General features: G+C 47.4%; 53 protein-coding genes, 1 tRNA gene and 1 other annotated feature (1 of these 55 running past the window's edge). Of the genes, 49 read left to right on the plus strand and 5 right to left on the minus strand.

The window, feature by feature from the left end; genetic code table 11:
• The 26 genes from DVG79_RS02280 to DVG79_RS02405 all read left to right on the plus strand — a co-directional run.
• Positions 1-108: the end of a phosphocarrier protein HPr gene (locus DVG79_RS02280; protein ID WP_012371023.1), read on the plus strand. The gene continues 156 nt to the left of window position 1, outside the view; the window shows 108 of its 264 coding nt (coding positions 157-264); the start codon falls outside the window, past its left edge; the stop codon is at positions 106-108.
• 87 nt (positions 109-195) lie between these two features.
• Entirely contained in the window at positions 196-1,011 is an 816-nt protein-coding gene (gene racE, locus DVG79_RS02285; RefSeq protein ID WP_114595292.1) for a glutamate racemase, read from the plus strand.
• Positions 1,002-1,754 (plus strand): ribonuclease PH, encoded by a 753-nt coding sequence (rph, locus tag DVG79_RS02290; RefSeq protein ID WP_114595293.1) that lies wholly within the window; start codon positions 1,002-1,004, stop codon positions 1,752-1,754. Before racE ends, rph begins: the two co-directional genes overlap by 10 nt.
• The gene (locus DVG79_RS02295; protein WP_114595294.1) at positions 1,751-2,347 is read left to right on the plus strand and encodes an XTP/dITP diphosphatase; all 597 of its coding nucleotides are present in this window, start codon (positions 1,751-1,753) and stop codon (positions 2,345-2,347) included. The genes rph and DVG79_RS02295 overlap by 4 nt, the downstream gene beginning before the upstream one ends.
• A 6-nt stretch (positions 2,348-2,353) precedes the next feature.
• On the plus strand, positions 2,354-2,860 hold the full coding sequence (locus tag DVG79_RS02300) for a metallophosphoesterase family protein (protein ID WP_114595295.1): 507 nt from the start codon (positions 2,354-2,356) through the stop codon (positions 2,858-2,860).
• Positions 2,861-2,926: 66 nt separating this feature from the next.
• Positions 2,927-3,000 (plus strand) — tRNA-Arg (locus DVG79_RS02305).
• Positions 3,001-3,114: 114 nt separating this feature from the next.
• Positions 3,115-3,627 (plus strand): hypothetical protein, encoded by a 513-nt coding sequence (locus DVG79_RS02310; RefSeq protein WP_233494507.1) that lies wholly within the window; start codon positions 3,115-3,117, stop codon positions 3,625-3,627.
• A 21-nt stretch (positions 3,628-3,648) separates the two neighbouring features.
• Positions 3,649-4,671, plus strand: a complete 1,023-nt coding sequence (locus DVG79_RS02315; RefSeq protein ID WP_114595297.1) for a hypothetical protein — start codon at positions 3,649-3,651, stop codon at positions 4,669-4,671.
• Positions 4,672-4,779: 108 nt separating this feature from the next.
• Positions 4,780-6,072 (plus strand): trigger factor, encoded by a 1,293-nt coding sequence (gene tig / locus DVG79_RS02320; protein ID WP_012371016.1) that lies wholly within the window; start codon positions 4,780-4,782, stop codon positions 6,070-6,072.
• A gap of 233 nt (positions 6,073-6,305) precedes the next feature.
• Positions 6,306-7,571: an ATP-dependent protease ATP-binding subunit ClpX gene (clpX, locus tag DVG79_RS02325; protein ID WP_026827787.1), complete on the plus strand. Its 1,266-nt coding sequence runs from the start codon at positions 6,306-6,308 to the stop codon at positions 7,569-7,571.
• 71 nt (positions 7,572-7,642) lie between these two features.
• Entirely contained in the window at positions 7,643-9,952 is a 2,310-nt protein-coding gene (lon, locus tag DVG79_RS02330) for an endopeptidase La (RefSeq protein WP_114595298.1), read from the plus strand.
• A 1-nt stretch (position 9,953) separates the two neighbouring features.
• On the plus strand, positions 9,954-10,535 hold the full coding sequence (gene yihA / locus DVG79_RS02335; RefSeq protein WP_012371013.1) for a ribosome biogenesis GTP-binding protein YihA/YsxC: 582 nt from the start codon (positions 9,954-9,956) through the stop codon (positions 10,533-10,535).
• Positions 10,536-10,684: 149 nt separating this feature from the next.
• A complete protein-coding gene (locus tag DVG79_RS02340) occupies positions 10,685-13,732 on the plus strand; it encodes a hypothetical protein (protein ID WP_114595299.1) in 3,048 nt (1,015 codons plus the stop codon).
• Positions 13,733-14,485 (plus strand): response regulator, encoded by a 753-nt coding sequence (locus DVG79_RS02345; RefSeq protein ID WP_114595300.1) that lies wholly within the window; start codon positions 13,733-13,735, stop codon positions 14,483-14,485.
• Positions 14,482-15,504 (plus strand): HEAT repeat domain-containing protein, encoded by a 1,023-nt coding sequence (locus DVG79_RS02350; RefSeq protein WP_114595301.1) that lies wholly within the window; start codon positions 14,482-14,484, stop codon positions 15,502-15,504. Before DVG79_RS02345 ends, DVG79_RS02350 begins: the two co-directional genes overlap by 4 nt.
• On the plus strand, positions 15,491-16,939 hold the full coding sequence (locus DVG79_RS02355) for a glycosyltransferase family 2 protein (RefSeq protein ID WP_114595302.1): 1,449 nt from the start codon (positions 15,491-15,493) through the stop codon (positions 16,937-16,939). The genes DVG79_RS02350 and DVG79_RS02355 overlap by 14 nt, the downstream gene beginning before the upstream one ends.
• A gap of 25 nt (positions 16,940-16,964) precedes the next feature.
• On the plus strand, positions 16,965-18,113 hold the full coding sequence (locus DVG79_RS02360; RefSeq protein ID WP_114595303.1) for an AI-2E family transporter: 1,149 nt from the start codon (positions 16,965-16,967) through the stop codon (positions 18,111-18,113).
• A gap of 203 nt (positions 18,114-18,316) precedes the next feature.
• Positions 18,317-19,657, plus strand: a complete 1,341-nt coding sequence (gene hemA, locus DVG79_RS02365; RefSeq protein WP_114595304.1) for a glutamyl-tRNA reductase — start codon at positions 18,317-18,319, stop codon at positions 19,655-19,657.
• A gap of 82 nt (positions 19,658-19,739) precedes the next feature.
• Positions 19,740-20,666 carry a hydroxymethylbilane synthase gene (gene hemC / locus DVG79_RS02370; protein ID WP_114595305.1) on the plus strand — a complete coding sequence of 309 codons (927 nt, stop codon included), beginning with the start codon at positions 19,740-19,742 and terminating at the stop codon, positions 20,664-20,666.
• Positions 20,632-21,342 carry a uroporphyrinogen-III synthase gene (locus tag DVG79_RS02375; protein ID WP_233494508.1) on the plus strand — a complete coding sequence of 237 codons (711 nt, stop codon included), beginning with the start codon at positions 20,632-20,634 and terminating at the stop codon, positions 21,340-21,342. The genes hemC and DVG79_RS02375 overlap by 35 nt, the downstream gene beginning before the upstream one ends.
• On the plus strand, positions 21,339-22,328 hold the full coding sequence (hemB, locus tag DVG79_RS02380; RefSeq protein WP_114595307.1) for a porphobilinogen synthase: 990 nt from the start codon (positions 21,339-21,341) through the stop codon (positions 22,326-22,328). Before DVG79_RS02375 ends, hemB begins: the two co-directional genes overlap by 4 nt.
• On the plus strand, positions 22,325-23,635 hold the full coding sequence (gene hemL, locus DVG79_RS02385; protein ID WP_114595308.1) for a glutamate-1-semialdehyde 2,1-aminomutase: 1,311 nt from the start codon (positions 22,325-22,327) through the stop codon (positions 23,633-23,635). The genes hemB and hemL overlap by 4 nt, the downstream gene beginning before the upstream one ends.
• 328 nt (positions 23,636-23,963) lie before the next feature.
• A complete protein-coding gene (locus tag DVG79_RS02390; protein WP_199505852.1) occupies positions 23,964-26,606 on the plus strand; it encodes a valine--tRNA ligase in 2,643 nt (880 codons plus the stop codon).
• Between the two features lie 56 nt (positions 26,607-26,662).
• The gene (locus DVG79_RS02395; protein ID WP_114595310.1) at positions 26,663-27,913 is read left to right on the plus strand and encodes a bifunctional folylpolyglutamate synthase/dihydrofolate synthase; all 1,251 of its coding nucleotides are present in this window, start codon (positions 26,663-26,665) and stop codon (positions 27,911-27,913) included.
• Positions 27,914-27,985: 72 nt separating this feature from the next.
• Complete coding sequence (locus tag DVG79_RS02400; protein ID WP_114595311.1) at positions 27,986-31,564, plus strand: DUF5057 domain-containing protein; 3,579 nt, start codon at positions 27,986-27,988, stop codon at positions 31,562-31,564.
• 15 nt (positions 31,565-31,579) lie between these two features.
• Entirely contained in the window at positions 31,580-32,269 is a 690-nt protein-coding gene (locus tag DVG79_RS02405; RefSeq protein ID WP_114595312.1) for an ankyrin repeat domain-containing protein, read from the plus strand.
• A gap of 47 nt (positions 32,270-32,316) precedes the next feature.
• On the opposite strand, the gene DVG79_RS02410 is transcribed toward DVG79_RS02405, so the two are convergent.
• From DVG79_RS02410 to DVG79_RS02420, 3 genes are read right to left on the minus strand one after another with little or no spacing between them, the layout of a single operon-like run.
• Entirely contained in the window at positions 32,317-33,885 is a 1,569-nt protein-coding gene (locus tag DVG79_RS02410; RefSeq protein WP_114595313.1) for a type II secretion system protein, read from the minus strand.
• 17 nt (positions 33,886-33,902) lie between these two features.
• Positions 33,903-34,508, minus strand: coding sequence for a PilW family protein (locus DVG79_RS02415; protein ID WP_114595314.1), 606 nt, complete (start codon positions 34,506-34,508; stop codon positions 33,903-33,905).
• The gene (locus tag DVG79_RS02420; RefSeq protein WP_114595315.1) at positions 34,471-34,995 is read right to left on the minus strand and encodes a type IV pilus modification PilV family protein; all 525 of its coding nucleotides are present in this window, start codon (positions 34,993-34,995) and stop codon (positions 34,471-34,473) included. Before DVG79_RS02420 ends, DVG79_RS02415 begins: the two co-directional genes overlap by 38 nt.
• Before the next feature lie 176 nt (positions 34,996-35,171).
• Between DVG79_RS02420 and DVG79_RS02425 the strand changes: the two genes are divergently transcribed.
• The 23 genes from DVG79_RS02425 to DVG79_RS02535 all read left to right on the plus strand — a co-directional run bounded on the left by DVG79_RS02425 (position 35,172) and on the right by DVG79_RS02535 (position 55,921).
• The gene (locus tag DVG79_RS02425; RefSeq protein ID WP_233494509.1) at positions 35,172-36,542 is read left to right on the plus strand and encodes a G5 domain-containing protein; all 1,371 of its coding nucleotides are present in this window, start codon (positions 35,172-35,174) and stop codon (positions 36,540-36,542) included.
• Positions 36,543-36,569: 27 nt separating this feature from the next.
• Positions 36,570-36,884 carry a hypothetical protein gene (locus DVG79_RS02430; protein WP_114595317.1) on the plus strand — a complete coding sequence of 105 codons (315 nt, stop codon included), beginning with the start codon at positions 36,570-36,572 and terminating at the stop codon, positions 36,882-36,884.
• A gap of 8 nt (positions 36,885-36,892) precedes the next feature.
• Positions 36,893-38,557 carry a GspE/PulE family protein gene (locus tag DVG79_RS02435; RefSeq protein ID WP_114595318.1) on the plus strand — a complete coding sequence of 555 codons (1,665 nt, stop codon included), beginning with the start codon at positions 36,893-36,895 and terminating at the stop codon, positions 38,555-38,557.
• Entirely contained in the window at positions 38,554-39,597 is a 1,044-nt protein-coding gene (locus tag DVG79_RS02440; protein WP_114595319.1) for a type IV pilus twitching motility protein PilT, read from the plus strand. The genes DVG79_RS02435 and DVG79_RS02440 overlap by 4 nt, the downstream gene beginning before the upstream one ends.
• Positions 39,598-39,601: 4 nt before the next feature.
• On the plus strand, positions 39,602-40,819 hold the full coding sequence (locus DVG79_RS02445) for a type II secretion system F family protein (RefSeq protein WP_114595320.1): 1,218 nt from the start codon (positions 39,602-39,604) through the stop codon (positions 40,817-40,819).
• A 138-nt stretch (positions 40,820-40,957) separates the two neighbouring features.
• A complete protein-coding gene (locus tag DVG79_RS02450; protein WP_114595321.1) occupies positions 40,958-41,428 on the plus strand; it encodes a type II secretion system protein in 471 nt (156 codons plus the stop codon).
• Positions 41,429-41,482: 54 nt separating this feature from the next.
• Positions 41,483-42,241, plus strand: a complete 759-nt coding sequence (locus DVG79_RS02455; protein ID WP_114595322.1) for a prepilin peptidase — start codon at positions 41,483-41,485, stop codon at positions 42,239-42,241.
• 18 nt (positions 42,242-42,259) lie between these two features.
• Positions 42,260-44,005, plus strand: a complete 1,746-nt coding sequence (locus tag DVG79_RS02460) for a type IV pilus biogenesis protein PilM (protein ID WP_114595323.1) — start codon at positions 42,260-42,262, stop codon at positions 44,003-44,005.
• The gene (locus DVG79_RS02465; RefSeq protein ID WP_114595324.1) at positions 44,002-44,733 is read left to right on the plus strand and encodes a hypothetical protein; all 732 of its coding nucleotides are present in this window, start codon (positions 44,002-44,004) and stop codon (positions 44,731-44,733) included. Before DVG79_RS02460 ends, DVG79_RS02465 begins: the two co-directional genes overlap by 4 nt.
• Positions 44,734-44,840: 107 nt before the next feature.
• A complete protein-coding gene (locus DVG79_RS02470; protein WP_114596539.1) occupies positions 44,841-45,419 on the plus strand; it encodes a Maf family protein in 579 nt (192 codons plus the stop codon).
• 47 nt (positions 45,420-45,466) lie between these two features.
• Positions 45,467-46,099, plus strand: a complete 633-nt coding sequence (radC, locus tag DVG79_RS02475) for a RadC family protein (protein ID WP_188005452.1) — start codon at positions 45,467-45,469, stop codon at positions 46,097-46,099.
• A 161-nt stretch (positions 46,100-46,260) separates the two neighbouring features.
• Entirely contained in the window at positions 46,261-47,295 is a 1,035-nt protein-coding gene (locus DVG79_RS02480) for a rod shape-determining protein (protein WP_012370984.1), read from the plus strand.
• Positions 47,296-47,309: 14 nt separating this feature from the next.
• Entirely contained in the window at positions 47,310-48,194 is an 885-nt protein-coding gene (gene mreC / locus DVG79_RS02485; protein WP_114595325.1) for a rod shape-determining protein MreC, read from the plus strand.
• Positions 48,187-48,690 (plus strand): rod shape-determining protein MreD, encoded by a 504-nt coding sequence (mreD, locus tag DVG79_RS02490; protein ID WP_012370982.1) that lies wholly within the window; start codon positions 48,187-48,189, stop codon positions 48,688-48,690. The genes mreC and mreD overlap by 8 nt, the downstream gene beginning before the upstream one ends.
• A 3-nt stretch (positions 48,691-48,693) precedes the next feature.
• Positions 48,694-49,368, plus strand: coding sequence for a septum site-determining protein MinC (locus DVG79_RS02495; protein WP_114595326.1), 675 nt, complete (start codon positions 48,694-48,696; stop codon positions 49,366-49,368).
• Positions 49,369-49,418: 50 nt separating this feature from the next.
• Positions 49,419-50,222, plus strand: a complete 804-nt coding sequence (gene minD / locus DVG79_RS02500; protein WP_188005451.1) for a septum site-determining protein MinD — start codon at positions 49,419-49,421, stop codon at positions 50,220-50,222.
• Positions 50,223-50,285: 63 nt separating this feature from the next.
• A complete protein-coding gene (locus DVG79_RS02505; protein ID WP_114595327.1) occupies positions 50,286-51,623 on the plus strand; it encodes a ribonuclease E/G in 1,338 nt (445 codons plus the stop codon).
• Positions 51,624-51,700: 77 nt separating this feature from the next.
• Positions 51,701-51,771: a sequence feature (ribosomal protein L21 leader region), on the plus strand.
• A 15-nt stretch (positions 51,772-51,786) separates the two neighbouring features.
• A complete protein-coding gene (gene rplU / locus DVG79_RS02510; protein WP_012370978.1) occupies positions 51,787-52,095 on the plus strand; it encodes a 50S ribosomal protein L21 in 309 nt (102 codons plus the stop codon).
• A gap of 3 nt (positions 52,096-52,098) precedes the next feature.
• Positions 52,099-52,437, plus strand: coding sequence for a ribosomal-processing cysteine protease Prp (locus tag DVG79_RS02515; RefSeq protein ID WP_026827819.1), 339 nt, complete (start codon positions 52,099-52,101; stop codon positions 52,435-52,437).
• 14 nt (positions 52,438-52,451) lie between these two features.
• Entirely contained in the window at positions 52,452-52,730 is a 279-nt protein-coding gene (gene rpmA / locus DVG79_RS02520) for a 50S ribosomal protein L27 (protein WP_012370976.1), read from the plus strand.
• Positions 52,731-52,799: 69 nt separating this feature from the next.
• The gene (locus DVG79_RS02525) at positions 52,800-53,285 is read left to right on the plus strand and encodes a Spo0B domain-containing protein (protein ID WP_114595328.1); all 486 of its coding nucleotides are present in this window, start codon (positions 52,800-52,802) and stop codon (positions 53,283-53,285) included.
• Between the two features lie 15 nt (positions 53,286-53,300).
• Positions 53,301-54,596, plus strand: coding sequence for a GTPase ObgE (gene obgE, locus DVG79_RS02530; protein WP_026827820.1), 1,296 nt, complete (start codon positions 53,301-53,303; stop codon positions 54,594-54,596).
• A gap of 41 nt (positions 54,597-54,637) precedes the next feature.
• Positions 54,638-55,921, plus strand: a complete 1,284-nt coding sequence (locus DVG79_RS02535; protein WP_114595329.1) for a hemolysin family protein — start codon at positions 54,638-54,640, stop codon at positions 55,919-55,921.
• 86 nt (positions 55,922-56,007) lie between these two features.
• On the opposite strand, the gene DVG79_RS02540 is transcribed toward DVG79_RS02535, so the two are convergent.
• Both DVG79_RS02540 and DVG79_RS02545 read right to left on the minus strand, forming a co-directional pair.
• Positions 56,008-56,550 carry a transcription repressor NadR gene (locus DVG79_RS02540; protein ID WP_114595330.1) on the minus strand — a complete coding sequence of 181 codons (543 nt, stop codon included), beginning with the start codon at positions 56,548-56,550 and terminating at the stop codon, positions 56,008-56,010.
• 8 nt (positions 56,551-56,558) lie between these two features.
• Positions 56,559-57,662, minus strand: coding sequence for a cysteine desulfurase family protein (locus DVG79_RS02545; protein ID WP_114595331.1), 1,104 nt, complete (start codon positions 57,660-57,662; stop codon positions 56,559-56,561).
• Positions 57,663-57,671 lie beyond the last annotated feature (9 nt).

Below are 57,671 nucleotides of genomic sequence, written 5' to 3' on the forward strand. Positions count from 1 at the left end.
GGAATCGCAAAAGACTCAGACATCAAAATCGTTGCAAACGGTGACGATGCTTCTGAAGCTATCACGACTCTTTCAGATATGCTGACAAGCGAAGGTCTTGCTCAGTAATCCTTTATCGTACATTCTTGGACGCCGGTCTTGCACCGTCGTCCTTTTTTGTTACCATATGAGATGAGAGGAAAGTGAGGGGAACTCGTGAATAGATCAATTGGAGTATTAGATTCTGGGGTCGGTGGATTGACGGTCGCACGTGAATTGATGCGTCAGCTGCCCCATGAACAAATCATATATGTCGGAGATACGTTACGGTGTCCGTATGGTCCCCGGCCGGAAGAAGAAATTCGTCAATTTACGTGGGAGATGATTGATTTTCTTGTCGCCCAAGATGTGAAATTGATTGTCATCGCCTGCAATACGGCGACAGCCGTTGTCCTGAAGGAAGCCCGGCAAAAATTATCGATTCCAATCATCGGTGTCATCGATCCGGGAGCGCGGGCTGCGGTTAAAGTCACACGTTCGAAACGAATCGGCGTCATCGGTACGAAAATGACGATTGAAAGTAACTCGTATGAAAAAGCATTACGTCATGTTGAGGGACAAGTCGTCGTCGAATCGCTGGCCTGTCCACCGTTCGTTCCGCTTGTTGAATCATCCCAGACAAGTGGACCGTATGTGGAACGTATCGTCGCGAACACTTTAAAACCGTTGCTTTCGTACGATATGGATACACTGATTTTAGGATGTACACATTATCCACTGCTTGCAGAAGTCATTGGACGAGTCATCGGACCAGATGTCCAGCTGATTTCTTCAGGAGACGAAACCGCACTTGAAGTAAGTGCTTTGCTTGATTATAACGGCATCACATCAGCACACGATACCGTTCCGGAGCATGTCTACCATGCAACCGGAGATACACGCTCTTTTGAACGAATCGCCAGTGACTGGTTAAATCAACCGGTCCAGGCAAAACGGTTAGTGTTAGGAACGGAGGAAGAAAAATGCGTTTAGATCAAAGAGCACGGACGGAAATGCGGAAAATTCAGCTGGAGACGGGTGTCAATAAACATGCGGAAGGATCCGTACTGATATCGGTCGGGGATACACGCGTCCTGTGTACCGCGACGGTCGAAGAAAAAGTACCGCCCTTCCTGCGCGGGAAACGACAAGGATGGATCAATGCCGAATATGCGATGTTACCGCGGGCGACAGCACAACGGACAGGCCGGGAATCCGTTCGAGGCAAGCAGACAGGACGGACGATGGAAATTCAACGATTGATCAGCCGGGCATTACGGTCTGTCGTCAATCTTGAGAAATTAGGCGAACGGACGGTTTGGATTGATTGTGATGTTCTTCAAGCGGATGGTGGAACCCGAACAGCGGCCATTACAGGTGGTTTCCTGGCGCTTGTCTTAGCGGTTGACGGGTTGATTCAAAGCGGGAAGCTGACGGATACACCAATCAAAGAAGGCATCGCGGCCGTTTCGGTCGGGAAAGTCGGAACGGAGTTATTGCTCGATCTTTGTTATGAAGAAGACGCAACGGCAGATGTCGACTTGAATCTCGTCATGACATCGTCCGGAAAAATCGTTGAACTGCAAGCGACAGGGGAAGAAGCAACCTTTTCTCGCAAGGAAATGCTCGATATGCTCGAACTTGGGGAAAAGGGTATTGAAGAACTCCTTCATGCGGCGGAACAATCATTAGGCGCCTCGTGGTGGTATGTCGGGGAAGAGGTGGAGCACGGATGAAAATTATCGTAGCAACGAGAAATCCCGGGAAAGTCGGTGAGTTTCAGGCGATGCTTGGAAGACTCGGATACGACGTTGAATCCTTACTGGATTATGAGACGGCGCCTGAGACCGAAGAGACCGGATCGACGTTTGAAGAAAATGCAGAATTGAAATCCAAAGAGGCAGCTGCCTATTTTGGTCATGCCGTACTGTCGGACGACTCCGGGCTTGAAGTGGATGCGTTAGACGGAGCACCGGGTGTCTACTCCGCCCGTTTTGCAGGAGAGGACAAGTCAGATGCTGCTAATAACGCATTGTTGTTAGAAAAGTTAGCGGACACACCGGCAGAACAGCGAACAGCCCGATTTGTCTGTGCGTTGTCACTGGCAAAACCGTCGGGTGAAACATTGACTGTCCGTGGGACGATGGAAGGACGGATTGGATTTGAATTAAAAGGAACAAACGGTTTTGGTTACGATCCGTTGTTCCTCATTCCGTCTTTGAATCAGACGGCGGCCGAATTAACGAAAAGTGAAAAGGCGGCCATCAGTCATCGTGGACAAGCGTTGCGAAAACTTGAAGCGACATTAACTACTTTTTTGGGAGAGTGATTTTAAATGAAAGCGTTAATCGTAAGTGACAGCCATGGTCTCGATCAGGAACTATTGACGATATTCAACCGCCACCAAGAAGCGGATGTTGCCTTTCATTGCGGTGATTCCCAACTGACAAGAGATGCCGAATCGTTATACCCCTATCGTGTTGTGAAAGGGAACTGTGATTATGGGAATGATTTTCCAGACGACGTCGTTGAAGAGCTAGGACCGTTTCGTGTCTTATGTGTTCATGGACACCGGCAAGACGTCAAGTACAGTCTTGATCAATTGGTTCACCATGCTGATCAGAAAGCGGCAGCAATCGTCTTATACGGTCATTCGCATGTCGCGAAAGCCGAGCAGCGGGACGGGAAATTATTTATCAATCCGGGCTCGATTCGGATGCCACGTCATCGCCCGGAAAAGACATATGCCTTGTTGACAGTAGAAAACAATCAATTCGCAGTCGACTTTTATGATCTGACAGGCGAAAGAATTAATGCCTTACATCTCGACGGGACACTTTAAAAAGAGTTTTTACGAATGTGATTGACACGAAAGAATTGTTTTAGTATAGTTTATTCGTGTTGACACGTCTCAATAGCTCAGCTGGATAGAGCAACGCCCTTCTAAGGCGTCGGTCGGGGGTTCGAATCCCTCTTGGGACACTATAATTAAAATAGAGACTTCCCTTATGAGGGAGGTCTCTTTTTTTTATCCATTTTTTCGGGTATACTTAAGGTATCATGAACTTGAAAGGGATGATAAGGATGTTAAAGAGAATGAGTGGAATCCTCGTCTTGACAGTGGCTTTAGCCGGCTGTAGCGAGGTTACGGATACAGTGGATAATGCAAAACAGCAAGTGACAGAGGTAAAGAATAGCGTCGATTATGCAGGTCAGTTGCAAGACATTGCCAAGGATACGTCGCAAGTGACATCTGAGTTATCGACGAAATTGGACCAAGCGGCGACAGAAGCACGCGATGCGGCGAATCCGGAACAAGCCCTGGATCAGCAGATCGAACAATTAAAAAATGATGGAACGGTTCAACAGTTAAACGAAGAATTGAACCAGATTGATGAACGGCTTGCAAATTTAGACAGTCCGCCAGCCGAATTGAAAAACTTAAGTGAAAAACTTGAGCAGTACGTGAATCAATCGGAAGACATCACACGATTGTTGGAAACGGATGTCTCCTTGGATACACTTAACAAAATGGGGATCGAACAGGCAGGGCAATTACAGGAGGCCATCTCGAACTGGACGTCTTTGCTTGACCCGTTCACAAAGTAAGACAGATATGAAAAAGGTGGGATGACTGTGAATCAGTCGCAATCACGTTGGATGGAACAACCGTTGGAAGACGAACGCAAGCGGCTCGCCGGTTTAAGCCAAGACGAGTTGGCAGCTGAGATCGGGCAATTGGAGGACTTGAAGACAGAAGAAGACGTTCTCTATGTACTCTACACGATTCAGGAAGCTTTTTTGACAACTGAACATGGTGTGGAAGCTTATTTACAAATGACAGATCCTTTTCTGGATGTAGACGGTGTCGAACAACTTATCGCGCTGTTCATGTATGAAAAGGGAGAGCGGTATTCGTTTAACATGGCTTTAAGGACGGCCTCTCCCTATCTTCCTTATGGTCTTGCATTAAAATTAGACGAAATGGCCCAGTCGCTTTCGCGTAAGAAGGGGAATGCGCGGCAAACGGATGATTCCTCCTATGTGAAGATCCGTGAGACATCACCTTTGGACGCAGACGAAGGTGACTGGGTCGAGCTTTACCGGCTCGGGACGATGGAGGAACAGTTTCGTTCGATCGGACAAATCGATGTAAGAACGAATCCTTCTTTCGTCCACTATATCGTTGATGACTACTTCACGGGAGAAGATGTCAAAGAACAGAGTGTTCTCGTCATTCAGGCGTTCCTTCCACAACTGCCTCAGCATGTGGATCTGTTTCCGGTGCGGATATCCATTCCGTCCATCCGGGTAGAGTATGTCTTTGAAAATCCGGATCAACTCGACAGACATGTGGCGAGACAGGCGATGGAACTACAGGCTTTTAGTGAGGAGACGTTTAAGTTAAAACGAATGGATCCGTTCAAGGCACTGTTGTTCATGAATTGGTATCAAATCGTCTTTCCAAAAGAAACACTGGAGAGGGATGACGGCTGGCAGAAGTGGTTGGAGGCGGTCGATGAATTGGCAGAACTCGACTTCATTTCGGAAACACCACCATCCGACTTGAGTGAACAAGCTGAAAAGATTTATCAGGCTGTTCATTTCGTGTTGCCGGAAGGGAAACAGTATGAGCAGGCATTACTTCTCTAATTCAAGAGAATGCCTTGTTCAACAGTGGTAATCCTCAGAACGATTGTGCTATAATGTGACTTGTTGTACACACACGTACGCTAATTGACATTTTTGGAGGGACTCAGCATGACTGCAAAATGGGAAAAACAATCAGGTAGCCTCGGCGTTCTCACGTATGAAGCGCCTGCTGAAGCATTTGATAAAGCGGTAGACCAAGCGTTCAAAAAAGTCGTTAAGACATTGAACACACCAGGTTTCCGTAAAGGAAAAATGCCACGCGCAATGTTTAACAAAATGTACGGCGAAGAAGCACTTTACCAAGATGCACTTGATATCTTATATCAAGACACAATCGAAGGTGCTGTCGTCGAATCTGGAATCGAGCCAATCGCGCTTGATAACATCGACGTTGAAACACTCGAAAAAGGAAAACCAGTTGAGTTCAAAATCACATTCGTGATTGAGCCGGACGCAACACTCGGTGAGTACAAAGGTCTTGAGTACACAGCAGTCGAAACAGACGTTACAGACGAAGATGTCGATGCTGAACTCAAAACAATGCAAGAACGCGGTGCAGAGCTCGTCGTTAAAGAAGACGGCGCGATCGAAAATGGCGATACAGTCGTATTCGACTTCGCAGGTTTCGATGGTGAAAACCAATTCGACGGCGGTACTGCAGAAAACTACTCACTCGTCATCGGGTCTGGAAACTTCATCCCAGGATTTGAAGAGCAGATGGTTGGTCTTAAATCAGGCGAGCAAAAAGATATCGACGTCACGTTCCCAGAAGAGTACCATGAAGCATCACTCGCTGGAAAACCAGTCGTATTCAAAGTAACAATTCACGAAATCAAAGCACAAGAACTTCCTGAATTGACAGATGAGTTCGCTAAAGAAATGGACGAAGAAGTTTCTTCTCTTGATGAGTTGAAAACAAAAATCCGCACACGTCTTGAAAACACACGCAAACAAGAAGCAGATGCTTCAATGCGTGATGAGTTGGTTGAAGCAGCGACTAAAAACGCAACAGTCGATCTTCCAGAAGTCATGGTTGAAAACGAAGTTGAACGTATGGTCCAAGAATTCACACAACGCATTCAGTCACAAGGAATTGACCTTAACATGTACTTCCAGTTAACTGGAACAACTGAAGAGGCGATGCGCACTGAAATGAAAGAACAAGCAGAAGAGCGCGTTAAAGCTCGTCTCGTTCTTAAACAAATCGTTGCAGATGAAAAAATCGAAGTCACTGAAGAAGAAGCGCAAGCTGAACTTCAATCGATGTCTGAACTCTACAACATTCCTGCAGATCAACTCGAAACGATGCTTGCACCACAAGGCGGATTGGATACACTTAAAGGTGATCTTCAGTTCCGTAAAGCAATCGACGTTCTCGTTGACAACGCAAAAGCAAAATAAGCAAACAACCGAACAGGATCGACTTCAAGACCAATTTCTGGTCTTGAAGTCGATTTTTTTGTACGATAGGTCAAACAAGGACAAACAAAATTATATTTTTCAAATCAAACTGTAAAACGCTCATCCAAGATTTGAAAGAGTTTCCTTGTTCATGCTACAATCATAAATAGTAAAACGTGAGAATAGATGCGAAACGGATCTATACAAATTCCACGTTAAAGGGGTGGACCTTTATGTTTAAATTTAACGAAGAAAAAGGTCAGCTAAAATGTTCTTTCTGCGGAAAGACACAAGAACAAGTGCGCAAACTTGTTGCTGGACCTGGCGTATACATTTGCGATGAATGTATCGAACTCTGTAATGAGATCGTCGAAGAAGAGCTTGGTACAGAAGAAGAAGTCGAACTGAAGAACGTACCAAAACCGCATGAAATCCGTGCGACTTTAAATGACTATGTCATCGGACAGGAAAAAGCGAAAAAATCGTTGTCTGTCGCGATGTACAATCATTATAAACGGATCAATGCTGGTGGACGTGCTGACGACGTAGAATTGTCTAAATCGAACATCGTCATGATTGGACCGACTGGTAGTGGTAAAACACTCCTCGCACAAACGATGGCCCGTATTCTGAATGTTCCGTTCGCAATCGCGGATGCAACAAGTCTGACGGAAGCCGGATATGTCGGGGAAGATGTTGAGAACATTCTTTTAAAACTCATTCAAGCTGCTGACTATGATGTCGAAAAAGCAGAAAAAGGTATCATCTACATCGATGAAATCGATAAAATTGCCCGTAAATCTGAGAATCCATCAATCACACGTGATGTCTCAGGTGAAGGTGTACAACAAGCGCTTCTGAAAATCTTAGAAGGTACAGTTGCGAGCGTTCCGCCACAAGGTGGCCGGAAACATCCGCATCAAGAATTCATTCAAATCGATACGACGAACATCTTGTTCATCGTCGGTGGTGCCTTTGACGGGATCGACCAATCGATTAAACGTCGTCTTGGTAAAAAGGTCATCGGATTCGGAAACGATTCTGAGAACCGTAACCTGACGCAAAAAGAAATCCTTGCGGCTGCTTTACCGGAAGATTTGCAGAAATTCGGATTGATTCCGGAATTCATCGGACGTTTACCTGTCATGGCGACACTTGAGCCGCTTGACGAAGAAGCGCTCGTTCAAATCTTAACAAAACCGAAAAATGCACTCGTCAAACAATACAAAAAAATGCTTCAACTGGATGATGTCGAACTCGACTTCACAGATGACGCACTCGTTGAGATTGCGAAACTTGCAATTGAACGGAAAACAGGAGCACGTGGTCTTCGTTCAATCATTGAAGAAACGATGCTTGATATCATGTTTGAGATTCCATCACGTGAAGATATTGCGAAAGTCATCATCACAGCGGAAACGTTGACTGGAAAACGCGGTCCAACGCTCGAGTTGAAAGATGGCACAATTGAACATGGTAAAGAAAAAGAAACGGCGTAACACCGTGACAAATCGGCTCGGAGGCTACTTGTACGCCTTTCCGAGTCTTTTTGTTTAGGAGGAGATTTTTGATGAAGACAAAACAATATCCATTATTGCCACTACGTGGTGTCGTCGCATACCCATTAATCGGCCTGACGATTGATGTCGGGCGTCCTGTCTCGCTAAAAGCATTATTGGCGTCGAAAGAACATGAAATTGATCTGGTCGTCGTTACGCAACGTGATCCGGAAGCAGAACCATCTGTTGACGGCCTGCATACAATCGGTACACTTGTTCAGATTGCAAAAATGAGTGAGCTTGGCAACGATACGGTCCGCGTGCGGGTCATCGGTAAAGAACGTGTCCGGATTGATCAAGTAACGGAAACGGACGAAGGGTACCAAGCAAATATTGAACCGATTGAAAAAGCCGACATCAAAGGGGCGAAGCAGGAAGCGCTCGTCCGTCTGATCAAGGAACAGTTCGGGCAATTGGTATCACGCATCAAAGGAATCGGGACGGACGAACGGCGTCGTTTTGAAACATATGAACGACTCGACTCGTTGACGGATTATATCGCTTCGAAGTTACCGATCGACATTGCCAAAAAACAAGAATTCCTGGAAGAAAATGATCCGGTTGAACGCGGGGTCATGCTTCTTGATGTCATGAAACATGAATATGAAGTCGTCGAACTGGAACGCGAAATGCGGGAACGGACGAAAAAGACGATTGAACAGTCGCAACGTGAATATTATTTACGGGAACAACTGAAGACGATTCAACAGGAACTCGGTGGAGAAGCAGTCTCGGCGGAAAGTGACGCTGTAAAATACAAAGAAAAATTAGCAATGCTTGATTTGTCGGAAACGGCAGTCGTTAATATCGAAAAAGAAATCAACCGTCTTTCCGTCGTACCGGCAACGAGTCCGGAACATGGTGTAATCCGGAACTACTTGGAGTGGTTCTTTTCGCTTCCCTGGAACGAAGCGACCGACGACTTCCTGAACGTCGAAGCCGCATCGGAACAGTTGGATGAAGATCATTATGGATTGGAAAAAGTGAAGGAACGGATTCTTGAATACTTGGCGGTCCGACAGTTGACCGATTCGTTACGCGGACCGATTTTATGTCTGGCCGGTCCTCCGGGAGTCGGGAAGACGTCGCTGGCACGGTCGATTGCTACAGCGCTCGAGCGCAAATTCGTTCGTGTCTCACTTGGTGGAGTCCGTGATGAAGCAGAAATCCGAGGGCACCGCCGGACCTATATCGGAGCCATGCCCGGCCGCATCATTCGCGGCTTGAAACAGGCCGGAACGAACAACCCGGTCTTCCTGCTCGATGAAATTGATAAGATGGCAAACGATTTCCGGGGCGATCCGTCTTCAGCGATGCTCGAAGTGCTGGATCCGGAACAAAACAACAGTTTTTCCGATCACTATATCGAAGAACCGTTTGATTTATCAAACGTCCTGTTCATTGCGACCGCAAATGATGTTTCCAATATTCCGGGACCACTGCTTGACCGGATGGAACTGATTCAAATCGGCGGCTATACGGAACAGGAAAAAACAGAGATTGCCATCCGGCATTTATTGTCAAAACAATTAAAAGAGCACGGCCTGAAAAAAAGTCAGCTGACGGTTAAACCGGATGCCTTACAAGAGGTCGTGCGGCGGTATACACGAGAAGCTGGTGTGCGGAGTTTAGAGCGTGTCATCGGTGCGTTATGCCGAAAAGCGGCGAAACAAATCGCGATGGGCGAAAAGAAACGGGTCACGGTCACAAAACGTAATTTACCTGACTTTTTAGGCAAACCGATTTACCGTTACGGTCAAAGTGAACTCGAAGATACGATTGGCGCGGTGACCGGTTTAGCGTATACTGCATTTGGGGGCGATACACTGACGATTGAAGTGAGTCTCGCTCCAGGTAAAGGAAAATTGCAGTTAACGGGGAAATTAGGAGATGTCATGCAGGAGTCGGCTCAAACGGCGCACAGTTTCGTTCGGGCGAATGCGGAAGCATTTAAGATTGATCCGAATTTTTATGAGACACAAGACATCCACATTCACGTTCCGGAAGGTGCAGTCCCGAAAGATGGTCCTTCGGCAGGAATTACGATTGCGACAGCATTGATTTCCGCCTTGACGAAACGCCCTGTGCGGCGAGATGTCGGGATGACCGGAGAGATTACATTACGGGGACGTGTCTTGCCGATTGGTGGTCTGAAAGAGAAGTCACTCGCCGCGCATCGTGCGGGTCTGACGACGATTTTGATGCCGCAGGACAATACACGTGACATCGATGACATTCCGGAAACGGTCCGGGACGGCATTCGCTTCATACCGGTCGCAACAATGGATCAAGTGCTCGAACATGCATTAAAAGGAGAGTAACATGAAAATTTATAAAGCAGATTTTATTACGAGTGGTGTCAATCCGGAGCATTATCCGGAACCACTCCTTCCAGAGGTGGCACTCGCCGGACGTTCGAACGTCGGAAAGTCGTCGTTCATCAACAAACTTGTTCAGCGAAAAGCACTCGCCCGCACATCATCAAAACCGGGTAAAACTCAGACGTTAAACTTCTTCAATATTAATGATGAAGTCATGTTTGTCGATGTACCCGGCTACGGATATGCGAAAGTTTCAAAAACCGAGCGTGAGGCATGGGGCAAGATGATGGAAAAGTATTTCACGACACGTGAAATCTTAAAAGGGGTAGTCCTCCTCGTCGATATCCGTCATGAACCTTCAGCAGATGATGTTATCATGTATGATTTCCTGAAATACTACGATTTATCGGTCATCGTCGTAGCAACCAAACTCGATAAAATCAAGCGTGGTCAACGTGATAAACAGATTGCGGCGATTAAACGGAAATTACAGTTTGACGGGCAAGACACATTTATTCCCTTTTCTTCGGAAACAGGTGAAGGTGTCGACGCAGCATGGGAAGCCATCTACCGTCACTTATAATGCAAATGACTTGAAACGACTGCCTAACGGTAGTCGTTTCTTTTTTTATCCAAAATATACCTTTCAGAAATAAGCAGTTCCCATATATGCGATAGATTGTTTTCACGTTACAATAGAAAAAAACAAAAGTACGGAAGGGACGTGTAAAGATGAAGCGATATAAATGGATCGCAATGATAATTGTCCTTCTGATTTTGACACCGCTATTGATTTGGTTTGTACAAAAAGAACGTATGTTAAACGTGGTCTTATTTGATTATACAGTGGGAAAACAGCAACGGGAGCATGCAGGAACGACCTGGTTATTGAATCATTTGAAAATCACGAAGGATGAAGGAAAGAATTATACATACGCGGATTATGTAAACCGTTATGACGGGACGCAAGGCGAAACGATGCTCAAACAAGCAGCCAAGGCGGATGTCCTGTTGTTTACGGACACGTACGGGAAATCCTATACGGTCGATGGTAAGGAACAACATCGTGGCGGACTGACGGCTGAGGATGTGGCACTGGCGACAGACGCGATTTCAAAAGGAAAGACAGTCGTCGCAGAGTTTAATACAGCAGCCAGCCCGACGCCATCCGATCGCTCCAATGCGTTTCGGCAATTGTTTGGTACGGCATGGACAGGATGGATTGGACGCTTTTTCCCGGACTTGACGAAATTACAGGGACTCGATCAGACGGTCATCGATAAATTGAAGCTTCAGGCAAAAGATAAAACATTTAAATTGTCCGGACCGGGTTATGTCTTTATCAACGATTCGACGGAAGAAGTCTTTTTCGTCAATGATGAGACACCTCTTGTATACACATGGGATAAAAACCAGGGCCAGGCGAAGGATGAAGTCCGCTACAATTACTGGTTTGAAGTGTTGGAGCTTGACGGTGGCGAACAACAGGCGCATTTCTCTTGGAATCCGTCAAAGAAAACACAAGCCATGTTGCGTGAACGACAATTGCCACTGGAATTCCCCGCATACGTCAAACAGGGTAGCGGTCATTATTTTGCAGGTGATTTCACAGATGTGGCCGATATTCCCCGCTACTATCGTTATGCCGGTCTTGACTGGTTCCGCAAGCAATTCATTTTGGATAGTGCAGACAGCGAGACCGCCTTCTTTTGGAAAGTCTATGCACCGACCATCAGTCGTATCTTAAAGGAAACGAAAGTCGTAAAACAGCAGGCGGTACAAGTTAAGCCGTTAGCACAAACAAAAGTCAACAATCAGACAGTCCGGACACGGGCACGCTCTGGCCAGGATACACTTGAGATGTATCAAGACGGAAAATGGAAACCGTATTTCGTTAAAGGGGTGAACGTTGGACTCGGTCGTCCCGGTGCTTTCCCTGGAGAACACGCCATCAGCCGGAATGAATACGACCGGTGGCTGAAACAGATGGGCGAGATGGGCGTCAATACGATCCGGATTTATACCCTGCATCCTCCCGCTTTTTATGATGCGTTAAAAGCTTACAATGAAACGGCAAAAACACCGATTTATTTAATGCAGGGCATGTGGGTCGAAGAAAAACCGTTCGAGGAATTAAAAAATGCCTTTGAACCGAAATTTTTGAAGATGACGGATACGGAAGCGAAGCGGATGGTCGACGTGATTCACGGGAATGCGGTCGTCAAAGAAGTTGTCGGTCATGCTTCCGGAACCTATACGTCAGATGTTTCGCAATACGTCTCGGCATTTGTGTTCGGGATTGAATGGTTACCGGATGCCGTCATCGGAACAAACAAAAAGAATAAAGGACTTCGGTACGACGGAAAATATGTGACGACGACAAAAGAGGCATCTCCGTTCGAGTCGTGGTTAGCCGGTCGGATGGATGCTGCGACGCAACATGAGCTCGACACGTATAAAACGACCCGGCCGATCGCAGCAACGAACTGGCCGACGACGGATCCGCTTTCACATCCAGAGGAAGTGGAAGAAGAACAGGATTTAGTATCGATTGATTTCAATCATATCCAGGCCACAAAAGACTTTGCAGGCGGCGTCTTTGCCTCGTACCATATTTATCCGTACTATCCATCGTTCATCAAGGAAGAATTTGGACGGAAAGGGGATACCGGCTCAGAGTCGTACAGCCGGTATCTTAAACGGATGAAAGACTATCATGATATGCCGTTACTTGTTTCCGAATTCGGTATTCCGAGTTCGCGCGGTAAAACTCACCTTGGACCGAATGGATTTGATCAAGGGCATGTCAGTGAAGAAAACCAGGGAAAACTTGTGGCGAAGTTGTATCAAGACATCGTTGAAACGAAAATGGCCGGCGGACTCGTCTTCATCTGGCAGGATGAATGGTTCAAACGGACGTGGAACACGATGGACTACGATGATGCCAACACGCGTCCGCGTTGGTCAAATGTTCAAACGAGCGAACAGCATTTCGGAATGCTCGGTTTCTTAAGAGCCGATATTACGATTGACGGAAAAATGGATGACTGGAAAGGGTATGCGCCAGTAGCGAAAAACGACGATCAAGCCATTTACATGACATCAGATGAAGCCTATCTGTATGTCCGGATTGACCGGAAAAAAGCGGAACCGACGACACTCGCCTTTTCGACGAAACCGAACGATGGCAACTTACAAGTAGGACCGTTGAAACTGGAAGAAGGAGCAGAATATCGTTTAACGATTGCCGATCAAGCACGGCTGGACGTCGATGAACGGTATGACATCTTCCGCTACCATTACGGATTGAAAAAACCGTTTGAGATGGTCAAACCACCATCCGATCAACAAAACAGCGGAAACTTTAATCCGATTTACCAAATGCTCGACTATGCAAGACGGGACCCGGTCACTAAAAAAATCATCAAGCCGGCCGTGAAGTGGGACACCGGCATCTTACATGAAGGACCACCGGAAAGTATCTTGACCGATATCTCCGACATGAAGCGGAAACAAATCGAACTCCGGATTCCATGGATGTTAATGAACATGCGCGACCCAAGCAAACATGAAATCATCGGAGATTTTTGGAAAGACGGGCTCGAAGCGAAGATGATCACGGAAGGGATTGAAGTGACCGGTCAAATCGGGACGACACGAATTCCGGAAAAAGACCGTGGTTTTTACAATTGGTCGGAATGGACGAATCCGCAACAGCGTGAAGCGTTGAAACCGGTTTATCAAACGATGCAACAAGCATTTAAAGAAGGAGTGAGATAAATGCGCCGGGAAGAGATGTGGAAATTAATCAATGCAACAATCGAACCCATCGATCAAGAAACAAGCTCATCGCATATCTTGTCCGAACAGGACGTAAATGAGTCAACATCAGGAGTCATCTTCATTCATACAGTCGGTGTGATGCCGGAAACCGTCAATGATTTAATTCAAGAAGGGCGATGTGCGAGAACGGACGTGTCCTATGCGGATGTCATTCTCGCCAGTCGACCCGTTGAGGAAGAACGAATTCCTGTCGTCTATCTGAATCCGGACGTGAACGATGCCTTGTTCTACTTGCTTGAGAACGCACGGGAAATCGTTCCGGCTGATTTAGACAAGAATGTCCTGTTGGACCGGATCGTTCGGTATAAACGTGTTCAACGTGTCATCGATGCGGTAATCGTCACGGATGACCCGCATCTCAGACGATTGCTGGAACGCGAATTGACGAAAAACTTTGAAACCCTTTCCTTGTACGAACGGGCAGAAGTATTTTTGGAACAGCATGTGGCGACACGTCCGTATCTGTTGGTGTTCTCATCTGCACTCCCGCGAGCTGACGGACTTGAGTTATTGTTACGCGCGAAACAGGAAACCATCGTTCCGTTTCATGCCATCATGATTTCGATGTACAACCGGGAAAGAGACCATGTGCTGGCGATTGAGCGTGGGGTCGACGGCATCATGACCTTGCCGCTCAAAGTCGAAGAGTTTCGGGCATGGGTCAACAGACTAGAGGAGGTCCGCGGATGAAATGGATTTTAGGTTTCATCGTCCTTCTGGTCGTCCTGCAGATTGGAGCACTCGTGTACCTCGTGATTCAAAAACGCAAACGGGCCAAGCAGGAAGACAGCCGTTTGACATGGCAATTACATTTCCGGGACGAACTATATGATTTTGCGACAGGTGAACAATCTGACATGCCGAAAATCTTATCCGGAAACGAAGACTTGGTCGAGCTCGAACTGTTTGCCTTTACGAATCTGACAGCGACGGTTTCCCATCAAGAACGGGTCTACCAATACGTCGAAGCAAAGCTGTTGCCGTACTATCATAAACAAATCCGGCACCGGCGGATCGATCGTCGCTTGAACGCATACGAAGCAATTGCACAATTCCGCTTAAAGCCGGTCGCAACTGAACTGCATCAAAAGCTGCATAAATCATTATCGCGGGAAGAAGAAGATGTCATCATCCGGACGTTGGTTTCGATTGCTCCGGAACTGGCCATTGAAGAAGCGAAACAAAAAAGCGATATCAGTTTTTTTGGAGCCGTCCTGGCAGTCGGACGCAGCAAAGACTTAACATTGTGGATTCAAACGTTTGACGCGTTGACAGAACCCTTTCAGATGGCGATTCTCCAGTTGGTTTATGATCGTGACGAAACACAGTATGCAGAGCTGGCACGAACGAAAACGACAGATGCCAATCCGGAAATCCGGAAACGGGCACTCCGGGCGTTGACGCGTGTCGGTCTCGAAGAAGACTGGCAACTCTATATGCCCTATCTTGAGGATGAGACGAGTTGGGTCGAGCAGATGTTGGCCTTGCGTTTTTTAGAAAATGTGGCACCGAAAGAGTCCGTCGACTACATCCTGCCGTTTGTCGGCAGTCGTTCCTGGTGGGTGCGGACTGCAGCATTTGACGCCTTGCTTGCCTGTGGTGGTCTCGAACAGCTGGCGCTTGTCGCAAAAGATCATCCTGACCGTTATGCCAAACAAAAAGCGACAGAACGGTTAGCAAAGGAGATGAAACAACATGTTGTCATCTGAAATGATTCAAAATATCATCAACGTTTTATCCTGGACTGTACTGGTTTATATGATTCTCGTCATCATTTTCTATTCATCGTTGTATCTGATTTCGGCGCAAATGGTCCGGAAACAACGATTCAGACGGAAAGAAAGTTCCTATCTTCCGTTAATGCGTTCCCTTTATACACGACCGGTCAGTATCCTTGTCCCGGCTTACAATGAAGAGTATACGATTGTCACCAGTGTCCAGGCTCTGCTGGCACTCGATTATCCGGAACATGAAGTCATCGTCATCAATGATGGATCAAGTGACGGGACAATGGACGAACTGTTTAAGACGTACGAGTTGGAAAAGGAATTACGCTTTCCCCGGATTCTGATTGGATCGCAACCGGTCAAACAGGTTTACCGTTCCCGAATCGATGCCCGTTTGATCGTCATCGACAAAGAAAACGGGGGCAAGGCGGATGCCTTGAACGCCGGAATCGATTACTCGAGCTATCCGTACTTCTGTTCACTTGATGCAGACTCGATTCTTGAACGGGATGCTCTCCTGAAAGTCATGAAGCCGATTGTTGAGTCCGATGAAGATGTCATTGCGACGTGCGGTTCGATTTTCCTCGTTAACGGTTGTACGATCGAAGGCGGCGAAATCGTTGAGATTCGGACACCAAAACAACGGATTGTGTTGATGCAGATGATTGAGTACTTCCGTGCCTTCTTATTCGGCCGCCTCGGACTCAGCCGCTTTAATATGTTATTGATCGTTTCCGGCGCTTTTGGATTATTTCAAAAGTCTATCGTTGTTCAAGCTGGGGGCTACAAAGAAGGGCTGGTCGGCGAGGACATGGAACTGGTTGTCCGGCTTCACCGTTACATGAAAGAAAACAAGATTGATAAACGGATTGAATATGTTCCGTCACCGGTTTGCTGGACGCAGGCGCCGGAGACAATGGAAGTCTTACGCTCGCAACGGAGCCGGTGGCACCGTGGACTGGCTGAAACATTATGGACGCATAAGCGGATGATTGGTAATCCGCGCTACGGGTTCGTCGGAAGTGTCTCGATGCTCTACTTCTTTTTGATTGAATTATTGGGTCCGATCGTCGAACTGATCGGTTATTTCATCATTCCATTAAATCTCCTCGTCGGAACGCTTAATTTTGAGTTCGGGATCGTTCTGCTGACGGTGGCTCTGCTGTATGGCTCGTTGTTATCGGCCGGGGCTGTCCTGCTTGAAGAATGGACAATGCACCGCTTCAAAAACGTCAAGGAATTGATCCGATTATACCTGTGGTCACTGACAGAATCGTTCTGGTACCGGCCGATCCTTGTGTTTTTCAAATTGGGTGGGTTAATTCAGTTCATGACGGGACGCGGGCAATGGGGTAAGATGGAACGACAACGACTGGATGAAGTCGTAACAGAAGAAGCGAAAGAAAAAACAAGTTGATTGTAAACTCGTAGGAGGACTGTTCGTGGATTTACTTCGAAACAAATGGTTTAAAGCCTTACTTTGGATTTTAACGATATTCTTAGTCATCTGGGTCGGAACAAAAATCTCATTTTTATTTCAACCGATTAAAGTGATGTTAGCCCTGATTTTCCCACCGTTGATTATCGCCGGTATTTTTTATTACTTCACACTCGGGATTGTTGATACACTTCAAAAGCGAGTCAAGAAGCGGGGTCTTGCTGTTTTAATCGTCCTGCTCGGATTTCTCGGTGTCATCACGATTGCCGTGGCATCCATCGGACCGATTCTGGTGGAGCAAGTCTCCGATTTCGTAACGAGTATTCCGAATCTGGTCGTCGAACTGCGGGACCAGACGCTGAACCTCCGGGATCAGCTGATGAACAATCGACTCATTTCCAACTGGGTACATGAAAATACCGATTTGTTTGATAAATGGACGAATGAAGCGACATCTTATATTGGTACATTATTCAAGTCGGTGTCTACATCTGTCGGGACGATTTTCAGTGTCATTTCCTCTACCGTGCTGATTATCGTGCTTGTACCATTCATTTTGGTCTACATGTTACTTGACGGTTACAAGTTTCCGAACTCAGTCGTCAAAATTTTACCGAAAAGCTATGAAACGGAGACACGTAAAATTCTTCATGACATGCATGTGACAGTCAAACATTACGTGAACGGTCAAGTCATCGTCTCGTTGTGTGTCGGTCTCATGTCGCTGATCGGATTCTTCATCTCGGACATTCAATATGCGTTGCTACTGGCGCTGTTCTGTACGGTCACGAATATCATTCCTTATCTCGGACCTTATATCGGTGCTGTTCCTGCAGTCATCGTCGGATTCATCGATGATCCAATCAAAGCGCTCTACGCGATCATTACGATCGTCGTTGCTCAACAGATTGAATCGAATCTGATTTCGCCTTACGTTCAAGGGAAGACGTTGAAGGTCCACCCGTTGACCATCATCATCGTTTTACTTGTTGCCGGTAAAATCGGCGGGATCATCGGTGTCATCCTAGCGGTCCCGACCTATGCCGTAACCAAAGTCGTCGTTCAAAACATTGCCCGGATTTATCGTCTGCGCCAACAAAAGTTGGACGTCCAGATGGATGAGTCGCGGATCATTACCGATTCGACGAAATAAGAAATTCACAACCCTCTGCTGACGATGAAAGCAGAGGGTTTGTACTTTGAAGCTGAGAGGGATAAGGTAAGAAGATAAGTTTCACAACTTCGACTCATTTTAGTTTATAAATTGATTGGAATCTTTTTTATAATGGTTATAATGTAGAGTAGAGAACGAAAGATAGATGAGAATGAAATCTTTGGACGTAAGGGGTAGAGCGCATGCATATCGTAGTTGTCGGTTTAAATAATAAGACGGCGCCTGTATCAATCCGCGAACAAGTCTCATTTGGGGAACATGAGATGAAGGGAGCGGTCGTTGCGCTACGTGACGAAAAAAGTATTTTCGAAAGCGTCATCGTTTCGACATGCAACCGGACGGAATTATATGTTGTTACGGATCAGCCGCATACAGGGCGTTATTATACAAAACGTTTTCTGGCGAACTGGTTTGGTTTGACGATGGAAGAATTAGAGCCGTATTTGTTCATTCACGAGGGATTTGACGCGATGAAGCATCTGTTCCGGGTGACGAGCGGACTCGATTCGATGATTGTCGGCGAAACACAGATTCTTGGGCAAGTGAAGACAAGTTTCTTCACGGCACAAAAACTCGAGACAACAGGAACGGTTTTCAATAAATTGTTTAAAGAAGCGGTCACGCTTGCGAAACGCGCGCATGCTGAAACGGGAATCGGTGAAAATGCGGTGTCGGTCAGCGCAGCTGCCGTAACGTTGGCGGAACAGTTACTTGGATCGCTTGAAGACAAATCCATCGTGGTCATCGGTGCCGGAGAAACAGGCGAATTGACGACACTTAACCTGTATGAAGCGGGTGCCCGTGATATCACCGTCTTTAACCGGACGCTGGCCAAAGCCGAAGAAGTGGCGAATCGTTTCGAAGGATCCGCACATTCGATCAATGAAATGCAATGCGGTCTGCTTCGGGCTGACATCGTTATTTCTTCAACCGGAGCAAAACGGGCAATCATCAAACGTGAAGACATTGCTGCAGCACAATTGTTCCGAAGTGATCGTCCCTTCCTGTTGATCGATATCGCGGTTCCGCGTGATATCGAACCGACGGCAGGTGACTTGCCGGGTGTTCATTTATATGATGTCGATGATTTGACGTCGATCGTCCAGCAAAACATGGCAGAACGAATGAAAGAAGCAGCAAAAATCGAACGCCGGATTGAAGCTGCGATTGCCGAGTTCGAAGGGTGGATGACGACACTTGGTGTCGTTCCGATCATTACGGAACTCCGTGACCAGTCGCTTAAAATCCAGCAAGAGACGATGCAAAGCCTGGAGCGGAAGTTGCCGAACATGACAAGTCGGGAAAAAACCGTGATCGGAAAACACATGAAATCCATCATCAATCAACTGCTTCGCGAGCCATTATCCTACATCAAAGATGCAGCCGCAAAACCAGACGCCGATCAACGGATTGCGCAGTTCATGGATACGTTTGCATTAGACGAAGAACTGTTTGACAGTGCCGCTGAGGAAATGGTGTTACAGGAAGAAACAACAGCTGAACGGAAAGCTGTGAATCGGTGAACATAGACCGAATTGTGTTACAATAGAAAAGCATGGGGCGGACTTGTGCCGCCCCTTTATTATTGTACAGGGGGATTTCAGCATGCGAAAAATCATAGTAGGTTCACGTAGTTCAAAACTTGCGATGACACAAACGAAGTGGGTCATCGAACAATTGAAACAAGCAGGTGCACCATACGAATTCGAAATCAAGAATATCATCACGAAGGGTGACCGCATCCTTGACGTGACACTATCTAAAGTCGGTGGTAAAGGATTATTCGTCAAAGAAATCGAACAACAGATGATTGACGAAGACATTGATTTTGCTGTGCATAGCATGAAAGATCTCCCGTCTGAGTTGCCGACAGGGCTCATCATCGGCGCGACACCTGCACGAGTCGATGCGCGTGATGCCTTGATTACGACGACAGGCGGCGGACTGGACTCGCTTCCGGAAGGCGCGATCGTTGGAACAAGCAGCTTACGCCGCGGTTCCCAATTACTCAAATTACGTCCGGATTTAAAAATCGAATCGATTCGTGGGAACATCGATACACGTCTTGAAAAGCTGAAGACAGGTCCGTTTGACGGTATTCTGCTTGCTGCTGCAGGTCTTCAACGGATGGGCTGGTCGGATGAAATCGTTTCGGAATACATTTCAACGGATGATATGATTCCCGCAGTCGGACAAGGGATTTTGGCAATCGAATGCCGAGCGGATGATCAAGAAGTCCGTGACTTATTGAATTTGATCCACGATCAGATGACCGAAAAAGTAGCCTTCGCCGAACGTTCTTTTTTAGCGGCAATCGAAGGAAGCTGTCATGTACCTGTCGGTGGATTTGCGACAATCAACGAAGATTTGTCGACGACACTCGTCGGATTCCTCGGTTCAGTAGACGGACAACAAATCTTGCTTGAACGGGAAACATCACTTGATCCTATGCAACTCGGTCAAACGGTTGCGACGCGTCTTCTCGATGCGGGTGGCCGTGAAATTCTCGCATCTTTACCGGATGATTTATAAACAACTGGTCTTGACGGGGAGTCGGCAGCCGACTGCAGAGCAAGTGGCGCGTTTAGCGGCACAACAGATTGGAGTCGTCCATCACCCGGTCATCGAAACGATTCCTGTCGCCTTTCAATTGCCGACAGCATTAGATTGGCTGATTGTCACGAGTCCGACCGGCGTCGAACGTATCCAGTCACAGCTTCCGTCTTTGCAGGACACAAAGATTGCCGTCGTCGGATCGAAAACGGCGGCGGCATTAATCCGGCAGGGACGAAGACCTGATTTCATGCCATCCGCTTTTACTGGGGATGTGCTCGCCGAAGAATTACGACCGCTTCTCGAGACCGGTCAACGGATTTGTTTTGCCCGCGGGAACCGGTCACGTCAAGAACCGCTCGAACGATTAAGAAATGCTGTTGCGGCTGAAGTGTTGGAAGTCATCACGTACGAAACGAAGTTACGGAGGATTCCGCCTGATGTGCTGCAACGTGCTACGTATATTGGATTACAAAGTCCTTCGGCCGTCGAAGCGATTGCTCCATTTTGCAAGGGAACGACCGCGACTTATGTGACGATCGGACCAATCACCGAGCAAGCCGCCCGACGATCTGGTTTGGCACCGCTTTTGGTCGCTGCTGTCTATACGCTCGACGGACTGATTGACTGTATTTTAGAGGAGGAACTGTTATGAATACATTAGAATTCGCACGCCACCGCCGCTTACGCAATACAGCGTCATTACGCTCACTCGTCCGGGAAAATCATTTGCACAAATCCGATTTGATTTATCCGCTATTTATCGCGGAAGGGGACGACATCAAACGGGAAGTCAGCTCGATGCCGGGTGTGTTCAACTTATCACTCGATCATCTCGAAGCAGAAATTAAGGAAGTCGTTTCACTTGGTATTGAATCAGTCATCCTGTTCGGCGTACCGCACGATCATTTAAAAGATGAGCAGGGGACGGGTGCTTTTCATGATCACGGGATTGTTCAAGAAGCGACACGGCTCGTTAAAAAAGTCGCACCGCAACTGACGGTCATCGCGGATACATGTCTATGCGAGTACACGTCAACCGGACACTGCGGCATCGTCGCTGACGGAACGGTCGATAATGATGCATCACTTCCGTTGCATGTCCAAACAGCGGTCTCACAAGCACGTGCCGGTGCCGATATCATCGCGCCGTCTTCGATGATGGACGGATTTGTGGCAGCTATTCGCCAAGGACTCGATGAGAATGGCTTCAGCCATATCCCGGTCATGAGTTACGGCGTCAAGTATGCTTCCGCGTATTACGGACCGTTCCGTGATGCGGCAAACTCGGCTCCTGGTGAAGGCGACCGCAAAGGGTATCAAATGGATCCTGCCAACCGTCGGGAAGCGTTCCGTGAAGCAACAGCGGATGTTGATCAAGGTGCAGACTTCATGATCGTCAAACCGGCCCTTGCCTTTATGGATATCATTCGTGACGTCCGCGAACGCGTGGATCTGCCAATCGTTGCATACAACGTATCGGGTGAATATGCGATGGTCAAAGCCGCTGCATTAAATGGCTGGATTGATGAAGAGCGAATCGTCATGGAGACGATGCTTGGATTTAAACGGGCCGGTGCCGATCTAATCATCACCTATTTCGCGAAAGACATTTGTCGTTACTTGGAGGGGTCAAAATGAGCTTAACGAATCAGAACTCAAAATCAAAAGCGGCGTTTGAACGCGCCTTGCCGCTCATGCCGGGTGGCGTCAACAGCCCGGTTCGTGCCTATAAATCAGTCGGAATGACACCGATTTTCGCAGAACGGGCACAAGGGTCACGGTTATACGACATCGATGGCAAAGAATACATCGACTATGTCTTGTCTTGGGGACCGATGATTCTTGGTCATGCGGATCCGATCGTGACAGCAGCGATTCAGGAACAAGCGACACGCGGATGGAGCTACGGAACACCGACCGAAATCGAATCGGCAATGGCAGAAGTCGTCATCAGCCGTGTCCCGTCGGTTGAAGTCGTCCGGATGGTCAACTCGGGAACGGAAGCAACGATGGCGGCGCTTCGCCTCGCACGTGGTTATACCGGAAAAACAAAAATCCTGAAATTTGAAGGCTGTTACCACGGTCACGGCGATTCGCTGTTGATTAAAGCCGGATCAGGCGTCGCGACTCTCGGACTCCCGGATTCACCGGGCGTACCGGCACAAATTGCCAGCATGACATTGACGGTTCCATACAATGATATGGATGCGGTCCGGATTGCGTTTGAAAAACACGGAGATGATATCGCAGGAGTCATCGTTGAACCGGCAGCCGGAAACATGGGCTTCGTTCCACCGCAACCGGGATTCCTCGAAGGACTTCGCGAAATCACGGAACAGTATGGCACACTCTTGATTTTTGACGAAGTCATGACCGGTTTCCGTGTCGGCTTCAACTGTGCGCAAGGATACTTCGGTGTCACACCGGATATCACGTGTCTCGGTAAGGTCATCGGCGGCGGTATGCCGGTCGGTGCTTACGGCGGACGTCGCGATATCATGGAACAAATTGCGCCGCAAGGCCCGATTTACCAAGCGGGGACGTTATCAGGTAACCCGCTTGCGATGACAGCCGGTCTTGCGACATTGACGCAGCTGAAACCAGAACATTACGAAGAGTTTGACCGGAAAGCCGGTCGACTGGCGGAAGGGTATCTCGCAGCAGCAGCGAAATACAATATTCCGTTAACGACGAACCGGGCAGGCGCCATGTTCGGTGTCTTCTTCACGGATCAGCCGGTGACGAATTTCGAGCAGGCAAAATCATCAAATCTAGACATGTTCCGTTCGTATTATCAAAAGATGGCGGCACGCGGCATCTTCTTACCGCCGTCACAATTTGAAGGACTCTTCCTGTCGACGGTTCATACGGACGACGACATCGAGCAGACGATTGCAGCAGTCGAGCTGACGTTCAAGGAATTACAACTCGAATTTAATCGTTAAGCAGTTCTTGACGAGTTACGGACGTCTCGGATAAAATGAAGAAAGATTAATTTGGAAAACAGCGATGACGGGAAGAGTAGTCAATCAACGGACTGTTATGAGAGAACACATCCATGGCTGAGAGATGTGACAGGACGTCCTGATGAAGGTCACCCCACGAGCTGGTCTCGTAAGCGATAAGCAAGCGAGATCCGGATTGCCGCACGTTACGCGGGCTAGAGGGCACTCTGTAAAGAGTGAACTAAGGTGGTACCGCGGAAGAGCAACGGCTTCTTTCGTCCTTAGATGAGGACGAGAGAAGCCGTTTTTATTATGGATTAAAGGAGCGATTCAGATGCAGGAATTATCAATGCCAACCAAATATGATCCGCAGGCAACAGAGGAAAAATGGTACGACTTTTGGATAAAAGGGGAATACTTCAAAGCCGATCAGGATCCGGAAAAAGCGCCGTATACAATCGTCATCCCGCCCCCGAACGTCACCGGGAAATTACACCTCGGTCATGCCTGGGATACAACACTTCAGGATATGCTGACACGGATGAAACGGATGCAAGGTTTTGACGTCTTGTACCTGCCGGGAATGGACCACGCCGGAATCGCGACGCAAGCCAAAGTCGAACAGAAACTCCGGGCGGAAGGCAAGTCACGTCTTGAAATGGGACGTGAGAAGTTCCTCGAACAATCATGGGCATGGAAAGAAGAGTATGCTTCAACGATCCGCGAACAATGGTCGAAACTCGGACTCGGACTCGATTATTCACGGGAACGGTTTACACTCGATGAAGGCTTGTCGGAAGCGGTTCAGGAAGTGTTCGTTAAATTGTATGAAAAAGGCTTGATCTACCGTGGTGAATACATCGTTAACTGGGATCCGGCGACGAAAACAGCTATTTCGGATATCGAAGTCATCTATAAAGACATCGAAGGAGCTTTCTATCACTTCAGTTATCCGTTGACGGACGGAAGCGGTCACGTCGAACTCGCGACGACACGTCCGGAAACGATGCTCGGCGATACGGCGATTGCCGTCAATCCGAAAGATGAGCGCTATGCACACCTCGTCGGAAAAACGATCACGCTGCCGATCGTCGGCCGGGAGATCCCGATTGTTGCCGATGAGTACGTCGATATGGAGTTCGGAACAGGTGTCGTTAAAATCACGCCGGCCCACGATCCGAATGACTTTGAAGTCGGAAACCGTCATGACTTACCACGTGTCCTTGTCATGAACGAAGACGGCACGATGAATGAAAATGCAGGGAAATATGAAGGCATGGATCGTTTCGAATGCCGCAAGCAAATCGTTGAAGATTTAAAAGAATCAGGTGTCCTGATCAAGGTCGAACCGCATCTGCATTCCGTCGGTCACTCGGAACGGTCGGACGCGATTGTCGAGCCATACTTGTCACTTCAATGGTTCGTCAAAATGGAACCGCTCGCTGAAAAAGCCTTACAAGAGCAGCAAGGGGAAGACAAAATCAACTTCATTCCGCAACGTTTCGAAAACACATACGTCCGCTGGATGGAAAACATCCGCGACTGGTGTGTCAGCCGTCAGCTTTGGTGGGGTCACCGGATTCCGGCCTGGTACCATAAAGAAACGGGTGAGGTCTACGTCGGTAAAGAAGCACCGGCTGATCTCGAGAACTGGGAACAGGACAATGATGTGCTTGATACCTGGTTCTCTTCAGCGCTCTGGCCGTTCTCGACGATGGGTTGGCCGAATGAAGGGGCAGCTGATTATCAGAAGTACTTCCCGACGTCAACACTCGTTACGGGTTACGATATCATCGCCTTCTGGGTCTCACGGATGATCTTCCAATCGTATGAATTCACAGGCGAACGTCCGTTCAACGATGTACTGATTCACGGTTTGATCCGCGACTCCGAAGGACGGAAAATGTCGAAGTCACTCGGTAACGGAATCGATCCGATGGATGTCATCGAGAAGTACGGTGCCGATTCACTGCGCTGGTTCCTCACAACCGGTTCAACACCAGGAAACGATTTACGTTTCTACTGGGAGAAAATCGAAGCGACATGGAACTTCTCGAATAAATTATGGAACGCAAGCCGGTTTGCCTTGATGAACATGGACGGACTGACACATGAACAGATTGACTTGTCAGGTGAGAAATCACTGGCCGACCAATGGATTCTGACGCGTCTGAACACGACGATTGACGATGTAACACGCCTGTCGGACAAATACGAGTTCGGTGAAGCCGGTCGTGTCCTCTATCACTTCATCTGGGAAGACTTCTGTAACTGGTACATCGAGATGGCGAAATTGCCGCTAAACGGTGAGGACGAAGCAGCGAAATTGACGACACGTTCGATTCTTGCGTATACGCTGGATCAAATCATGCGTCTGATGCATCCGTTCATGCCGTTCATCACGGAAGAGATTTGGCAACACTTGCCGCACGAAGGCGAAACGGTCACACGCGCTGCCTGGCCGACTCGCAACGATGCGCTTGATTTCAAAGCGTCCGTTCCAGCGTTCGAAGCGGTTCAGAACGTCATCCGTTCAGTCCGAAACATCCGTGCTGAAGTGAACGCACCGATGTCGAAACAAATCCAGTTGATGATTTCAACGAGTGACGATCAAGTCCAACACGATTTAGAGACAAACGTCTCGTACTTGAAAAAGTTCACGAATGCCTCGGAATTGCTCGTCGAACGGAATATGCCAGCACCGGAAAAAGCGATGAGTGCCATCGTGACGGGAGCCGAATTGTTCATTCCACTGGCTGATTTGATCAACATCGAAGAAGAAATTGCCCGTCTGAACAAAGAACTGGTGAAATATACAAAAGAAGTCGAACGGGTCGAGAAGAAACTCAACAACCCGGGCTTCGTCGGAAAAGCTCCGGCACACGTCATTGAAGAAGAACAAGCAAAAGCACAAGACTATAAAGAGAAACGGGCGGCAGTCGAAGTCCGGATCAGCGAACTCGCAAAATAATCTTAACAGTGGCTCAAGTTTTCTTGAGTCACTTTTTTTAAAGGAGTGAACTAAGCGTGAGAACACGAGAAGATGTACTCGAATGGTTATCGGCGTTACTGGCATTTGGCATCAAACCGGGGCTGAGCCGGATGGAGGCGGTACTGGCGGAACTTGCAATTGATCCGGATGCGATTCCGACGATTCATGTTGCGGGAACAAACGGCAAAGGATCAACGGTCGCTTTTTTGCGGGAGATGGGTGTAGCGGAAGGATTGCAAATCGGAACCTTTACATCACCGTATATCATTCAGTTCGAGGAACGAATCATGTTGAACGGTGTCCCAATCAGTGAAGCGGATCTGGTAGAAGCGGCTAATGTGGTTCAAGCTGCAATCCTGAAATTAGAACCGGTAATCGGGACAGTGACGGAATTTGAAGCCCTGACAGTACTCGCCTTTTATCATTTTCATCAGATTCGTCCTGATTTCGTCATTTATGAAGTCGGACTGGGCGGTCTGTATGATTCGACGAATGTCCTGAAACAACCGAAAGCCGCCATTATTACTTCGATCGGTCACGATCATCAGGCGATTCTCGGAGATACGCTCCAAGAAATCGCTTTGCAGAAATTCGGGATCATCAAGCAGGGCACGAGGGTCATTGCCGGAAAACTGCAGGAAGAATTAACGGTTCCGTTGATGGCCTATTGTGGCGATCGGCAGGCGAGCCTGTCCTGGAGTCAGGAAGTCATCCGGCATTACCGGCTGAGTGAGACCGGCACATGGGCGACCTATGAAGGGATTCCCGAGACACGTCTCGGGCTGGAAGGGATTCATCAAATCCACAATGCGGCGAACGCTGTCGTCTGCGCAAAACAACTCGGCTGGTCAAAACCGGCAATCCGACGCGGACTGCGGAATGCCACTCATCCGGGACGGTTTGAGATCATCTCCCGCAAGCCGCGGATTATTTTGGACGGTGCTCATAATCCGGAGGGCGTGACGGCACTTGTCGAACGTCTGAAGGAAGAGACAAAACAGGTCGTCGTCCTGTGTTCGATTTTACGGGACAAGGACCGCGAAGCGATGCTTGCGCAGTTAGAGGAAGTAACATCAGAGATTTATGAGACGACGTTTGATTTTCCACGGGCGCGGTCGCTTGAAGAATTGAAGATGGACGGAGCGAATGCGATGGAACTCAACCGTTTTTTCAAGGAAGTGGATACGACGGAAAAGACGCTCATCGTCACGGGATCGCTCTATTTCATCAGCACGGTTCGCACATTACTAAAGGCGCAGTCTTTTACAAAAAAGGGGAAACGCTGAAAGTCCTTGTATACTAATGGTGGGGTAATATAGTCCTAGATTGCATGATCTTAAGACGAGGAGACGATGGAGATGAAACGTTGGGTACGTCTGTTTTTAGTCAGCTTATTGATATTTACTAGTATTACGTATATACAACCACCATATACAAAGGCAGCAACCGGAGAAAAGTTCAAGATTTTAGAAATCCGGGATGCCTGGTCAGCAACAAACCGGATCAATCCGAATACCGGCATCACATCGATGTTGACGGGTTTGGATGCGACTAAATACGAGATTAAGATGATGACGGTCAAGGAACTCAACGCCTCGCGTTTTCAATTGAACGGAGCCTTTGACGCGATTGTCTTTGATTCGTCTGCATTTTCGGGTACAGATCGTTATTCGATGACCATTTCGGATACGAAAAAAAATCATAATACCAATAAGATTGAAAATGATATTACGAAGTTAAAAGCAAATGAAATTAACAATGCCTATATTAAAAAAGGATTACCGGTCTTTTTGCATCAGGATGTTTTCGCGCAAACCTCAAGTAATTTTAATTTAATTTTTAAGGATGTTCCTGCCTATACCGACATGGCGGCGGTAATTACAAAATTAAAAGCACAGAAAATTGTCCGACCACGCCTCGAAAGTGTATCTGTTCAACAAAATGGAGCGGCGCTGACTGGAGTCGATAAAGGACCGATTGCTGTTCCAAATGCACCCATTGATTTTTCATATACTACCAGTGTCGAAAATACGAATCAACTGGTGCAACTCTTCATTGACTTTGACAGTAACGATCAATTTGACGAATCTGAAAAAATAGATGAGAAACCGGCCGGAAAGACCGGCACGTTAAGCTATAACTTTGATGCCCCGAGTTATACTGGGCCGCGAAACTGGATGATTCGTGTTTTGAGCAGCGACGGCTTAACCGACTATAAGACCGGCAGCTTTTTGATGAAGGACCAAGTTGCAGAAGCAAAAATTCTTCAGGTCACAAGAGATGTAGGTAAAGGATCGTTAAATACCTATTTAAACGGTACTTATTTGGAGAAACCGGACTTTTATAAATTTAATATTGAAGTAACGGATTCTGCGAAATTTTCTTCGGATTACGCAAACGTTGATTTGAATTCCAAGTACGATTTGTTGATATTTGGATTCCAGGATTCTTACGGGGCAGCGGCTTTAAGTGAGGCGGCTTCGAATAAAATTCTAGGATTTACAAATACCGGACAAGGGCTCATGTTGTCCCATGATACGATTTTTAGACCAAGTCAATCGGGGAATTCAGAATTATTTTGGGAATCGAAGTTCGCCGGACTCGCAGGACAACAAAATTTTACGAATATGGGATATGCGGCTCCTCGTAAATCAACTAAAGCAATCAAGCAAAATTTAGGGGTTATGACATCGTATCCCTTTAATCTTACAGATGAAATTGACATTGCTGAGACACACAATCAATACTTTGGACTGGATCTTGAACAACCGGACCTGATTCCGTGGTATAACATTCGGGAAAATAGCATTGATGCAGCAAGTCAGGATTCTGGACGGACGGTTGGTGACGCGCGAAATCATTACTATATGTACACTAAAGGAAATGTGACCTATTCTGGTGCGGGACATACCTCTAAATTTGATAAAGTTGGAGAAATGCAACTTTTTTCAAATACGATGTACCGGGCATTTATCGGTGCTAATCATAAGCCGTTGATTAAAAATATCCTGCCTGATTCTCAAGCCAGTTATTTAAGTAATGAGCCTTTAACAATTTCGTATAAAGTAAATGACTATGATTTACGGGACCGCCAATTAAAAACACGGATTTACATCGATAATGAAAAAGTATTTGAAAACGATAAATTAAAGAATAATTCTTTTGTCAGTCAGACGTTCAATGGTAAGCTGTCGGGTAAAACGTCAGCCGTCATTCGGATTGAAGCGGAAGATCAACGTGGAGCGAAGACGATTGAGACACGGACGATTCAAATCGTTCAGCCGTCTGCTTCATCGCCGTTCATCTTATCACGGTCTATCGATCCGGCTACGATCCCGCAAGGTGAAACAGCTGATATCACCTACACTGTCAAAACAAGTCCGATGCTTCAAAAAGATGCAATTGGAAATAACGGATACATTATGAGTCAATTCTCAGTTACAATGCAAAATATTTTGTTTACTGAAAATTTCCCGGAAAATGTTGATGTCATTTCAGCGACGGGACTTGGTAACACTAAAATTGTAGGGAAAACATTGACTGGAGATATGCCGGATATTGAATACGATGAAGCAATTGAAGGGGTCCATAAAGGACTATGGATTGCGCAACCGTCTGAACTTACATTTACAGTAAAAGTGCGAGCAAAAGATAGTGCAGGAACTCATTTATTCGACAAAAAAGATAATACAGTTAGTTCAACCAAAACCATTTACCGAGATAAGAAAAATGGAAAAGATAAATCTACGTCTGTTGCTAATGACACGCAAGCTTTTCCGACACTAGGATATTCCTTATCAAAACCTTATGCAACAGAAGTGAAAATTCCGTCAGTCCGAATTGATCTCAATACACCTTCCTATAAAGTCTTGCCAGAAATCAATCCGACCGGCAGTCAGTATGGGACGTTGAAATGGTCAATCGCAGACACAGACATTGCGGCTATCAATCAAGAGGGAATCATTGTTCCGAAAAAAATCGGAACAACAGATATTAAATTGATTGTCCCTGTTGCGAATGGCCGTGAACTTGTTGCGACATCCAAACTAACTATCAACGATGTATTTGGAGGATTAGTTGTCCGTGATGTTCCGAGTGTCTTGTATGTCGGCCAAACGAAGTCGATGACCGGAGATGCTATTATGTTATCCGGAACAGATGCTCCGATTAAATGGATCATAACGAACACTTCATTTGTAGAAGCAACAGGTAAGGAAACGGATATGCTGAAATTGACAGGGGTAAAACCTGGCACGATAACCGTACAAGCAGTCGTACCCGCGACAGCAGGAGCGACGACTTATCTGGCGCAATCACAAGTTTACCCGATAGAAGTCAAATTACCGGAGCTCGTCGTCAGTCCAAGTAATTTGGAACTTTGGGCAGGAACGACTCAAAACGTGACTGCTACATTCTCACCGGATATTCGTTTACCGTTTATTCTTTCAAAAATTAGTGACGCAATTGAGCTGACTGCGACTAATACCGGTTATGTCGTCAAAGGGTTAACCGGTACGCCGAACGGTCCGGTCGATGCTGTCTTACAATTACAAGATTTTCCGGATTCCCGTGCCATCACAAAAATTAAGGTCCGTGAAAATCCCATCTCGTTGACAGCAAACGATTTGATGATGACCCTACAAGACGATCAAAAACGACCGATGCTGAACTGGTTACCTGTCACAGCAACTGAACGTTTTTACCGTTTAGAAGTTTTACAAGGAAAAGAATATGTCAAGACAGATACGACTGGTCAGACACTGAAGGCACTTCGACCAGGTGTCGCCAGGATTAAAGTGACGGCCTTGAAAGAAAATAAAGAAATTTTTGAAGTGATGAACGAAGGAACAAACGAAAAGAAACCATTAACGACAACGTTTAAAGTTACGATTTCGTCCGACGGATCATCAGGGGAAAGTGATACCGATGTATATTAAAAAGGAGCCAACGACGTGACTCGCCAAAAAATCATCAGCATTGTCTTTCTGTTTCTGATTGGAATCGGAGGAATAACGTATTTTCTAATCGAATACCGGGATCAACAAACCTTTGAAGAGAGCCTCAAAGCAAAAGATCCAACTAAGCTGAAACAAGCAGCTGAAACTGTTGATTTATCTACAAAAGAACGAAACCGGTATATTCGGAAGTTTCAAGAGTCATTGGAATATGATAAAGCACTTGTTTTACTTGATCGAACAAGTGCTGAAAATCAGGGAAATTGGTTTTATGTCGCACAGTTCGCACCGACCGATGTTGTCAAAAAATGGTTAGCGGCTGGAGCTTCAACGCAACAAATGAATAAAAATAAACAGAATGTATTACATGTCGCAACCAGTCTCAATCGTTCTGCAGATGCCTATGCGTTACTCGTCAAACAAGTATCTAAAAGTCAGCTGAATCAACTTGATCGATTTGGTCATACACCGCTTTATTACGCGACAGTGGATCAAAATCAAGAAGCAATGGAGTTGCTTCTTGAAGCAGACGCTGAACCGGATAAAGGGAAAGATTCACCAATCTATGAGACCGTGAAACAAAATCGGATTGACTTATACGAATTGTTAGAAGCGAATGGGGCGTCAGCAACGGAAAAACAAGTAAAAAAAATAGCGGACAGCTATGGAGCGGAATCATTTAAGTAACGAAAAACACGACATCCTCATGAGAAAGGATGTCGTGTTTTTATGTATCATGGAAGGCGCTTAGGTGTTTCGACGTATAATTGAACAGCTCGACTAAGCGGTAACATGGCAGTTGGATTTTGGAGAACGCTGGCATCGTAAGTCAGACGGAGCCGCGATTTTTCAGCATCTGCCGATTGTTTTGCCGTCATCAACGTCTGAAGAGCAAGCACATCTTGCGGGAAACTGTTTTCTGGTAAATCCAGCGTTCCACGATATGCATTGATTTCAAGACGGCCTTTCGTAAAAATCCCTCCATGGAGATTCATCGTAGAACCAACGGAATAAATTCGATTCGAAGCAGGGTCGTCACTGTATAAAAAAGCATTCATATCAGGCTGTGTTGTCTGTGGTGTTGAAAACTTGTTGACACGGTTAATCGTCAAACTTCCTTTGCTGAGAAGAATCAACGTATTTTGACTTGATGAACTGGCGATTCCTTGGATATTTGCGTCATCCAATCGACTCGAACCCGTAGAAAACATCGTCGTCGCAAAACTGACATTCCCTCGAATCAACAGGTTACCTAATACGATTATCGGACGTTTGATTTCAAGTGGTTGATTCACCGGATTTAGAGAGGAGATAGTTAAATTCCCGTCAATAATGAGCGGTTCTTTTGATTCCTTGACGATATCATCAGTAATTGTAACGGTGTTGTTTTCCATTGGTGCCGGTCGAATTAACTGTTTATCTGTACTGAGTTCGTTTAAAAAGGGACCTGTTAAAATAGCTTGTTTAATGGGTTGTGCACGTAAATAGCCCGGCAATGCCGAAAGAGAAGTTGTACTCGGGATATTTAAAAAGTCATTTAAAGCAAAATCAAAATCGAACGGCACCAAAGCTTCCTTCGTTGCGACGAGATTTGTCTGGACGGTTGGATCAAATACACTCGTATCACAAGATAAGAAGTCACTACAGCTTAATAAAGGTTGATCCTTTGGCTGAAAGACTTTGACCTGACCGTCAATATAAGAACGTGCAGTTTTATCTGTGTAAGAACCGGTTGCGCCATTGTAGATAAAATTCGGTGAAGCAGACACTTTTAACGGTTCCCGGGAAAAGATATTTCCCTGGATTCGCGGGGCACCGTTTAAAATAACCTGATTATCAGAGCCGAGGATGTAATATAAAAAGCTTGGAATCGCAGACAGATAAACGCGTTGAGAGTATGTTTTTCGGACGGTCGGCTGATCACCTTTCGTTTCTTCAACTTGTGCTGTCAAATCGAATGCCTTGACGCGAACATTCGAGGCAGCTTCGTTTAACGTCACTTTAACACCAGGTGTTGCAGTCGCAAGTTTTAAAATGATTTGATTGGTCGGATCATTAAATAACTCCTTCGAAGAACTGGTCGGACTGGTTCCTGCTGTCGTCGCGACGATTTGCTGTAAAGCAGCAATCGCTTGATTCAATTCATTTTGGGTCGCTGACTCTACTTCGATGTTTGTTCCACGAATTTCTGTCAACCGTGTAGATTGGAGACTGATTCCGATCGTTGCGACAGCTAAAACGGATAGGACTGTCAGTGTTACCAATACAAATAATAACGTATAACCTTCTTCGGATTTTCGCATGAGTCATCCCTTCTGTCTTAAAAGCCGATCGTACTGGTCAGTGTTTGTGTTTCTTCTTGATCGACGGACTGAATTGTTAAGGTAATTGTCAAGATGCCGTGAATGACATAGATTCCAGGGAATTCACCGGTCTTAATTGTGACCGTTTCTGGACTCGACAAGGTAAATGTTTTTTTGAGACTAGTCTGTTCATCAATGGTTTCAGATGCTCCTGAATAAATCATTGACGTTTCTTCCATTCGTTTTCCGACAAAAGAATAAGTGACGGGATGAATGACATCATTTTGGTTGGCGTTATAGGGGACAAAGCCGGCCGGCCGTTCTAGCAAGCCGGTTGTTTGACTGATACTGGGCAATGTTTTTTTATAAAAAGATAATTCATTTGGTTGATCAATCCGAATAGCATCAAATCCGGTAATTTCATTTAAAATTAAACCAACTGAACTGTCTGCTTCGCTTCGTAATTCACTAATGATTCCGGTTGCTTGAAAGCTTTTTGTTCCCGAAATAAACACCGTTAAGATGACAGCACTAAAAATGGCGGCAATGACGATGGCCACAAGAAGTTCGACGAGCGAGAATCCATCATTTCGTTGAGGGAAAACTTTGATTAAGCGTCGCATTGGTGATCGATCCTTTCAAAGACGTAATCGGCTCCGGTTGTCCATCCGGATAGACATAAATATAAAGATCGAGCAAATTCGGATCGTTAATCCCATTGATCTTATGGGGGGTAACACTGTACTTTACATCAAACGGTAAATTATTTATTTCCGCATCATTGAAGATTGAGTCACAAATAGCCGATACACCACATGACGGCGTGCTCGGCGTCGGTATTTTAAAGGATCCATTCAGATAAGTTGTTTGTTGGGCTGCTTCTTTCAAATCACTAAAAACAAATGGACCGTTTTCAGTCTCTAAGGCTTCCCGTTCGATATAGGAGGCGGCATTTTTCGCTAGGTAATTTGCAAATGTCAATTTCGTGCTATCTCTTGAAGCGGAAAGAGACTGTGAAAAAATGCTGATCAATGATACGGATATGATGGATAGTATTGTAATACTAACGAGCACTTCGATTAATGAAAAACCATCTTGTTTGTTTGACATGGACTCACCTCATGGTTAAATCAATATGATATTTGGACCTGAAAATTAAAAAAAGATATGTATTCACATATAGAGAAAGTATTTGTCAGGTAGGACTTATGTTTCATCATAATATTCATTATAATGGAAATACTAGACACCTGATATGGTTATTTCATACGGAAAGGAAACAGATGATGATAAATTTAAAACGTTTTGCTGTACATACGCTGTTATTAGTCGCGTTGATTGCTCTGATCTATGTTCCTTCCTTTGCCTTGATTTCCTTTACGGGCAAAGCAACTGTTTCTGAGAATTTCTCCGATACCGCCCGAATCGGTTCTGTTCCTGTCAGCGGATTGACAAGAAAGGAAGCCAAACCGAAAGTCCAGGAAGCAGTTACGTCCTGGTCTAAAAAAACACCATTGACCGTCGGGACAGGAGAAGAGACCTTACCGATTCCGACAGAACTGGTGACATTTAAGATTGAAGAATCCATCAAACAAGCTTCTTTGAAAAAAGGCGGATCTTTACAAGTGACTGTTGATCAAACTGCCATGGAAGCTTATCTTGCCTCACAACCGATTACATATACAGAAGAACAGGTGAAGACGTTCAATACCTGGTTGATTAAAACAAGTAAAAAGCTGGAAGAAGGAAACTTTGACCCGTCTGAAACCGCAGCAGCCATCGATCCGGCGGGAGAAGTCGTCTCGAGTATCACGTTTACGACCCGTTCGGCAGCAGAAGAACAGATGATTGACGCAATGGCTCAGGTCGATATCAAGGCCGGTCAATTGATGAATGTAAAAACATACGGAATGGATCCGGTAGCTGCTTCCTTCATCGGCAGTAAACTGTACGAATTATTTGCGAAAACACCGTTTGAAATCGTCGAGCGGATGCCGCATGCGGAGTTACCGGACGATATCACACTGGGTTATGATGTCAAAATTGATGAAAAAACCGATTTCGCCGTTCGCAACACACAAGCGGTTAATTACCAAGTCGTCGCGACGAAGAACGGGAGCGATGTCACGCTTGAATTACGCGGGACACCATTTAAAGAAACGGTCACGGCTGTACTTGAAGCAGAAAAAACGATTCCGTACCGGACCATCACACGTTATTCTGCGACGTTGTCTGCCGGAACGAGCAGTGATACACAGTCGGGGATTGAAGGAAAGTCGATTGAGTTGTATCGAGTCACGAAATCCAATCAAGGAGAAGTCAAACGACTGCTTGCCCTCGATTTTTATGCGGCGACACCAGCCATTGTGACGAAAAGCAGCCAAGAAGAGTTACCGCCTGTCGTAACACCGCCGGCAGAAGAACCGACGACCGACTCGACGGACGATACGACGAATGATGGAACAACAGATGACTCGACAGACGATTCAACCGATAATTCAACAGACGGAACAACCGATGGAACAACAACGCCGGAAGAACCGGTGACACCGGATCAACCGACGGTACCGGATACTCCGGACACTCCAGATACGCCGACGACAGGAGACCCGGCATCTCCGGTCGAAGATGATTCGACGGAAGGCGCTGTAGGCTGATTTTGCCAAAAAGAAAAGAGGATGAATATGAACTGGACGGACTTAACAATTGAACTTGGTATCATCATCGGTCTAGCGACCATCATTTGTGGCTTGATGTTTGCGATTCAAATTCCTTTTGTCACGACTACGGCAGCAAAAGTGATTCTGTCCTTGACGGCGCTCGTCCTGGTCACTTCCCTCTATTTAATCGTTAAGTTTGACTGGATTTCGAATCCTTTCGTAATTGCCGGTTATATTGTATCGATTCTCGTTGTGACGGCAATCACGAGTGTCGTGGATGAAAAAAAGCAGAAACTGACACCACTGGATGAGGAAGAAACATGGCACGCGGAAGGATGACAACGTAAATGGCAATGAAACGAAAACGACTAGGTGAAATGCTGTTAGAAGAGAGTGTCGTAACGGAAGCACAAATTGAAGAGGCGTTATCCGTCAAACGGACATCGGAAAAGCTCGGGGATACATTGTTACGACTTGGTCACTTAACGGAACAACAGTTGATTGAAGCACTACATCATCAATTAAAAATTCCTGTCATTCAACTGTATAACTATCCGGTCGATGTCGCGGTAACAAAATTGATTTCAAAAGATCTGGCACAACGGCATACGCTTGTGCCGGTTTATCGCGAAGGAAATCGGCTGTTCATCGCGATGGCGGATCCAATGGATTTGATTGCGATTGATGATTTACGACTGCAAACAGGATTAATGATTGAAGTAGGTCTCGCAACGCGCGACGAAATCCGGCGGACGATCTTAAAGTATTACGATATCGATTCATCCTTGCGCGAATTACTCGAGTCGGACGAGATGACGATTTCGGATACATCACGCGATACAGTGACGCGTGAAGATGCCCCGATTATCCGACTGGTCAATCAAATACTTGAGAACGGAATCACCCAGCGGGCATCGGATATCCATATGGATCCACAAGAAACATCCCTGTCCATCCGAATTCGGATTGACGGCGAGTTGCGGACAGAAAACAATTATCCGAAACAGATTCAAAATATTTTAACGACCCGGATCAAAGTCATGAGCGAACTGGATATTACGGAAACCCGCTTGCCGCAGGATGGACGAATCAAATTCCTACATAACGGAGTTGCGTATGATTTCCGGGTCTCGACGTTACCAACGGTTTACGGCGAAAAAGTCGTCATTCGGATTCTCGACAGTTCAAACTCCAACATCTCGATTGCAAAGATTGGTTTCAGTGAACGAAATGAAACCCAGTTCCGCGACATGTTGAAACGGCCGAACGGCATCATTTTGATCACCGGACCAACCGGATCCGGTAAATCTTCGACGTTATATGCCGCTTTAAATGAATTAAATGATGAAACACGGAACATCATTACGGTCGAAGATCCGGTCGAGTATCAAGTTGACGGTATCAACCAGGTACAGGTGAATTCAAAAATCGGTTTGACATTCGCCAGTGGTCTCCGTTCGATTCTCCGGCAGGATCCAAACGTCGTCATGGTCGGGGAGATTCGTGACATCGAGACCGCCGAGATTTCGATCCGGGCTTCATTAACCGGTCACCTGGTCCTGTCGACTCTGCACACCAATTCCGCTGTCAGTTCGATCACCCGCTTGATTGACATGGGGGTCGAGCCGTTCCTAGTTGCGGCCTCGGTTACCGGACTAATTGCGCAGCGTCTCGTTCGACGCGTTTGCCGTGACTGCGGCGAAGTCCAGCCGTTATCAAAACGTGAAGAAGAATTGTTTGCACAAGAAGGTATCACAGCGACGACCGTCATGCGTGGACGCGGTTGTTCATCATGTAATATGACAGGGTATCGCGGACGTCTGGCGATTCAAGAGGTCGTCATGGTGGATGAGAGCTTACGACGGATGATCATGAATCAATCAACGGAGAGTGAGATCACGATGTATGTCAGATCACAAGGCCAACGGTTATTGTTGGCGGACGGTTTAGCCAAAGTCGCGCAAGGTATCACGACGACGGAAGAAATTCTACGGACGGTGATTTCCGAATGAGTACGATGGAGCGCGCCCAAATTGAAGATATCTTACGATCGTCGAAAGAAAAAGAAGCATCCGATGTCCATCTGACGGCCGGCTCACCGCCGGTCTTTCGCATCAACGGCACCTTGACACCGTTCGGGACAGAAAAGATGAAACCGGTCATCATCGAAGGATTCGTCCGGTCCCTGATTACCGAGGAAATGTTCTTACAGTTAAAACAGGACCGGGATATCGATTTTTCGTTTGGTGTGACAGGAGTGGCACGCTACCGCGTCAACTGTTTCTATCAACGCGGCGCATTGTCGATGGCCTTTCGGACGATACCGACTGAAGTCCCGACACTTGATCAATTGTCATTGCCGCCGGTCTTAAAACGTTTCCTGACGAAGCCGCACGGGTTGATTCTCGTGACCGGTCCGACCGGGTCCGGGAAATCGACGACACTTGCAGCGATGATCAATGAAATCAATCAGACGATGTATAAGCGGATCATCACGCTGGAAGATCCGATTGAATATTTACACAGTCACCAGAAAAGCCTGATTGACCAGCGGGAAATCGGCATCGATGCCCCGCGTTTTGCGACCGGTTTACGATCCGCCCTTCGCCAGGATCCGGATGTCATTCTGCTCGGTGAGATGCGGGATCTTGAAACGATTTCAACAGCAGTGACAGCAGCGGAGACCGGTCATTTAGTCTTTGCGACGGTCCATACGTCGACGGCGGCATCGACGGTCAGCCGGATCATCGACGTCTTTCCGTCCGAACAACAAGATCAGATTCGGGCTCAACTCGCCAACGTTTTGGCTGGAGTAGTTTCGCAACGGCTGATGCCGAGAACGGACGGGTCCGGTCGTGTCGCAGCGCTTGAAATCATGGTCGAGACACCGGCCGTCTCCAACTTGATCCGGACCGGGAAAGAATATCAGATTCAATCTGTCTTACAGACCGGGAAACAATACGGCATGCAGACGATGCAGATGGCACTACAAGACTTAGTGAGTCGAGGTTTGATTCCAGCATCAGCCGCGACACCTTACATATCGGGGTGAACCAATGACAGTCTTCAAATACGAAGGTCGTACGATGACCGGTAAACGTAAAAAAGGAAAAATTACGGCACTTACGAAACGGGAAGCGGCAGAACGCTTACGGACAGATCAAATTGCCGTGACGTTACTTGAGAAACAGGAATCAAAAGGCTTAAATACGGAAATCACATTTTTGACTGCCAAACCGAAAATCGAGCATCTTGTCATGTATGCCCGGCAGTTCGCGACACTCGTCCGGTCCGGTGTCTCGATTGTCAAAGCGACGGAAATCTTACGGAAACAGACGGAATCAAAGCCGCTGGAACGGGCGCTGGTCGAAGTCGAGGATGACTTGCGAAGCGGGATTCAATTTTCGCAAGCGATTGAAAAACATCCGCGTGTCTTTGATACATTTTTCGTCAGTATGGCGATGGCGGGTGAGGCAAGCGGAAACTTGGAAGAAGCGCTTGATAATATCGTGACCCAGCTCCAAAAACAGTATGAAATCAAACGAAAAGTCATCTCCGCCTTGATTTATCCGGCGGTCGTCTCGATTGTCGCCATTGGTGTTGTTGTCTTCTTGATGCTGAACGTCGTTCCGACATTCGCCTCGATTTTTGATCAGCTCGGCAGTGAACTGCCGTTGATTACGAAAATCGTCGTCGCCGTATCCGACTTTTTTGTCGCCTATTGGTGGGTCTTACTGCTGATTGTATTTGGATTACTCGGTTTGTTGTACTTCAACTTGAAAAATGAACGACAACGGGTTGTTTTTGACCGGTTACTGTTGATGATTCCGGTGTTCGGTCCGTTGATTCAAAAGTCACAAATTGCGTTGATGACCCGGGGACTGGCTGTTTTGTTAAATGCGTCCGTTCCGATTCTTACGTCGCTTGACATCACGGAACGGATTGTCACAAATCGGGTTATCCGCAAAGGAATTGCCGCTGCAAACGAAGCGATGTCCCGGGGAATTCCGATGCACGAACCGTTGGCGAAAAACAAATATTTTCCACCTCTTGTCACACAGATGATTGCGATTGGAGAAGAGTCGGGACGACTCGACTCGATGCTGACGGAAGTCGCCGACTTTTACGAAACGGAAGTCGAGACGACGACCGACCGCTTAAAGTCAATCATCGAGCCGTTATTGATTGTCGTACTCGCGGTTATCGTCGGTGTGATTGTCATCGCTGTCGTTGTCCCGATGTTCAAAATCTATTCCGATATTCAGGCAAGTTGACAACTGTAAAAACATTTACCTGATGTAGAAAAAAACCATTTTCTACAAAAAATATGGTGCTACTATAATAGTATCAATCTGGATAGTATGACCTATACGCTAGAAGCAGTAAAAAAGTACTAGGGAGGAATAATAAACATGTTAGAACGTCTGAAAGAGATCTGGTTAGATGCAAAACAAATGCGGGACGAGCGCGGCTTGACATTGATCGAGTTACTCGTTGTTGTCGTTATCTTAGGAATTATTGCAGCAATCGCTGTCGTCGCCATCGGCGGATTGATTGAGAACTCACGTAAGGATGCCGTTGTATCCGATGCGAAACAATTGGTTTCGGCTGCGAAATTGTACACTTCTTCGAATCCGATTAAGCCTGGTGAGACAGTTAATATGGGAGTAAGAAAAGGCGGAAATGATTATACAACAACTGATGGTGTTGTATTAGATAAGTATATTGATAGTATGGAAGATCCGTTTAACTCTCCAACTGCATATAAAGACGCTTTTGTTTCTGTAACTGAAGAGGACGGCAAATATACTTACTCTGTAACTTTGCAAGGTGACGAAGACTACTTTACTGGTGATGCACCAGCTGATCTGAAGCGTTGGTAATTAATACCCCCATCTCGGGGGTTTTTTTCTGAACTTTTTTAAGGAGGGAACTGTATGATGACAGTCGTCTTTACCATTTACTTTTTCCTGATCGGGCTGCTCGTGACGTCCTTTACGAATGTCGTCGGCTTACGGGTTCCAGTCGGGGAATCAATCGTCCGTCCGCGCTCCCATTGCCCGAATTGCGGACACGTCCTCGGTCCACTCGAACTGACACCGGTCATCGGCTACTTGGTGCTAGGCGGGAAATGCCGGACGTGTCAGCTGCCAATCTCAATCAAGTATCCGGCACTCGAATTACTCGGCGGCATGTTGTATGCGTATGCTTTTTATCAGTTCGGTTGGTCGATGCAATTCGTCCTGTCGATTCTGTTGACGAGCCTGCTCAGTATCCTCGTCATGTCGGACCTTGCCTACATGCTGATTCCGAACAAAATCTTATTATTCTTTTTACCGATTAGTCTGATTGTTCGCTACCTTTCTCCCCTTGAGAACTGGTATAATCCAATTATTGGCGGAATCGTCGGATTCTTTCTATTGTTCGTGATTTTTCTTGCGTCACGACAAGGGATGGGAGCAGGAGATGTCAAACTGTTTGGGGTGCTCGGAATTTTTTTAGGACCGTTACACGTCGTCATCGCCTTGTTCGTTTCCGCTTTCGTCGGATCAATCATCGGACTCGGGTTACTCGGCTTCAAGCGCGTTGAACGAAAACAGCCGATTCCGTTTGTTCCCTCGATTGCCGTCGGAACGTTACTGACATATTATTTCGCGGACGATTGGGTGAAGCTTTATCTCGATCTGTTCCTCTAGGAAAGGAAGAATATACATATGGCGCAAGCTCGGCGCAGAGGTACATATATCTACTTTAATTTCACAGATGTCGGGATTTTTGGAGCGGTCGTCAAAAAGGGGGTCATTAAGCGGCGGGGTGTCGTTTCCTTACCGCCCGGAACGCTTCAGGGAGGATGGCTCCAACCGGAAGCATCACTCGATCTGATTTTTGACAGCTTACTGGCGAAGTTGAAGGTGCCCCGCGGTTCGCAAGCGGTCCTCGCGATTGACGGATCTCTCGTCCTGGCCCGGAAACTCGAAATTCCAGAGACGGTCGAGACCAATCAGATTCGCGGTTATTTGTTCATGGAACTGGGACACAGTATCGTCCTGCCGTTTGAAGAACCTTATTTTGATTACACGTTGCTCGAAGAAGACGGCAAACGGGAAATCATGTTGTATGCGGCACCGAATGAAGCGTTAAAACAGTACATGGAACTGTTCCGGAAAAAACATATCCGTCTCGCAGCAGCAGAACCTCAGCCGTTAGCGACGTTTTTTGGTCTCGATTCGCTGTATGAAGTCGAAGCTGACAGCAATCTGTTGATTTGGAACGTCAATGCGACGAATCATCAGTTGATCATCATCGAAGACAAGGTTCCGCGTCTGATTCGTTCGGTCGATACGTTTGTCGCGAATGCCTGGGAAGTCGATGTCATCGAGGACCGGCTGCATTACCGCTATCAATCAGATGATGCCAACGTCGAATTCATCCTGGAAGAGATGTTACTGGAATTTTCACGTGTGCTTGATTTCTATCGTTTTTCGTTAGCGCGTGACGGACGGGAAATTAGCCGTGTCATGCTGACGGGAGATTTTCCGTTTCAAGAGGAACTGGTGCGCCGGTTCGAAACGAACTTTGACGTCCGGTTGGAACAGGTGCCGGATGTCCTCGATGTGTCGGGACAATCGATTCCGAAAGCGTACTTACCGCTCGTTGGTCTTGCGACAAGCCATAAAGACCGGATCAATTTATTGCCGGACAGTGATGTCGCGCCGAAATTTCCATTGGTTGCCTCGCTGATCCTGTTGCTACTCGGCGGGATGGCAGGCGGATATCTGTACTGGCAGACCGATCAATTTGCCGACCGGCTCGAGACGGCAAACAATCAGATTCAAATCGTCCAGGCGTTGCAATCGGAATCCGCTCAGTCGGCCAAACAAGAAGTTGCGCAGCTCAAGCAAACCGTCGACGGACTGGAAGCAACACCACGTCCGGCTGTGCCGGCTTTGGAACGGATTACGCGGTATCTGCCGGAACGCGGCTATATTTTGCAGTTTGCCTATGGAGCCGATCATCTTGTGACGATGAATGCCCAGTTTGAGACGCTCGATGAGTTAAACGGTTTTTACCGTCAATTGTTGACGGATACGGCCTTTACCGGAGTGACGTTAACAAATGTCACGACGAAAACGATGAATGAAGAAGCGGAATTCGTCACATCAACGACGATCGATCCGTCGACCGGCGAAGAGATTCCGACGACGACCATTACGCCGACGGACGAGACGGAGACGGAAGAACCCCGCTATATCGGGCAATTTGGTCTGACGGTTGTCCCGGCGGAAGTCATCAAAGGGGAAACGAACCAGGCGGATCCCGATGCGCCGAAGGAAGATGCAACGACGGATGCCGTGGTCGACCCGGAAGCGGAAGCGACGGAAACGGTGGAACCACCGGCGACCGGCACAGAAGCGGACGAACCGGTTTCGACTGAAGTAGAGGAGGTGGAAGAAAATTGAAACGGTATAGTGGTCTCATTCTTCTTGCCTTGACGATTGTTTTGATTGTCGGGGGGCTCGGCTACTTCGGTTATACGACGTACACGACGTATCAGGAATTACAGCAAACCGAAGCAACACTTGAACGGGAACAGATGGCGCTTGAAGCGGCAAAAGCGAATGAACAGAAAGTCGATGTTGCTGAATCCAGCTTCCTCCAAAAACAGGTGCCGGTCGTACCGGCGAATGATGATGTGATTGATGCAATCAATGCGGCCAGTCAAATTGCCGGTGTGAAAGTCCAAGCCATCACGTTTGGTGCAACCGGAACGGAAGCAGCTCCTGCATCACCGGTCCAGTCAACGCCTGCCGTGGACGGTGCAATGGCGACGGAATCCGAGACGGAAGCTGCTCAGACGGCAGAGACACCGGTTGCGACCACAACGGCGACGGCACTGCCTGCTTCTTTGACGGTCGAAGCCCCGTCCTATCTCGAACTGATGGCTTTTCTTAAGCAAATCGAACGGACGGACCGGATTACGATTTTACGCCAAATCCAGTTGACCGGTCCGGATGAACCGGGTCCAGGGAGCCAGACGATTGTCCTTGAAGACGAAATGATGTCCTTTACAGTGGAAATCGAAAGTTACTACCGTCCGGATTTAACCAAGTTGATTCCGGATAAACAGACGCCGCTTCAGGAGACGACTCCGAAATCGGATCCGTTTGTCGATGTTACAGGTAATTAACCCCAAAACAAGTGTTGCTCTGACTCGGAGCGATACTTGTTTTTCGTTATACTGAAAGTTGATTCCAGTAAGACTGGTCGAAAAAGAAGGAAAAGAGCGTGATACTGATGATAACGCAACACTCATTGATTCTGGCTTCGGCCTCTCCGAGACGGACGGAACTGTTACGGCAGATTGGTGTACCCCATATGATACGACCAGCCGATGTGTTGGAGGAAGCCCCGTATCCGATGTCGGCTGACGAGTACGTGATGTATTTATCACGGAAAAAAGCCCGGGCCGTGGCGAAGTCCGGTGAAATCGTCCTGGCAGCAGATACGGTCGTCGCCCTGGATCGGCACATTCTTGAAAAACCGGTCAATCAAGCGGCTGCCCTCGAGATGTTACGACAGCTATCCGGACGGACACATGAGGTCGTGACCGGTGTAACGCTTTTACAGGATGAACGGGAGGAGACGTTTACGATTACGACGAAGGTCCGATTCTGTGATATCCCGGAAAGCTGGATGCTGGCTTATGTTGCGACAGAGGAACCGTACGACAAGGCAGGCGGATACGGGATTCAGGGAAAAGGTGGTCTATTCGTCGAAGCGATTGACGGCGACTATTATAATGTCGTCGGTTTACCGATCAATCCAATCAGCCGTCGTCTCGAAACGTTTGGAATCAAGCCGATGTTCGCGTAATTTCATGAACAGAAAGGTCGGATGAAGTGATTGAATGGCCAAAAGATATGATTCAGTTAAAGGGTTTGGCACAGGCGACGACGGTGGAGTTATTGGCATGTCTCGTCCGCAGCGGGACACGGAACCGGAGCCCGCTTGAAATTGCCGAAGATTTACTCGACATTTATCCGTCACTAATTGAACTGGAAGCGGCAGGTGTCGGAGGACTGGAAAAGGCGCCGGGCGTCGGCAAAGCAAAGGCGCTTCAAATCATGGCGGGACTTGAACTCGGGCGGCGGCTTGTCACGGAACCGAAATGGGTCCGTCCGGTCGTCCGTTCACCCGATGATGCCGCCGAATTATTGATGGAAGAGATGCGGCTCTATCAGCAGGAACACTTCATCTGCCTGTACTTGAATACAAAAAATGAGGTCATCTCGAAGAAGACGCTGTTTATCGGAGGGCTCAATACATCGATTGTTCACCCGCGCGACATATTTCGGGAAGCCATCCGTTGTTCGGCGGCAAGCTTCATTGCGGTCCATAATCATCCGTCCGGCGATCCGACGCCGAGCCGGGAAGATATCGAAGTCTCGGAACGAATGGTCGAAGCGGGCAGATTGATCGGAATCAGTTGCATCGATCACCTCGTCATCGGGCATGGACAATTTATTAGTATGAAACAGCGGGGATTTATGTAAGAATAACGTCTGAGGGGGAACTGTGCTTCCTGACCTCAGGCGTTTTTAGTTTTGTAACAACCATTGAACTGTAAACAAGCTGTAACGTTTTAACGCTTTCCAAGGAAGGCTTTTCCGTTATAATTAGTGAAGTGTATTCTCAGAGAGGGGTTTTTTGAATAATGTTTGGATCATTTAGCCGTGAAATCGGCATTGACTTAGGTACGGCAAATACGCTCGTTTATGTGAAGGGGCAAGGAATCGTCGTACGCGAACCTTCTGTCGTCGCATTCCGTACCGATACAGGTAAGATTGAAGCAGTAGGTAACGCAGCAAAAAACATGATTGGACGGACACCGGGAAACGTGACGGCACGACGCCCGATGAAAGATGGGGTTATCGCCGATTATGAAACAACGGCTACGATGATCAAATACTTCATGGATCAAGCAACAAAGAAAAAAGGATTATTTTCTTCTAAAACAAACGTCATGATTTGTGTACCGAGCGGGATTACGTCCGTTGAAAAACGTGCGGTCGAAGACGCGGCGAAACTTGCTGGTGCACGTGAAGCCTATACGATTGAAGAACCGTTTGCAGCAGCAATCGGAGCAGGTCTTCCGGTTTCTGAACCAACGGGCTCAATGGTCGTCGATATCGGTGGCGGAACGACGGAAGTCGCGGTCATCTCACTTGGCGGTATCGTGACAAGCCAATCGATTCGTGTCGGTGGAGATGAGATGGACGAGTCAATCATTCGTTACATCAAATCAAAATACAATCTGATGATCGGTGAACGGACGGCTGAAACGTTGAAAATGACGATCGGGTATGCCCGGATTGATGAAGAATCGGAAAACGAGACGATGGAAATTCGTGGACGTGATCTCGTGACGGGACTTCCGAAACAAATCGAAGTCACAAGCGCAGAAATTTGTGATGCGTTGTCAGATACGGTCGATGCAATTTTAGCCGGTGTCAAACACACGCTTGAACAAACACCGCCGGAATTATCAGCAGACGTCATGGATCGCGGAATCGTCTTGACAGGCGGCGGAGCCCTTCTGAAAAACTTGGATGCCGTGATTGAAGATGAAACACGCATCTTGACACTCGTTGCGGAAAACGCGCTTGACTGTGTCGCAATCGGTACAGGTAAATCATTGGAGATGATGAATGTGTTACGTTCGAAATCAGGCATCTCACAAAAAAGATAAGGACGGGATGAGCGATGAAGCGATTTTTAAATAATCGAAAACTGCTCATCACACTCCTTAGTTTTCTCCTTTTGGTGATTTTAATCGGAATTTCGCTCCAAGGACGTAACCAGACCCACTGGTATCAAAGTTTTGTCCGCGATACCGTCGGGGTTGGCCAACGTCTTTTTGCGACACCGATTGGCTGGATTGATGATACGGTCACTTCGGTTAAAGAAGTGCGCGATGTGTATAAGGAAAATGAGTATTTAAAATCACGACTGGGCGACTATGCCGGAAATTCCGTCAAAGTCCGCGACCTGGAACGTGAGAACAATGAATTAAAAGACATGTTGAAGCTAAAAGGATCGATTCGGGACTATACGTTATTGCCGGCAGAAATGATCGGTCGAACGTCATCCGAATGGCAACGTTTCGTCACGGTCAATATCGGAAAAGAACAAGGTGTCAAAGCCAATATGGCCGTCGTGACAGCAGATGGTTTAATTGGCCGTGTCATTCAGACAAGTGCCTACACATCACTCGTTCAATTGTTATCAGATACGAGCCGGACGAACAATGTCTCAGCAGTTGCTGACGATACGAAAGGAAAAAGTGTCTTCGGTACGATCGAAGGATTTGATGAAGAGACGAATCTCTTGAAATTCACGAAGATTCCGAACGATGCCAAACTGAAAAAAGATCAGATTGTTACGACATCCGGACTCGGTGGTAAGTATCCGAGTGGTATCGTGGTCGGAAAGATCGAACAAGTGAAATCGGATCAATACGGTGCTTCGAAAATCGCATACGTCAAACCGGCAGCAGACTTCGAACAGTTTGGTCACGTTTTCGTGATTCAACGCGAAGCGAAGGAACCTTTCGCTGAGACCGACAAGGGAGGGGACACTAGTGAATAACATCAAGTTGTTTTTCGCCGTGTTCCTTCTTTTTATCTTGGAAGGAACGTTGTTCGCAGGTCCGCTTGGAGACGGCTCTCCTTACGTCATTCATGTCACGTTGATCGCGTTGATGTTTTTAGGACGTTACGGGAAAATTGAGCAAGCGCTTGGTTTTGGACTGCTGTTCGGTCTGTTATATGATTTCGTCTATTCGGATATCATCGGAATTTATTTATTTGCGCTATCTGCCATTCCGCTTTTTAGTAGCTTCGTGCTAAAATATGTAAAGGAGAACGTATTAACGATTATCGTCACCTTTACGTTCAGCGCTATTTTGTTTGAACTGGATATTTATTTCTTCACGGCTTCGGTCGTAGGGGTCGGTGTTCCTTTCAAGGAACTCGCGACACAAATCATTCCAAGGAGTCTCATTGCGCAGTTGATTGGGATCATCGTGCTGTATTATCCGATGACGCGACTGGTGCAATCCACATTTGATGAGAAAAGAGGATGAGTCATGATTGAGCGTAAGCGTTATGTAACGATGAAGGGCCATCGTGGTGGCCTCGCCGTCTATGTAAATGAAAGGTGCAGTGTGGATGAATTTCTTGACGATTTAGAATTGACGCTTGCCGACAAATCCGTCGAGAACGGACGCGCCGTTCCGATTACTTTCTTCTTCGGTCGCCGTTACGTCGACGAAGGCGTTGTGACGGCTGTCGAATCCATCGTTGCGCGTCATGATTCATTTTCGTTTAATGGGTACGACAGCGAGTGTCTGACGAAGGATGAAGCAAAAGCGCTCTATGGAGAGCGAACGTTTCATTACTTTGGCGGCACGGCCCGCAGTGGGCATGTCGTAGATGTCGAAGGGTCGATCGTCGTCATTGGCGACATCAATCCGGGAGCCGTCGTGCACGCAACCGGCAGTATTTATTGTCTGGGAGCGTTACGGGGAACGGTTCATGCAGGAAAAGGCGGGAACGAGCAGGCTGTCATTGCGGCAAGTATCCTGCAACCGAAATGGATTTCGATTTCCGATTTCGTCCATGAAGATCCGGATGACGCGCCGATCAAGGCGTTAGAAATGGGTTGTGCTTTTGTAGGGGAAACAGGAGTCGAATTTTCTCGTCTTCAAACCGTTCCGCTTGCGCGGATGGATCAATTTGCGATTGATAGTGAAAGAGGGTGACAGATATGGAACAAGTGAAAGAACAGGTACATAAAGATGCGAAAACGCATGTGGGACGTGCCATCGTCGTCACATCTGGTAAAGGTGGAGTCGGTAAGACGACGACAACTGCAAACATCGGGACAGCACTTGCGCTGATGGGGAATTCGGTTTGTCTCGTCGATACAGATATCGGTCTTCGGAATCTGGATATCGTACTTGGCCTCGACAACCGGAGTATCTATAATATCGTTGACGTCGTGACCGGACAATGTAAACTGCATCAAGCCCTCGTCCGTGATAAACGTTTTGAAGAAATGTATCTGTTACCTGCTGCTCAGTCTAAGGATAAATCATCCGTCACACCGGAACAGGTAAAAGGCATCATTGACTCATTGAAATTAGAGTATGACTTTGTTTTGATTGACTGCCCGGCAGGAATCGAACAAGGATTCATGAATGCGATTGCCGGTGCAGACGAAGCCATTATTGTCACGACACCGGAAAAAGCTGCGGTTCAGGATGCAGACCGGATCATCGGGATGCTGGAGCGTTCGGAGCGTCAAATCGTGCCGAAGCTCGTCGTCAACCGTGTCCGCTCGCATATGATGGCGGCTGGAGATATGCTCGATATCGACGAAATCATGCGTATCCTGTCGATCGATCTTCTTGGCTTGATCGTCGATGATGAAGAAGTCATCGCGGCATCTCACCGCGGCGTACCTGTAACGATGAATCCGGATAACCGGGCTGGTCTCGGCTACCGGAACATCACGCGACGGATTCTCGGGGAGTCGGTTCCATTGCTCGACATCATGGAACAGCCGCAAAAAGGATTTTTCGTGAAACTGAAAAAAATGCTTGGCATGAAATAAGATGGGGAAAAATAGACTAGAAGGGTTTTATGCTTCTAGTCTATTTTTCATGGAGGAATGAAGATGAAATGGATTAGTGAACAGACTCCGTCCCTGGAACGGGTAGCGTTGGTTGAAGGGGGTCGGGTCGTCGAATACCACGAACGGATGCGGGATGAACTTCGGGTCGGGACATTGTTACATGCGAAAGTTGACCGCCTGCACCCGACGCTTGAAGCGGCATTTTTGATTGCGACGGACGGGACGCCGCTTTATTTACCGATCAATGAAACACTGGAAACGTTACGCCGTTATCCGGAAGTTCCGACGATCGGGCAAGCTGTTCAAGTCGGCCAGACCGTACTCGTACAGGTCGTAAAAGAAGGAGCGGCCCCGAAACAGCATAAAGTGACACAAAACATCACGTATGGGGGACGGTTCCTCGTCTATTTCCCGTACGGACGCCGCGTGCGTTTCAGCCGGAAGCTGGATTTGGTCGTCCAACAGCAACTGGCTAAAGTGATTCCGGTGGCGGAAGAGGAAGGGATTTTATACCGGACAGAAGCGGCGCAAGCCGATGACGGGGTATTGATGGCGGAATTGAAGCAACTGCGTGCGCGTCATCAACATATGTTGCAGCAGACGACACTTGAACAGGATGAGCCCCTGATCATTCAAGAGGCGAAGCGGTTGGGTCATGTCACAGAGGCACTCGTCACGAACAGGATGGAGAAAGAGCGTCTGGAGCAGATGGGGTTTCAGGTCGAGCGTCCTGTCATCAAAGGCCGCCTGCCGATCATGGAACAGGTGGACCGGACGATTGAGAAGGCGCTGGACCGGGTCGTATGGCTCGACGGGGGCGCTTACCTGCTGATTGAAGAAGTCGAAACGATGACCGTGATTGATGTCAACAGCGGCAAGACCGTTTCCGTCAAGGAACAAAAACGGACGTTTGATCAAATCAATGAAGCGGCAGCAGTTGAAATCATGCGTCAGCTCCGTCTGCGAAATATCAGCGGGATGATTGCCGTTGATTTTTTGAGAGGGTCCAGTAAAGGACAGACACGGGTGACCCAACTGTTGAAGGAACGGGCGGCGCACGAATCGAAACAGATCGAAGTATACGGTTTTACGAAAATGGGTTTATGTGAACTGACACGTCAGCGACACGGGAAGTCCTTGTTCGAACGGTCACGGGATCATGGTCAGTTGTCCCGGATCGCCATCCACCGTCAACTCGAGCCGCGGTTGATCGAACTCGCGACACATGCGGAAGCAGCGGTCGTTCGCGCTCCGCTCGCTCTGCTCAGTCCGTTGCTTCTCGCCGAAAGTCCTCTTGAATTACTTCTTATAGAAGGTGAACCGGGCATTCTGTTTACCGGTACGAAAGCCGACTGTGACGATTTTGTCAAAAGACATTGAGAATCCGGCAGAACGTTATTGACAACAGTCAGCTTCATTTGGTATTCTGAATAACGTTAGTTCGTTTGGAAGCACCCAAATGACTACAACCGCACAGACCGGGTCTTTAAAGCATCCGCTGCCCGTGATGGCGAGTCTGAGTTCCTAAGAGGAGGTGCACGTAATGTACGCAATTATTAAAACTGGTGGTAAACAAGTTAAAGTCGAAGCTGGCCAAGAGATCTACGTTGAGAAATTAAACGCAGACGTCGACAGCACAGTAGAATTCGGCGAAGTCTTGATCCTTGGTGGTGACGATGTTAAAGTCGGCGCTCCACTCGTAGAAGGTGCGAAGGTCGTAGCAACGGTCATCAAACACGCTCGCGCGAAAAAGATCACAGTCTTCAAAATGAAAGCTAAAAAGAACTACCGTCGTAAGCAAGGTCACCGTCAACCTTACACGAAGGTCCGCATCGAGAAAATCGAAGCGTAAGCCATGATACGTGTCAAGATTCGACGAGATGAAGCGGAGTTGATCCGTTCCATCGAAGTGACAGGACATGCCGAGTTCGCTGAGCCTGGTTTAGATTTAGTCTGTGCCGGCACATCAAGTGTGATCTTCGGGGCATACAATGCCATCGAATCACTGCTCGGGCAGGTCCTGCTCCTTGAAATGGCAGAACAACAAGAAGGTGGCTACTTTTATGTAGAACCGTATGCTGACTTAGCACCGGATGTCAGTGAACGCACCCAATTGTTACTGGAAGCGATGTTGGTCCAGCTTGGAACCATCGCTGAAAGTTACGGTGAGTTTATCCAACTTGAACAAATATAGGAGGTGGATTCCACATGTTGAAACTTAATCTTCAGTTCTTCGCATCGAAAAAAGGGGTAGGTTCGACAAAGAACGGTCGTGACTCGCAATCGAAACGCCTTGGGGCGAAACGTGCAGACGGTCAAACTGTTTCTGCTGGTTCAATCCTCTACCGCCAACGCGGTACGAAGATTCACCCAGGTATGAACGTCGGACGTGGTGGCGATGATACACTTTTCGCAACTGCAACTGGTGTCGTTCGTTTCGAACGTCTCGGACGCGACAAAAAACAAGTCAGCGTTTACCCAGCATAAGTGATTGATGAAGCAGACTCTAGCCACTTTCAGGGGTTAGGGTCTGTTTTTTTAGGAGGGAACGGACTGATGAAGGATGAGCAGGTACTGGATCTTTTGAAGTCACTTCGTCATGAATGGTTGAACCGATTACAACTTGTTCGTTCATATAGCGCGATGGGTGACGAGGCGGCTGTTGAATCGATTTGTTCCATGTATCGGGAACAAGCGTCACGAGAAGGACGACTTTCCCTGATTGGACTACCGAAAACGGCGCTCGCCCTGCAACGAGCAGATTGGACAGGCCTAACTGTCGAATATGATGTAATCGAAACACCAAAGCAGATCGAGGATGCACGCCTGGCGTCTATTCTTGAAGCTGCGCTTGACATGATAGAAGTGGGGAATGGAGAAGTATCCGTGACCTTCCATGAGGGCGTGACCATCGAGATCTATCGGGATCTACTAGATATGTCGCGCCTTAAAGATCTAGTGACGCCGATGGAGATCGAGTCACAGACGGAGTATGAGTGTGTGATTGAAATCGAAAGTCTTCCTGCAGAGGAAGAAAAGTAATAGGAGGGATCTGACATGTTTGTCGATCAGGTAAATATTTATGTAAAAGCAGGAGATGGAGGACGCGGGCAAGTGGCGTTCCGTCGCGAGAAATATGTTCCAGACGGCGGTCCAGCCGGAGGAGACGGTGGGCATGGTGCTCACGTCGTTCTCGAAGTGGATGAAGGACTCCGGACGTTGATGGACTTCCGTTACAAACGTCACTTTAAAGCCGTTCAAGGCGAAAACGGAATGTCGAAAGGGATGCACGGACGTAAAGCCGAGCACCTCGTCGTCAAAGTTCCACCCGGCACTGTCGTCTATGATGATGACACGGATGCAGTCATCGCTGACCTTGTCCATCACGGACAACAGGCAATCGTTGCTAAAGGTGGACGCGGCGGACGCGGGAACTCACGTTTCGCAACACCGGCAAACCCGGCTCCGGAACACGCGGAGAATGGTGAACCGGGTGAAGAGAAGTATTTGAAACTCGAACTGAAAATGCTCGCAGATGTCGGACTTGTCGGCTTCCCGAGTGTCGGGAAATCAACGATGCTGTCAATCGTCTCAGCAGCTCGCCCGAAAATCGGGGCATATCACTTCACGACGATTACACCGAACATCGGTGTCGTTGAAACGGAAGACAGCCGCAGCTTCGTCATGGCCGATTTACCGGGTCTGATTGAAGGTGCAAGCGAAGGTGTGGGTCTTGGTCACCAGTTCCTCCGTCACGTCGAGCGGACAAAAGTCATTGTTCATGTCATCGATATGAGTGGTATGGAAGGGCGCGATCCGATTGAAGATTACAATATCATCAATAAAGAGCTTGCGGATTACAACCTTCGTCTGACAGAACGACCACAAGTCGTTGTCGCAAACAAAATGGATATGCCGGATGCGGAAGCGAATCTCGAAGCGTTCAAAGAAGCGTTCCCGGGTCTTGAAGTGTTTGCCATCTCGGCAGCAACACGTCAAGGATTACGTGACCTCTTATTCCGTATTGCTGATCTTGTTGACGCGACACCGGAATTCGGTCTCGAAGAACTGGAAGAAAAAACAGCGACACCACGTGTCGTTTACGGATATGAAGCACCGGAAGCCGGATTTACGGTTTCAAAAGATGAAGATGATTGCTTCGTCATCAAAGGACCACGGATCGAGAAGCTGTTCACGATGACAAACTTCATGCGTGAAGAGTCAATCAAACGCTTTGCCCGGACGTTGCGTCAAATGGGTGTCGACGAAGAACTTCGTAAGATGGGTGCGATTGACGGTGATGTCGTTCGAATCCGTGATTTCGAATTCGAATTCATCGAGTCTTCGTTCTAAGAAAAAACAAGTTCATTTGAGAAATGGAGTGTGAGAGCATCGTGGACCCACTTCCCGCGATTCAGATCATCTGGTTTTTCGTCCTGCTTGTCATCTCGGCATTTTTCTCATCGTCCGAAACCGCGTTATCGAGCGCAAACCGGTTACGGATTTTGCATCAGTCGGAAGAAGGAAGCCGCCGTGCGACCCAGGCACTCCGCCTGTTGCAACGGTATGAGGAAACGCTGACAGCCATCTTAATCGGGAACACCCTGTCCAATCTGGGAGTGGCGATGATCGGTGGCTGGTTGGCGATGACGGTATCAACGGATCTATTGATTCAAATCAGTATTGTCTTTCTGACGTTTCTGTTCATTTTGTTATTCGGGGAGCTTATTCCTAAATCCTATGCCAGAGAGCATGCGGAAACCTATGTGTTTTGGATCAGTGGTCCGCTGCATGTCTGTCTGATGCTCTTTAAGCCGGCTATTTTCTTGTTTCTGAAATTGCGACGGGTTGCGTTACTGTTGATCGGGGCTGATCCGAAAGGACCGCTTGTCACCGAACAGGAATTACGGGCTCTCGTCGACATCAGTGAAGAAGAGGGGGTCATGGACGAGGCAGGGGCGGAAATCGTGCACCGGGCGGTTGACTTCAAGAATGTCACGGTTGAAGAAGCGCTGACACCGCGAACGAACATTCAGGCGATTGACATTGATGCCGGTTTTGATGAAATTTTACGTGAAGTGCAAAAAGGTGGATTCTCGCGATTGCCGGTCTATAAAGATTCGATTGATCATATCATCGGCGTTTTATCAGAACGTGATTTTTTACGTGAATTCGTCAAGCACGGACGTGTCGAGATTCGTGAATTGATTCGTCCGGTCTCATTTGTTGTTCCGCAAACCCATATCATCGATCTGTTGCCGGAATTAAAAGTCAAACAGTCGCATATGGCTGTTGTACTGGATGAGTTTGGCGGTACAGCCGGTTTGATTACACTCGAGGACATTCTCGAGGAACTGGTCGGAGAGATTTGGGATGAACATGATGAGTCACTCGAATATACGAAACAAGTCAGTCCTAACCGTTATGAATGTCTGGCGGAGTATGACATTGAAGATTTCTGTCATCAATTTGACTTGGCGATGCCGGAAACGGAAGCCCAGTCACTCGGAGGATGGATTATGGAAGATGTCGGTCATATTCCGGAAGTGGGGACTCAGATGGTATATGGACCGGTGACATTAACCGTCCTTCATGTCGAAAACCGGCGTGTTCAAACCGTCTCCGCTGTTTTCTCGCAAAATGAATCATCAGAAGGGACGGATGATCCAACCGTCTGATCCCAACCACAAAAAAGGTCCATTCCGTTTAACGGGATGGACCTTTTTTGTGATGACAGGATCTACAGAGCAAGAAGTATACAAAATTAGACATCGAGCTCTGAAACAAGAATCCCTAACCGGTCAAGGGCATCGATTGCGGCTTGTAAAGCTTCTTCGTTATCGGCTTCGAGCGTATGAATATGAACGCCGTCCGTCAAAGTAGATAAAGGCGTCGCCTGCGTTTCTTCGAGTTGTTCAATCAATGCTCGGACATCCCGGCGGCTTTTCAGCATCAATTCCCCGGTCAAAAATCCATAGACGGGGTGCTCGACGATGACATCGCGGATAATGACACCTTCATCAACGACGGCATCACACTCCGCCTTCAACTGATCGCTGCCGTGCCGACAGACCACTTTTTTGAGATGGCGGGATCCGTCAAGCTCGGGGTGATTTAATAAATATCCCCGGGCCGTCGCGACGACAGGATATCCTTTTGCTTTTAATAATGATAAGTCCTGTACGATGACTTGGCGGCTGACACCTGCCTGTTTCGCTAACTTCGTACCTGTAACGGGTCGATCGCTTTGCTGAATCATCTCTAGTAACTCTTGCCGGCGTTCTTCTCCGGACTGTCTTCTTCCCATGCCCATTCCTACCTTTCCGGTTCATCTGATTCCTCCAAAGAACAAAGGACATCGATACATCGCTCTACTTCCTCGGCTGTCGTCATCCGACCGAAACTGAGTCGAATCAATCCGTGAGCCGCTGCTTCATCAAAACCAATCGCACGTAAAGTCGAGTTGGGTCCATTCTCACCTGCACGACAAGCACTTCCCGCCGAGACGGCAATTCCGGCACGATTTAGGGCGAGGAGGACGAATTGACCATCCCGTTGTTTCGTATGAATGGCACAAATCGAATTAAGTTGCTGAGGTGATTCAATGATTTGGTAATAAGCAGCTGGAAGTCTTTTTTTTAGCATACCACGAAATCTTTTGCTCGATGCCTGGATCTGCTGATTTTCCTCAAGATAACGATGACACGCCATCAGGAAAGCCGCGATACCGGGGACATCGACAGTTCCGGGACGAATTCCGAACTCATGGTGCGCTTCATAATAGGGACTGAACAGGGGGCGCCGCAAATAGACGGCACCGAGTCCTTTCGGACCATAGACTTTGTGGCTGCTGATGGTGTAGGCCTCGACGTCCGTTAAATCAACAGGCTCTTTCAAAAAGCCTTGAATGCCGTCGCAATGAAACAGAATACCTTTTTTTCGGCAGAAAGCCGCGATGTCAGCCACCGGAAAGATAAAACCTGTTTCTGAATTGACATGCTGGATTGAAACGACGCCGATTTCTTCCGTACACGCTTGTTCAAACAGCGCCCAATCGAATTCGCCAGTCGTTTGTAAATCGATTGCCCGCCAGTCATGCTGCCACCGTTTCAAGGGTAACAAGACAGAATCGTGTTCCGATTTAAGTGTCAAGACAGTTGTCTTGTTGGTTTGGCGGAGGAGATGACTTAAAGCGATGTAGTTGGCTTCAGATCCGCTCCCCGTAAAGACAATCGTTCCTTCGGTCACACCAAGCCATTCCATTAATTTATTCCGTGCCTGCTCTAACAATCGGAGGGCGGTATCTCCCGTGTCATGAAGCGATGAACTGTTGCCATATGCATGTTCTGCCGTGTACCGGTACTGTTCAAGGGCGTCCGGGTGCATGGGGGTCGTTGCCGCGTAATCTAAATAAATCATTCATTATCG

It is taken from the genome of Exiguobacterium sp. RIT594, from assembly GCF_003339585.1.
Lineage (GTDB): Bacteria > Bacillota > Bacilli > Exiguobacteriales > Exiguobacteriaceae > Exiguobacterium_A.

Bases quoted from the DNA above. Each gene is read 5' to 3' on its own strand.
- radC (WP_188005452.1), top strand. From the start codon at position 45,467: ATGATTCAGTTAAAGGGTTTGGCACAGGCGACGACGGTGGAGTTATTG.
- hemC (WP_114595305.1), top strand. From the start codon at position 19,740: ATGCGAAAAATCATAGTAGGTTCACGTAGTTCAAAACTTGCGATGACA.
- DVG79_RS02470 (WP_114596539.1), top strand. From the start codon at position 44,841: ATGATAACGCAACACTCATTGATTCTGGCTTCGGCCTCTCCGAGACGG.
- DVG79_RS02425 (WP_233494509.1), top strand. From the start codon at position 35,172: ATGATAAATTTAAAACGTTTTGCTGTACATACGCTGTTATTAGTCGCG.
- hemB (WP_114595307.1), top strand. From the start codon at position 21,339: ATGAATACATTAGAATTCGCACGCCACCGCCGCTTACGCAATACAGCG.
- DVG79_RS02310 (WP_233494507.1), top strand. From the start codon at position 3,115: ATGAGTGGAATCCTCGTCTTGACAGTGGCTTTAGCCGGCTGTAGCGAG.
- DVG79_RS02525 (WP_114595328.1), top strand. From the start codon at position 52,800: ATGAAGGATGAGCAGGTACTGGATCTTTTGAAGTCACTTCGTCATGAA.
- DVG79_RS02505 (WP_114595327.1), top strand. From the start codon at position 50,286: ATGAAATGGATTAGTGAACAGACTCCGTCCCTGGAACGGGTAGCGTTG.
- hemA (WP_114595304.1), top strand. From the start codon at position 18,317: ATGCATATCGTAGTTGTCGGTTTAAATAATAAGACGGCGCCTGTATCA.
- DVG79_RS02460 (WP_114595323.1), top strand. From the start codon at position 42,260: ATGGCGCAAGCTCGGCGCAGAGGTACATATATCTACTTTAATTTCACA.
- hemL (WP_114595308.1), top strand. From the start codon at position 22,325: ATGAGCTTAACGAATCAGAACTCAAAATCAAAAGCGGCGTTTGAACGC.
- DVG79_RS02315 (WP_114595297.1), top strand. From the start codon at position 3,649: ATGACTGTGAATCAGTCGCAATCACGTTGGATGGAACAACCGTTGGAA.
- rph (WP_114595293.1), top strand. From the start codon at position 1,002: ATGCGTTTAGATCAAAGAGCACGGACGGAAATGCGGAAAATTCAGCTG.
- DVG79_RS02400 (WP_114595311.1), top strand. From the start codon at position 27,986: ATGAAACGTTGGGTACGTCTGTTTTTAGTCAGCTTATTGATATTTACT.
- DVG79_RS02350 (WP_114595301.1), top strand. From the start codon at position 14,482: ATGAAATGGATTTTAGGTTTCATCGTCCTTCTGGTCGTCCTGCAGATT.
- mreC (WP_114595325.1), top strand. From the start codon at position 47,310: ATGAAGCGATTTTTAAATAATCGAAAACTGCTCATCACACTCCTTAGT.
- DVG79_RS02540 (WP_114595330.1), bottom strand. From the start codon at position 56,550: ATGGGAAGAAGACAGTCCGGAGAAGAACGCCGGCAAGAGTTACTAGAG.
- DVG79_RS02445 (WP_114595320.1), top strand. From the start codon at position 39,602: ATGACAGTCTTCAAATACGAAGGTCGTACGATGACCGGTAAACGTAAA.
- yihA (WP_012371013.1), top strand. From the start codon at position 9,954: ATGAAAATTTATAAAGCAGATTTTATTACGAGTGGTGTCAATCCGGAG.
- DVG79_RS02340 (WP_114595299.1), top strand. From the start codon at position 10,685: ATGAAGCGATATAAATGGATCGCAATGATAATTGTCCTTCTGATTTTG.
- DVG79_RS02355 (WP_114595302.1), top strand. From the start codon at position 15,491: ATGTTGTCATCTGAAATGATTCAAAATATCATCAACGTTTTATCCTGG.
- obgE (WP_026827820.1), top strand. From the start codon at position 53,301: ATGTTTGTCGATCAGGTAAATATTTATGTAAAAGCAGGAGATGGAGGA.
- DVG79_RS02415 (WP_114595314.1), bottom strand. From the start codon at position 34,508: ATGCGACGCTTAATCAAAGTTTTCCCTCAACGAAATGATGGATTCTCG.
- DVG79_RS02455 (WP_114595322.1), top strand. From the start codon at position 41,483: ATGATGACAGTCGTCTTTACCATTTACTTTTTCCTGATCGGGCTGCTC.
- DVG79_RS02295 (WP_114595294.1), top strand. From the start codon at position 1,751: ATGAAAATTATCGTAGCAACGAGAAATCCCGGGAAAGTCGGTGAGTTT.
- rplU (WP_012370978.1), top strand. From the start codon at position 51,787: ATGTACGCAATTATTAAAACTGGTGGTAAACAAGTTAAAGTCGAAGCT.
- lon (WP_114595298.1), top strand. From the start codon at position 7,643: ATGAAGACAAAACAATATCCATTATTGCCACTACGTGGTGTCGTCGCA.
- clpX (WP_026827787.1), top strand. From the start codon at position 6,306: ATGTTTAAATTTAACGAAGAAAAAGGTCAGCTAAAATGTTCTTTCTGC.
- DVG79_RS02450 (WP_114595321.1), top strand. From the start codon at position 40,958: ATGTTAGAACGTCTGAAAGAGATCTGGTTAGATGCAAAACAAATGCGG.
- DVG79_RS02300 (WP_114595295.1), top strand. From the start codon at position 2,354: ATGAAAGCGTTAATCGTAAGTGACAGCCATGGTCTCGATCAGGAACTA.
- DVG79_RS02515 (WP_026827819.1), top strand. From the start codon at position 52,099: ATGATACGTGTCAAGATTCGACGAGATGAAGCGGAGTTGATCCGTTCC.
- DVG79_RS02545 (WP_114595331.1), bottom strand. From the start codon at position 57,662: ATGATTTATTTAGATTACGCGGCAACGACCCCCATGCACCCGGACGCC.
- DVG79_RS02495 (WP_114595326.1), top strand. From the start codon at position 48,694: ATGATTGAGCGTAAGCGTTATGTAACGATGAAGGGCCATCGTGGTGGC.
- DVG79_RS02430 (WP_114595317.1), top strand. From the start codon at position 36,570: ATGAACTGGACGGACTTAACAATTGAACTTGGTATCATCATCGGTCTA.
- rpmA (WP_012370976.1), top strand. From the start codon at position 52,452: ATGTTGAAACTTAATCTTCAGTTCTTCGCATCGAAAAAAGGGGTAGGT.
- tig (WP_012371016.1), top strand. From the start codon at position 4,780: ATGACTGCAAAATGGGAAAAACAATCAGGTAGCCTCGGCGTTCTCACG.
- DVG79_RS02440 (WP_114595319.1), top strand. From the start codon at position 38,554: ATGAGTACGATGGAGCGCGCCCAAATTGAAGATATCTTACGATCGTCG.
- DVG79_RS02435 (WP_114595318.1), top strand. From the start codon at position 36,893: ATGGCAATGAAACGAAAACGACTAGGTGAAATGCTGTTAGAAGAGAGT.
- DVG79_RS02420 (WP_114595315.1), bottom strand. From the start codon at position 34,995: ATGTCAAACAAACAAGATGGTTTTTCATTAATCGAAGTGCTCGTTAGT.
- DVG79_RS02345 (WP_114595300.1), top strand. From the start codon at position 13,733: ATGCGCCGGGAAGAGATGTGGAAATTAATCAATGCAACAATCGAACCC.
- DVG79_RS02410 (WP_114595313.1), bottom strand. From the start codon at position 33,885: ATGCGAAAATCCGAAGAAGGTTATACGTTATTATTTGTATTGGTAACA.
- DVG79_RS02480 (WP_012370984.1), top strand. From the start codon at position 46,261: ATGTTTGGATCATTTAGCCGTGAAATCGGCATTGACTTAGGTACGGCA.